Origin of the sequence: Erythrobacter sp. (genome assembly GCF_024305245.1) — a bacterium.
GTDB lineage: Bacteria > Pseudomonadota > Alphaproteobacteria > Sphingomonadales > Sphingomonadaceae > Erythrobacter.
Genome location: NZ_JAMWYX010000004.1, coordinates 164,994 through 220,241, shown reverse-complemented (window position 1 = coordinate 220,241; position 55,248 = coordinate 164,994). Strand labels below are relative to the sequence as shown.

The window sequence follows — 55,248 nt, the reverse complement described above, 5'->3', positions numbered from 1 at the left end:
GCGCTGGCACAGGAACTGCGCGCTGCCGTGGCGCAGGCCGCTCTCGGCGGATCGGAGCGCAGCCGCGAACGGCACGTGTCGCGCGGCAAGCTGCTGCCGCGTGAGCGGGTCGAGCGGTTGCTCGACCCGGGTTCGCCCTTCCTCGAAATCGGGCAACTGGCCGCGAACGGGATGTACGAAGGTGACGTCAACGCGGCCTCGCTGATCTGCGGCGTGGGGCGCGTGTCCGGTCGCCAATGCATGATCGTGTGCAATGATGCGACCGTGAAGGGCGGCACCTATTACCCGATGACGGTCAAGAAGCACCTGCGCGCGCAGGAGATCGCGCAGGAGAACCGCCTGCCGTGCATCTACCTCGTCGATTCCGGCGGCGCGAACCTGCCGCATCAGGCCGAGGTCTTCCCCGACCGCGACCACTTCGGGCGGATCTTCTTCAATCAGGCCAACATGAGCGCGCTGGGCATCCCGCAGATCGCGTGCGTGATGGGCTCCTGCACCGCGGGCGGCGCTTATGTCCCCGCGATGTCGGACGAGAGCGTGATCGTGCGCAATCAGGGCACGATCTTTCTGGCGGGGCCCCCGTTAGTGAAGGCAGCCACCGGCGAGGAAATCACCGCGGAGGACTTGGGCGGCGGGGACCTGCACGCGAAGAAATCGGGCGTGGTCGATCACCTGGCCGAGAATGACGAACACGCGCTCACCATCGTGCGCGATATCGTCAGCCACTTGGGTGCGAATACTGGCGCGGCGGCGGACGTGGCGCTCAAAGACCCGCGCCCGCCCAAGTTCGACGCGGACGATCTCTACGCCATCATCCCCGATGACGTGCGCGCGCCCTATGACGTGAAGGAAGTGATCGCGCGGCTGGTCGACGGCAGCGAATTCCACGAATTCAAGGCGCATTACGGCAGCACGCTGGTCTGCGGCTTTGCCCATATCTGGGGGATGCCAGTGGCTATTCTTGCCAACAACGGCGTGCTGTTCAGCGAAAGCGCGCAGAAAGGCGCGCATTTCATCGAACTCGCCTGCCAGCGCCGCATCCCGCTGCTGTTCCTCCAGAATATCAGCGGCTTCATGGTCGGCGGGAAATACGAGGCGGAAGGGATCGCCAAACACGGCGCGAAGCTGGTCACCGCCGTCGCCACCGCGACCGTGCCGAAGGTGACTGTCGTCATCGGCGGCAGCTTCGGCGCAGGCAATTACGGGATGTGCGGGCGGGCCTATTCGCCCCGCTTCATGTTCACCTGGCCCAACGCGCGCATTTCGGTGATGGGCGGAGAGCAGGCCGCGAGCGTGCTCGCCACCGTCCACCGCGACGCCGACAAGTGGGACGAGCGCGAGGCCGAGGCGTTCAAGGCGCCGATCCGCCAGAAATACGAGGACGAGGGCAACCCCTACTACGCCACCGCCCGCCTCTGGGACGACGGGGTGGTCGACCCGGTGCAGACCCGCGATGTGCTGGGGTTGGCGCTGGCGGCGTGTCTGGAAGCGCCGATTGCGGAAGCGCCGCGCTTTGGCGTGTTCAGGATGTAGCGCAAGGCACAGGCAGGGGAGCGCGAGAATGAGCGATCAGATCACGGCGATTGTCTCCATCTGCGGGATACTCATCCTTGTCGGAACCGGGCTGGGGTTGGCAGACCGCAAGAACTTCTCCCCCGGCTGGCTCGTAGTGGCAACCGCGCTGGTATTCGCCAATGATGCGATGCTCACCCGCGTTTACGGCTTGATCCCCGATCTCCTGCCGGACAGCGACTGGAACTGGCAGGGCAAGCTGATGGCACTGGTCCTGTCGCTTGGCGTCGCGGCGCTGGGATTGTTCGGATGGCGCCGCTCCGGGCTGACCTTGCGGCAACATCCCGGCTCGCTTCGCTCGGCAGCTTTCGTGTTCGCGGCATATATCCTGTTCTTCCTCGTCATCGCGCTGGCTTTCGATGCCGGCGATGCAACCGCTGAAACCGTGGCGTTCCAGCTGACGATGCCCGGCCTTGAGGAGGAGATATTCTACCGCGGCATCCTTTTGCTGGCCCTGAACGAGGCGTTCCGCGGACGGATCAGATTGCTGGGCATCAACTGGGGATGGGGGGCGCTATTGTCGTCGCTGGTGTTCGGGCTCGCCCACGCGTTCTCCTATTCGGCGGGCGAAGGCTTCGCGATCGATCCGGTTTACCTCGCCCTCACCGCGATCCCATCGTTGCTGGCGGTGTGGCTGCGCGAGCGCACCGGTAGCTTGCTGCTGCCAATCGCGGCGCACAATTTTGGCAATGCACTGCCGCTGATGCTGTGAATATGGATCAGTACCGCACCATCCGCGGGGTGAAATCTGAAACCCCCACGCCCCCACTTGCGTAAATAACCCAAGATAGGCCACAAGGTCATGGCCTTTGGGAGGGGCGCGCCTTTTGCTTCAGGAAAAATTCGTCGCCGCGCCGCCGCGCACGCCCACGCTGCTTTCGCGCATCGTGCGGCGGATCATCCTCGCCATCTGGTATGCGAGGGGCTGGAAGATCGACTCTCCGCTGCCCCGGCATCTCAAAAAATACGTGCTGGCAGGCGCGCCGCATACCTCGAACTGGGATTTCGTGTTCTTCACCGGCGCGACGCATGAAGAGGGCGTGAAACCCAACTTCATGGGCAAGCACACGCTGTTCAAGGGCGTGATGAAGAACTTCATGCTCGACATGGGCGGCATCCCGATCGACCGCACGGCCAAGGCCAACGCCACCGAGCAGGTCGCCGCCGAATTCGCCGCACGCGATGAACTGGCGCTGGTGATCGCCTGCGAAGGCACGCGCAAGTCCGACGGCAAGTGGCGCTCGGGCTTCTACCACATCGCCCGCGCGGCGAACGTGCCGATCGTCCCCGCCTTTGCCGACAATGCGCGGCGGATCGTCAGTTTCGGTCCGCCGATGATCCCGACCGGCAATTACGGCGAGGACCTGCTGAAAATCGCCGAATGGTTCCGCTCGAAACTGCCCGATTACGAACGCTTCAAGGTGCTGGAACAACAGGCGCGCGACATCATCGCCGGAAAGAACGATGTTTGAACTGCTCGCGCTGAACGCTGCGATCCTGCTGGCGCTGGTGCTGATCCTTTGGGCGATCAGCGTGAAAATCGGCGACGTCAGCTTCATCGATGCGTTCTGGGGCGCAGGGATGGGCATCCTCGCGGTGGCGAGCTGGCTCCACGTCTATGGCGGGCCGGGCGATCTGGCGACGCTGATCATGGTCATGACCACCGCCTGGGGCTTCCGGCTGGGCATCCACCTTTTCCGCCGCTGGCGGCGCGAAGGGGAAGACAAGCGGTATATCCTGATCATGAAAAAGGCCCGCGCCGAGGGTCGCTTCGCCAGCGCCGCGCTGACCAAGGTGTGGCTGCTGCAGGCGGTGTTGCTGTTCATAGTCAGCAGCCCTGCGCAGGTCGGCATTCTGGCGAGCGGCCACCCTGCCCCAATTCTGCCGCTGGCATGGGCAGGTTTCGGCCTGTGGTGCATCGGCGTGTTCTTCGAATGGGTGGGTGATTGGCAATTGGCGCGGTTCAAGGCCGATCCCGCGAACGAAGGCAAGGTACTGGACACAGGATTGTGGCGCTACACCCGCCACCCCAATTATTTCGGCGATTTCGCCGCATGGTGGGGTATCTGGCTGGCTTGCGCGGCGACAGGGTGGGAATATGCCGCGGCGACCGTGATCGGCCCGCTGTTCCTCAGCTTCACGCTCACCAAATGGTCGGGCGCGGCGCTGCTGGAGAAGGGGTTGGACAAGTCCAAGGGCGACAAATACGCCGACTACAAACGGCGGACATCGGCCTTTTTCCCGAGGCCGCCGCGCAGCTGATCCGGCCCGAGGCACTGCAAATCATGCCTTTCCCCTTGCTGCGTCGCACAAAAATCGACGAGCTGCACTTTAAGCCTGCGCCCGCTTGGCCTATGTTGCCTCGCAAGCGAGGAGGCGCGCACGCTATGCCAATGACCGAAACGGCGCGGGAGGCCGAGCGTGGACGCATCGCGCGCCATGTGCTCGACCTCGTCAAGGATCGCGGCTCGGAAATCCCATGGACTGTCGCAATGGCCGAAAGCGGGCTGACCCGCGCGCGGTTCGAGGCGCTGTTCGCCGATTACGACGACCTGTTCGATGCCGTCGCGCAGACGTGGCTCGCCCCGCACATGGCGGTGATGGAGGAGGTGCTGGCGACAGGCCTGCCTCCGCAGCGCAAGATGTACGAATTCTTTCGCCGCCGCTTCGTCATCTCGCAGGAACGGTTTCGCGCCGATCCCGAATATTTCACCATCCTGTGCGAAATGGGTGCCGCCAATTTCGAACGGGTGCGCAGCTATGTCGATCTGGCCGACCACTACCTGTGTGAATTGATTGCGGAGGCGCAGGCCGAGGGGTTCTTCGCCGGGCTGGAGATCGACGAGGCGCTGTCGCTGATCAACCAGATGATCTCCAACTACACGCTGCCCGATGCGCTGATCTATCTCGGTGACAAGCTGAGCGAGCAGAAGCTGGCGCGGATTGTCGACACGATGTTCATAGGCCTGTCGGGCGAGGCCGGGGCGGATGCCTCGGGGGTGAACAAGCTCAAGATCGCGTCGTCCTGAGGGGCGTCAGTCGCGCCGGAATTGCAACACATTGCGCGGCGGTGGGCGCAGGCGATGTTCCGCCAGCGCGTATTTGAGCGCAGCCCCCACCATCACCGCCGAAACCAGCAGGATAACGCCCGCCCAGAACCAGTGCGGCATACCAAGCACCGCGGCGATCTGGCCGGTGTCGGACAGGACGAACTGCCCCTCGATCACGGCCTGTTCGGTGAACAGATAGCGGAAATCTCGCAGCATGCTCATCGCCGCCAGCACGCCGAGAAACTGGAGCGTGAAGCGCGCCAGCCCCGGCGACGCGCGCCATGCCGCCAGCCCCAGCAGCGCGGCAACCAGCGGCAACATCGTATAGCCGACCGGCGATCGCACCCAGATGACGGTGCTGAGCACGATCGCGCCCGCCACCAGCCACAGCACCGGCCGCCACAGCCGTGGATGCGCGCTGGCGAGGATCAGCAGCGCGCCCGCCATGCACGGCGCCAGCGGCCCCCCGGCGGCAATCGCGGCGAAGGTGAAGACCGAAGCATCAGCGGCGAGGCGGCTTTCGGCGACACCCGACCCGCTGGCGAAGATCATCAGCTGCCGGAATTCCTGCCCCATCAGCAGCGCGGTGAGGCCGTGGCCCATCTCGTGGAACCAGGTGGTCAGGATCATGAACGGATAGATCAGATAATTGCCGAAAGGCAGCGCGGGCAGCATCACCACCACCAGCCCGGCCAGCACCAGCCGGCCGGCCTGTTCGGCCTGACTGCCGGGCCGGGTCAGTGAACGCATGGTCTAAGCCGCACCTTCCGCTTCGGGCGTCCGGCCAGAGGCATCGACCCGGATCTCATCGTGTTCGCCCGCGCGTTCGTCCTCCTCGCGGTATTCCTGCAGGATCGACCAGCTGGCAAGGAACAGACCGGCCACCAGCGGCCCGAGCACGATGCCCGAAAAGCCGAGGAAACTGATCCCGCCCAAGGTCGTGACCAGAATGATCCAGTCCGGGATCCCGGTGTCGCGCCCGACCAGAATCGGGCGCAGCACATTGTCCGCCGATGAAACGACGACAATGCCGAATGCCAGCACGAATACGCCTTGCCAGACTGCGCCGGTCAGCAGCAGCCATAGGCCGATCGGCGCATAAACCGCGCCCGCACCGATCACCGGCACCAGCGCGAAGATCGTGGTGATGACGCCGAACAGCAGCGCGGATTCCAGCCCGACAATGACAAAGCTGATCCCCGCCAGCACGCCCTGGACCAGCCCGACCACGCCCGAACCCTTGATCGTGGCGCGCACGATGCCGAGGAAGCGTTCGGCCAGCCGTTCGGAAATCGAACGTTCCACCGGGACGGTCCGCAGCAGCGTGCGACCGATGCGCTCGCCATCGCGCAGCAGGAAGAACATCACATACAGCCCGACGCCGAGCGACAGGAGAAAGCCGAGCGCGCCGCTGCCGATCGACACGGCCTGACTGGCGATCATCCCGGCGCTTTCGGCCAGCACTTCCTGAAGCCGCGCCTGCGCCGATGAGACATCGGCCCACCCTGCGCGGTCGATCGATTCCTGCGCAATTCTGGGGAGAGCGTCATAGACACTGTCGAAGGTTGCCGCGAGATCGATCGGCTGGGCCTGCAGCGCCGCAACCAGTTCCAGCGCTTCCTGCACCACCATCGCCGCCAGCCATCCGGCGGGCACCAGCACCGCAAAGAAGATCACCAGCAGCGTTGCGATAGCCGCCTGATTGCGCCGTCCGCGCGTGCCTTTCAGCATCCAGCGGTACAGCGGCTGGAACATGATTGCCGCCAGCGCCGCCCACAACAGCGCCGACGAGAAAGGCCACACGATCACCGCCATCATCAGCGTGACGACGGCAAGGATGATCAGAAAGCTGGCGTGCTGCAATTCATCGGTGCGGTGCGGCTGCTGTGACATGCTGGAAGGTCTCGCCTGTGGTCGCCTAGACGCGGGGATCGGCCGCACCGTGCGTCCCCGGTGGCTGTTCATGGCGATCAGACATCGAGGTTCGCCACGTTGAGGGCATTATCCTGGATGAATTCGCGCCGCGGTTCGACCACGTCGCCCATCAGCCGGGTGAAAATCTCGTCCGTCACATCGGCATCTTCGACCTTGACCTGCAGCAGCGCGCGGTTTTCGGGATCGAGCGTGGTTTCCCACAATTGCTCGGCGTTCATTTCACCCAATCCCTTGTAGCGGGCGATCGACAGGCCCTTGCGGCCGGCAGCGAAGATCGCTTCGAGCAGCTGGGTCGGGCGGCTGATGGCACCATCGACCGCCACTGTCGGCGCGGCGGCGGGTTCCTCCACCTCGCCGGCGAGCACATCGTTTGTGGCGGGGTCGACCTCGGGCTCCTCGGGTTCGGCTTCGCCTGCGCGCACCAGATTGACCGGTGTGGCATAGGTATCGGCCTGCGCCGCGGCGAGGCCGTGGAGTTTGTGCGCTTCTGTGCTCGACAGGAACCGCGCGTCGATTTCGTGCACATCGGTCACGCCACGCCACAGGCGTTCGAACACCACGGTGCCATCGTCGCGCTGATACGCGGTCCAGCGCGCTTCGCGGTCGCCTGCACCGAGCCGTCCGGCCGCGCGCTGCAATGCCGCTGCCAGTGCCTCACCCGCAAGCCCGGGTTCGAGCGCGCCGGTCAGCGCCATCTGCTCGACCAGCCCCGAATCGTAGCGGCGCGGCACGAAGCCGAGCAGGTTCTTGAGCCGCAGTGCCGCATCGACGACGGCCCGCAGGTCGGCACCGCCGCGCGCACCTTCCGGGGTTTCCAGCACGCGGCCATGCAAGCCTGCATCGACCAGATAGCGGTCGAGCGCAGGCTGGTCCTTGAGGTAAACCTCGCTCCGCCCCTTGGCGACCTTGAACAGCGGCGGCTGGGCGATGAACAGGTGCCCGCCCTTGATGATCTCGGGCATCTGGCGGTGGAAGAAGGTGAGCAGCAGCGTGCGGATATGCGCGCCGTCGACATCAGCGTCGGTCATGATCACGATCTTGTGATAGCGCAGTTTTTCGAGGTTGAATTCATCGCGGATGCCGGTGCCCATCGCCTGGATCAGCGTGCCGACTTCCTTGGAGCTGATGATCCGGTCGAACCGTGCGCGTTCAACGTTGAGGATCTTGCCCTTGAGCGGCAAAATCGCCTGCGTCTTGCGGTCGCGGCCCTGCTTGGCCGAACCGCCTGCGGAATCCCCTTCGACCAGGAACAGTTCGGACTTGGCGGGATCGCGTTCCTGACAATCGGCGAGCTTACCCGGCAGGCTGGCAATGCTCATCGCGCCCTTACGGCTCATTTCGCGGGCGCGCCGGGCCGCTTCGCGCGCGGCGGCGGCATCGATCACCTTCTGGATGATCTGCTTGGCATCGGCCGGGTTTTCTTCCAGCCACTGGTTCATCTTCTCGCCCATCAGCGCTTCGAGCGGCGAACGCACTTCGGAGGACACCAGCTTGTCCTTGGTCTGGCTGGAGAACTTGGGGTCGGGAAGCTTGACGCTGACGATCGCGGTCAGGCCTTCGCGCATATCCTCGCCCGACAGGCTGACCTTTTCCTTCTTCAGCATGCCTGACCGTTCAGCATAATTGTTGAGCGTACGGGTCAGCGCGGCGCGGAAGGCGGCCAGGTGTGTGCCGCCGTCGCGCTGCGGGATGTTGTTGGTGAAGGCCAGCACGTTCTCGTAATAGGAATCGTTCCATTCGAGCGCGACGTCGATGCCGATGCCGTCTTTCTCCGCCGAGACCGAGATAGGCTCGCCCACTAGGGGCTGCTTGTTGCGGTCGAGATATTTCACGAAGGCCGCGATCCCGCCCTCGTAATAGAGATCGTGCTCCAGCACGTCCTCGTGGCGCTTGTCGCGCAGCTTGATGCGCACGCCCGAATTCAGGAACGCCAGCTCGCGGTACCGGTGTTCGAGCTTGTCGAAATCATACTCGGTCACGTTCTTGAAGGTATCGTGGCTGGCCTTAAAGGTGACGCGGGTGCCCTTCTTCAGGCCATTATCGTCGCAATTGCTGTCGACCGGCGGGGCATCGCCCGTCACCACCAGCGGCTCGACCGCATCGCCGTGTTCGAACCGCATCCAGTGCGCCTTGCCCTCGCGCCAAATCACCAGCTCGAGCCATTCGGACAGCGCGTTGACCACCGACACGCCGACGCCGTGCAGGCCGCCGGAAACCTTGTAGGCATTGTCGTCGCTGGTGTTCTCGAACTTCCCGCCCGCGTGCAGCTGGGTCATGATGACTTCGGCCGCCGACACGCCTTCTTCGGTGTGCATGCCCGTCGGGATACCGCGTCCGTTATCTTCCACGCTGACGCTGCCGTCGGGGTTCAATTCGATCAGAACGAGATCGCAATGCCCCGCCAGCGCTTCGTCGATCGCGTTGTCGCTGACCTCGAACACCATGTGGTGCAGGCCCGATCCGTCGTCGGTATCGCCGATATACATGCCGGGGCGCTTGCGCACGGCATCGAGGCCCTTGAGAACCTTGATCGAATCCGCGCCATAGTCGCCCATCTGGCGGACTTTTTCGGGAAGGCTGACGGGTGTCGGTTCAGGGGTTTGTGAAGTGGTGTCGTTCATGACCATCATATAGGCGCTCGGGCGGCGAAACCCAACTATGAGAGGGCCGTAGCGGCGGCTTTTCCACGAACGCGCGCGGGGCGGCGACGAGCAGGCCGGAATGCGCCGTTAAAAGGCCCATCAGAAGGCCCGTCAAAAGGCGCGGCGGAAATGCACCTTGCCCTGCCAGATCGTGGCGTCGAACAGCGGCATCATCCCGGCGCGCGAGGCTTCGTCGAATTGGGTGACATGGCAAGCAGCGGCCGTCTTGGCGGCGGCAAGATCGGCGGGGGTGTAGGCCAAACCGTACTGGACAAGTTCGGGCGCGGTGGTTGCCCAGCTTTCCAACTGCGGAATTGCAGGTGCGGTGCCGGTGCGGATCGCCGGATGCAGCATGATCGGCCGTTCGGCTTCGGGCATGGCTTGCGCCGCCTGAACCGTCAGCGCGCTCACCATCCGGTGATCGACATGGCCGTACCCGCCATCCGGCCCCCAGGTGATGACCATGCCGGGGCGGTTTGCAGCGATGGCGGCGCCGATACGCGCCAGCACCTGTGCCGCCGGGCTGTCTGGCCCGCGCGCGGACGAACCCAATGTGCCGTCGCCCAGCCGCCAGAACTCCGGTTCGCCGAGGCCCAGCGCCGCTGCCGAACAGCGCGCCTCGCCTTCGCGCACCTGCGCAAGCTCGGCGCCGGGGGCCATGCCGCTTTCGCCCGGTCCGGCATCGCCGCTGGTGGCAAAGGCAATACGAACCTGCGCCCCATCACGGCGCATCGCTGCCAGCGCAGGGGCGATCACCAGTTCATCATCCGGATGGGCGAGCACCACCAGCACATTTCGCGGATTGCCTTGCTCTTGCGCGCTCACCGGGGTCATGGCCAGTACGGCCAGCGCGATCATGTTTGCGGTGCGGGTCATCGTGTCTGCCTCTCCTCGGCGCGTTGTCTGCCACTTGTCCGAGCCACTTCGCAAATCCTTTGCGTGGGCGCCGCGCCTGATTATGCATGGCGGTCATGAACACCGAGATGATGACCGCCCGCCTTGCCGAACCGTTCGGCAGCTTCCCCGACATCCTGATGGAATGGTCGCGCATCAAGGGCGACGATCTTGCCCTGATCGATGAAAGCCGCGAGGTTTACTGGGCGGAACTGATCGGGCTGGTCGAGCGGCTGGCGGCGCGGCTGGTCGAGAGGGGCTTGCAACGCGGCCAATCGGTGGCGATCCTCGGTACCTCCACCGTCAATTATGCGCTGGTGTTCCTCGCCGCGATGCGTGCAGGCGGCGTGGCCGCGCCGCTCACCACCAGCGCCTCGCCCGAACAACTCGCTGGCATGGCGAATGATTCGGGCGCGCGGCACCTGTTCATCGATGCAGCCAAGGCGGCGGAGCTGGGGCCGGACTTCATGGCCGATCTGATTCGCGTGCCGCTGGAGCGGATCGACCAGTGGATGGCCCCTCCCGGCAGCCGCGCCCCGGCCTTCGCGCCCGAACCCGGCGATCCGTTCAACATCATCTATTCCAGCGGAACCACCGGCATTCCCAAGGGCATCGTCCATTCGCACCGGATGCGCTGGCGGCAGTTTGCCTCGACCGCGCTCAGCTTTCTCGGTGCGGGGCTGGAAGTGCGCTCGCTCGCCTCGACCCCGCTTTATTCGAACACCACGATGGTGGCGTTTCTGCCGGTGCTGCTGGCGGGCGGCTGCGTGCGGGTAATGGGCAAGTTCGATTGCGCGAAGTGGCTCGCCCATGCCGCAGCCGACCGCACCACCATCACCATGCTGGTGCCGGTGCAATATCAGCGGCTGATGGACTTCACCGGGTTCGACAATTTCGACCTGTCGGCGCTCAAGCTCAAATACTGCACCTCCGCGCCCTTCCCCGCCGATCTGAAGCGTGAAGTGCTGGGCCGGATGCCTGGCGGGTTGATCGAGATCTATTCGATGACCGAAGGCGGCGTGGTGTGCCTGCTGCCGTGCCACGAATTCCCCGACAAGCTTCACACGGTCGGCCGCCCCGCGCCGGGCAGCGAATTGAAGGTGCTGGACGACGAGGACCGCGAAGTCCCGCCGGGCACACCGGGCAACCTGATCGGCCGCAGCCTCACCATGATGAGCGGCTACAAGAACCGTCCCGACAACACTGCCGAAGCGCAGTGGATCGATCCTGCGACCGGCGAGGCATGGATGCGTATGGGCGATATCGGCCGGGTGGACGCCGAAGGTTTCGTCGAACTGGTGGGCCGGGCCAAGGACATGATCATTTCGGGCGGGTTCAATATCTACCCGTCCGATCTGGAAGCGGAATTGTGCAAGGAACCCGGCGTGGTCGAGGCGGCGGTGGTCGGCCTGCCGTCCCGCAAATGGGGCGAAAGCCCGGTCGGTTTCGTGGTGCTGAAGGGTGATGGCGATCCGGCGGCGATCATGGCCGCGGTCAACGCGCGGCTGGGCAAGACTCAGCGGCTCGCCGCGCTGCACACCATCGCCGAAATGCCGCGCAGCCACATCGGCAAGCTGCTGAAAAGCGACCTGCGCGAAGAAGCCGCGCGGCTCGGCGGAGTGGAATAGCAAACGGCCCGGCTGCCCTGTTCCGCGATGGGAGTGGGCAACCGGGCCGAAGATGCCAAGCGCGAGGGAGAGGGTTCTCGCGCTTTAACGGGTCGTTGGCGCGTCGTTAGACGATGAGCGTGTTGAACGCCGCGCCGCTGAAAGCGATCGCGAGGATGAAGGCGACGGCTTTTTCACTGATCATGCGCATGGGTTGTTTCCCTGTTCTGTTGTGGTTAAATCGGCCCGGCGCGGCAAAGCGGAGAGGAATCACCGTGCGGGCTTGCGCACTATATGGATGAAGCTGCGCAATAATCAAACCCGATAACGCACGAAAATATTTCATCACCGAAAGCGGAAATTGCAATCACAGGCGCGGGATCGATGCCGCGCAGCTGGAGACGCGGCCACCAATTTAAGGGGGGGAGGACTGGGGGCCGCGTCTCGCTCACTGCTGGCCCGGCCTTTTGCGGCAGGGCGCCCGGCGGGGGCAGAGGGCCAAGGGGGGGAGAGGCCGTCTGAACCGGGTTTCGCAGGCTGGCAGAACAGCCGTATTCGGCCTGGTTCCGCCAAACGATGTCCCCGCATGGGGGAAGCCGAGGGTGGAGAGAGAAGCCCCGGCGCGCATCGTGTGGCGGCTAAATGATGTTCGATTGCATCGAATACAAATGCGAAAACGCTAAGTTTTGTTGCACGAAACGCAACCTTGGTGAGACCAGCACCCGAAATGCACCGCGCAGCATGCGCCCGCGCTGGACAGAAACGGGCGCGCTTCGTAATCGCCCGTCATGAGCGTGCACCCCACCGGCCCGGCCTCGGGCGATTCCGTTGTCCCCGAAGCTATTGCATCGGAGTCGATTCTGATCGTCGATTTCGGCTCGCAGGTCACGCAATTGATCGCCCGCCGGGTGCGCGAGGCCGGGGTCTATTCGGAAATCGCGCCCTTCACCCAGGCAGAGGCCGCGTTCCAGCGCATGCAGCCCAAGGGCATCATCCTGTCCGGATCGCCCGCCAGTGTGCCCGACGAAGGCTCCCCCCGCGCGCCGCAGATGCTGTTCGATACCGGCGTGCCGATCCTCGGCATCTGTTACGGCCAGCAGGTTATGACGCACCAGCTGGGCGGCGAAGTGCGGCCCGGACACGAAACCGGAGAAGGCGGCGAATTCGGCCGCGCATTCCTGACTGTCACCGCCGAATGCGCGCTGTTCGACGGGTTGTGGGAGGTGGACGAGCGCCATCAGGTGTGGATGAGCCACGGAGACAAGGTCACCCGCTTTGCCGAAGGGTTCGAAATCGTCGCCACCTCCGACGGCGCGCCTTTTGCCGTGATCGCCGACGAAACGCGCAAGTTCTACGGCACCCAGTTCCACCCCGAGGTCGTCCACACCCCCGATGGCGGCAAGCTGATCGCCAACTTCGTGCGCCATGTCTGCGGGCTGGCGGGCGACTGGACCATGGCCGAATTCCGCAAGACCAAGATCGCCGAAATCCGCGCGCAGGTGGGTGACAAGCGCGTGATCTGCGGGCTTTCGGGCGGGGTCGATTCGGCGGTGGCGGCCGTTCTGATCCACGAAGCGATCGGCGACCAGCTGACCTGCGTCTTCGTCGACCATGGCCTGATGCGCATGAACGAGGCCGATCAGGTCGTCACCCTGTTCCGCGATCATTACAACATCCCGCTGGTGCATGTGGAGGCGGAAGAACTGTTCCTCGGCGGGCTGGCAGGCCTCACCGACCCCGAAGCCAAGCGCAAGTTCATCGGCAAGACCTTCATCGACGTGTTCGAGACGGAGGCCAACACAGTCGGCGGCGCAGAATTCCTCGCCCAAGGCACGCTCTACCCCGACGTGATCGAATCCGTCAGCTTCACCGGCGGGCCGAGCGTCACGATCAAGAGCCACCACAATGTCGGCGGCCTGCCCGAACGGATGAACATGGCGCTGGTCGAACCCTTGCGCGAATTGTTCAAGGACGAGGTGCGCGATCTGGGCCGCGAGCTGGGCCTGCCCGATGCTTTCGTCGGTCGCCACCCCTTCCCCGGCCCCGGCCTCGCGATCCGCATCCCCGGCGAAGTCACCAAGGAACGCTGCGACATCCTGCGCAAGGCCGACGCGATCTATCTGGAGGAAATCCGCAACGCAGGCCTGTATGACGCGATCTGGCAGGCGTTTGCGGTGCTGCTGCCGGTCAAGACCGTCGGCGTGATGGGCGACAGTCGCACTTACGACAACGTCTGCGCGCTGCGTGCGGTGACATCCACCGACGGGATGACGGCGGATGTCTTCCCCTACGATTCCAGCTTCCTCACCCGCGTGGCGACCCGGATCGTCAACGAGGTGAAGGGCATCAACCGGGTGGTCTACGACTACACCAGCAAACCGCCCGGCACGATCGAGTGGGAATGAGCCCCCTGACCCCCACCCCCTGCACCCGGCAGCCTGCGTGCATCTGCCCCTTTCGGCAGCGCGTAGAATAGAATAATGCTCGCCGACGATATCGCCCCATGAGAGGTTTGCCCCTGTGAAGCCCATCGCCCGCATTTTTGCCCTGCCCGCCGCGCTCGCATTGGGCCTTGCCGCCTGCGCCGAGCCTGCCGCTGAAGCGCCCGCTGCTACAATGGACGCTGCGGTGACCGAGGGCGCATGGACGCTCGATCCGGCAACATCGCGGCTCGGCTATGTCAGCATCAAGGCGGGCGAGATTGCCGAGAACAACGCTTTCGAGACGCTGTCGGGCACCATCGCCGCCGATGGCACGGCGCAGGTCGACATCGATCTCTCCTCGGTCAGCACCGGGGTCGATATCCGCAACGAACGGATGCGCGAGATCTTCTTCCAGGTGGTCGACAACCCCAGCGCGGTGGTCACGGCAAAGCTCGATCCGGCGGCTTTTGCCGGTCTTGCCGTGGGCCAGTCGCTCGCCCGCCCGCTCAAAGCCACGCTCGCGCTGAAGGGGGTCGAGCAGGCGTTCGAGACCGAAGTGCTGGTAACCCGCACCGCCGAGGACCGCGTGACCGTGGTGCCGACCGCGCCGGTGATCATCACCACCGACATGTTCGAACTGACCGACGAGCTGGGCGAATTGCGCGCACTGGCAGAACTGCCGTCGATCACGCCCGCGGTGCCGGTGACCTTCATGCTCGCTTTCACCCGTTCCTGACGCGGATTACCGCGCTTTTTCAGCCGATTTGCGCTGGATCAATGTTCCCCCGCGCCGCTGCGGGCATTCCGCCTGTGCCGAGTGGCCGGGCGCGCCTCGATCCCGCCGCTTCCAGCCTCCGGCTTCGAAAGGTGGACACATGAACCGGCTTGGCCTTGCTCTTTTTCCGATTGTGGCGACGACCTTGATGGGAATCGGCGTGGTTGCCGTGCTGACGATGGATATCTGGGCGACCGGCCAGCCGATCCTGTGGGCGGCTGTGGCGGGCTTCGTGGTCTCCATCCCAGTGTCGTGGTGGATCGGACGGCAGATCACCGCAGTGACCGGCGGACGCAAGGATCGGCAGGCGCGCTGACGCTACGGCGCGCGTGGGCGACGCAGCCGCTTTGCAACAGCGGGCTTGAAAGCGTTCCGCAAACAGGCTTGTGTCCCGCGCAAACACGGATTGCACGGGAGGAACCACGCCATGAAGACCGCCATCACCGAAATGTTCGGCATCCAGCACCCCATTATTCAGGGCGGGATGCATTATGTCGGGTTCGCCGAAATGGCTGCGGCCGTCTCCAATGCAGGCGGGCTGGGGATCATCACCGGCCTGACGCAGGGCACGCCCGAAAAGCTGGCGAACGAGATCGCGCGCTGCAAGGACATGACCGACAAGCCGTTCGGCGTGAACCTGACCATTCTGCCCACGCTGACGCCGCCCGATTATCCGGGGCTGGTGAAGGCGGTGATCGATGGCGGGGTGACCGTGGTCGAAACCGCCGGGCGCAACCCGGTCGATCTGCTGCCGCATCTTAAAGACGCGGGGATCAAGGTGATCCACAAATGCACCAGCGTGCGGCACAGCCTCAAGGCGCAGGAGATCGGCTGCGATGCGGTGAGCGTCGACGGGTTCGAATGCGGCGGCCATCCGGGCGAGGACGACGTGCCCAACTTCATCCTGCTGCCGCGCGCGGCTGACGAGCTGGAAATCCCGTTCGTTTCCAGCGGCGGCATGGCCGACGGTCGCAGCCTTGTCGCCAGCCTGGCGATGGGCGCGCAGGGGATGAACATGGGAACCCGCTTCATCGCCACCAAGGAAGCGCCGGTGCATGACAATGTGAAGCAGGCGATTCTAGCCGCCAGCGAACTCGACACGCGCCTCGTGATGCGCCCGCTGCGCAATACGGAACGCGTGCTCAACAATGCCGCGGTGGAACGCCTGATCCTCAAGGAGAAGGAGCTTGGCGATGCGCTCACCATTCAGGACATCCTGCCCGAAGTGGCCGGGGTCTATCCGTCGATCATGATGGAAGGCGAGATGGACAAGGGCGCGTGGAGCTGCGGCATGGTCGCCGGGCTGATCCACGATATCCCGACCTGTCAGGAACTGATCGACCGGATCATGCTACAGGCCGAGGAGATCATTGCCCGGATGCAGGCGCTGGCGCGCGCCTGACCGCACCGGCGACCTACCCGCATTCAGCCCCGATCGGCGGAACCATTCTCGACGCGGGTGTAAGGCACGAAATCCTCGAAGAAAACCGCGCCGGTGAACATCCCGACGAGCGGATCGACCGTGGTGATAACGTCGAGCCGGCACAGCTGGCTGCCGTTGAAGCGCCGGGTGACGAGCGCATCGGTATCGTCGATGTCCTCGGGGTCGCGGGTGCGCTGGACATAGATCGTGTTGCCCGATCCGAAGACATAGGCGGTCTTGTCGATGGTCTGCATGCGCTGGCTGGGCAATGTCCGGATGCAGCGCACCGGCTCGCCTGCCTCGCGGCCCTCAAGCAGCTCGGCCAGCCGCTTTTCGCCCTTGGTCGCGGGCTCGGCTGCCACGTCGGTTTCGACATCTGCCCGGCTTTGGCCTTGCGCGGCTGCGGGCATGCCCACTGCCAGCGCGAGAGCGGCGGCAAGGCTAGTGACAAGCGGGCGAACGGGGGCTGAAAGTCGGGTCACGGCGATTCTCCATCACAAATGCCATGCTGTTCTACCGCATCGCGCCTGAACCGTCGCTGAGCGGGCGATCAGCTGCGGGCGGCGCTGGCGCCCGAGGAGATGTCGGGCAGGCTGGCCTGATCCGCGCCGTCCGCCGGGCCGCCGCGCAGCACGAAGCGCCGGTCGCAATAGCCGCAATCGACATAGCCATGCTCGTCGATCTCGAGAAACACGCGCGGATGGCCGAGCGCCGCCGGGGTATAGCCCGCACCGGCGCGGATGGCGCTGGCCCCGTCGCAGGCAACGCGCCGCGTATCGACCAGCAGGACTTCGGGAGGGGGAATGCTCATGGCCTTGCCGTTACCCGCGCCCTTGCCCGGTTGCAATTGCCTTTGCGCAAGGCTTGCCGCGCGGCGGCGGCTCCCATAGGGCTGCGTCCATGTCAGCAGAGCCCGCGATCCGCATCACCGACCTCGTCAAGCGTTACGCCCCTGCCAAGGGGCCGAAAGGCGCGGTGACCGAAGGCAAGCTGGCGCTGGGCGGGGTCAGCTTCGATGTGCCCGAAGGATCGATCTTCGGCCTGCTCGGCCCCAACGGCGCGGGCAAATCGACGCTGATCAATATTCTTGCAGGGCTGGTCAACAAGACCGGCGGATCGGCGGAGATCTGGGGCTTCGACATTGATCGCCATCGCCGCAACGCCAGCCGTTCGATCGGGATCGTGCCGCAGGAAATCGTGTTCGATCCGTTCTTCACCCCGTTCGAGGTGCTGGAGAATCAGGCGGGGTTCTACGGCATCCCGGCCAAACTGCGCCGCAGTGCGGAATTGCTGGAAGCGGTGCGGCTGGCGGACAAGCGCGACGCCTATGCCCGCACGCTGTCAGGCGGGATGAAGCGCCGCCTGCTGGTGGCCAAGGCAATGGTGCATTCGCCGCCGATTCTGGTGCTGGATGAACCCACCGCCGGGGTCGATGTCGATCTGCGCCGCCAGTTGTGGGAACTGGTGAGCGAATTGAACCGCGACGGTGTGACGGTGGTGCTGACCACGCATTACCTCGAAGAAGCCGAGGAATTGTGCGATCGGATCGCGATCATCAACCATGGCAAGCTGATCGCCAACAAACCGACCCGCGAACTGGTCGACATGGCGCGCGAGAAAGTGGTCGCGGTCACCGCGGCCGACGATCTGGCCGCCGCGCCGACGCATGACGCCTTCGTGCGGGTGGAATGGGACGGTGCGCGCGGGGTCGAGGTGACGTATGACAAGGACCGCCTCAGCGCCGGACAGGTCTTGGCGATCCTGCAGCAACAGGGCCTCACCATCGAGGATGTCACCACCCGCGAGGCGGATCTGGAAGACGTGTTCGTGCAGCTGACCGCCGCTGCCGGCTAGCCCTTGAGCTTGCGCCAGCTACGGTGCCGGTGGCGCCTGATCGCTGCGCCGCAGTGACGGCACGTGCCGGAATAGAACCTTCCGTCCCATTTCACATCGCGCCGCAACGGCTGATGCCGGCCGACCATGCAGCCGAAAAACGAAAATATGGACATTGCAGAGAGAGTCCCGAAATGAGGATGACGTTTATCTGGCTTATGTCAGGCTGCGATCCTCACCCGTGTCCGGCTTTCCGAATCACGCGCTCGCCGCAGGATACCATCTTGCTGCACTGCACCTAAGGGTAAATACGTAATCTGGCGCGCGCGGCGGGGGCTTGCTCCGTCCGGCGTTGCGCGCCATGGCGCGATAATGGCGATGCAGGATGCAATGCGACAACCGCATGACGTGGTGGTCATAGGATCGGGCGCGGCGGGGCTGACCGCGGCGTTGGCGCTGGCGCAGACGCGCCGGGTGCTGGTGCTGGCGAAAGGCACGCTGACCGGCGGATCGACCGCCTGGGCGCAAGGCGGAATCGCCGCGGTGCTCGACACCGGCGACACCTTCGACAACCACGTGCGCGATACGATGGTAGCGGGCGCGGGGCTGAACGACCGCGAGACGGTGGAGTTCGTGATCGAACGCGCGCCGCAATCGATCGACCGGCTGTGCGAGTTGGGCGTGCCGTTCAACCGCGATGCCGATGCGCTGCACCTGACGCGCGAAGGCGGCCATTCGCACCGCCGGATCGTCCATGTCGATGATGCAACCGGCTGGGCGGTGCAGAGCGCGCTGGTCAAGGCGGCAGAGGCCCATCCCAACATCACCCTGCTGCCGGGCCGCACCTGCATCGATTTCATCACCGACCGCCACCGCGAACAGTTCTCCGCCGCCGGGCGCGTCTGGGGTGTCTATGCGCTCGACGAGGAAACCGGCCGGGTCGAGCGCCACGTCGCGCGCGCCACCATCCTCGCCACCGGCGGTGCCGGGCGCGTCTACCAGTTCTCCACTGCCCCGCGCGGCGCGACCGGAGACGGGATCGCGATGGCATGGCGGGCGGGCGCACGTGTCTCCAACATGGAGATGATGCAGTTCCACCCGACCTGCCTCTACAATCTCGACGTCAAGAACTTCCTGATTACCGAGGCCGTGCGCGGTGAGGGCGGGCACCTGCTCCACCCCGAAACCGGCCGCCGCTTCATGGTCGATTACGATCCTGAACGCATGGAGCTGGCCCCGCGCGATGTGGTCGCCCGCGCTATCGACGACCAGATCAAGCGGTTCGGGCTGGATTACGTGCATCTCGATATCAGCCATCAGCCCGCCGAGTTCGTGAAGGGGCATTTCCCGACGATCTACGACAAGCTGCTGGGTCTGGGCATCGACATGACTGTGCAGCCGATCCCGGTTGTGCCCGCGCAGCATTACACCTGCGGCGGGGTGGTGGTGGATTTGCAGGCGCGCACCGACATTCCGGGCCTGTGGGCGGCGGGCGAATGTACCGAAAGCGGGCTGCACGGCGCAAACCGGCTGGCGTCGAACAGCTTGCTCGAATGCTTCGTGTTCGGCGAGGCGGCGGCGCAGGACATCCTCGAACGCTGGGACAGCCTCGAGCCGCCGCCCGCGATCCTGCCGTGGGACGAAAGCCGCGTCACGGATTCGGACGAGGAAGTCGTCATCAAGCAGAACTGGACCGAAATCCGCCGGTTCATGTGGAACTATGTCGGCATCGTGCGCACCACCAAGCGGCTGGAACGCGCCAAGCACCGGATCGAATTGCTGAAGCGCGAGGTCGAGGAATATTACGGCGCCTTCCGCGTCACCACCGACCTGATCGAACTCCGGAACCTGATCGAAGCCGCCGACCTGATCGTGAAAAGCGCGCTCGCCCGCAAGGAAAGCCGCGGGCTGCACTACACGATGGATTATCCCGAGATGGCAGATGAGCCGAAGGATACGGTGCTGGTTCCGTAGGGGAAAAAGCGAATAAAATCCGATCGCCCTGAGCTTGTCGAAGGGCTGCACTTGTCTTTGGAGCTGGGGTCAAGAGTAAGTGCAGTGCTTCGACAAGCTCAGCACGAGCGGGCGTAGGAAGTTCGGATAGGGTTCATCTGTTCGCCGCTAAGGGCGCGTGGGAAACTCCTGAAGGGGCGCAATGATGACAAAGACCCTGCCTTTCCTTTGCCTTGCCGCGCTGATCCCCGCAGCAGCCACCGCCCAAACCCCCGCCCCCACCGAAAACTCCATCGTCGTCACCGCGCAGCGCTCCGGTGCGCCGATGTGGACGATCGATACCCCCACCGGCACCATCATCCTCGTCGGGGAAATCCGGGCGATTCCCGAAACCACCCCTTGGCAGCCCGACCGGCTCAAGGACGCGACTGCGCAGGCGAGCCGGGTGATCCTCGGCGCGCGGCCCAAGATTTCTCCGGGCGATGTGCTGCGGCTGATCTTCAGCGGGTCGAAATTCACCAAACTGCCCGACAAGACCGTGGCGCCCGAATACCTCACCCCCGAACAATGGGCGCGGCTCTCCGCACTCGGCACCGCACATGACGAGGATTACACCCGCCAGTCTTTCCTGCTCACCTCGTTTCAGATGCTGCGCAAGGAATTGCGCTTCAACCGCGACACCGCCGACGAGCCTGCCGACGTGGTCAAAAAGGCCGCCGACAAGGCCGATGTCCCGATCACCCGCGCTGCCACCCTGCGGGGTGAGGATATCATCGACAACCTCGCCGATGCGCCGCCCGCCGCGCACATCCCTTGCCTCACCGCCGCGATGGACGCTGTCGAAAGCGGGCCAGACGTCGTCGAACAGCGCGGCGCGGACTGGCGGCGCTATGATATCCCGGCGGTGATGGCGAACCCGCTTGAACAGGCGCTGGGCCAGTGCTGGCCGTGGGCGGACGAGACGCTCGGCACCGAATTGCGCGCCATCTGGGTCGACAACATCAACGCAGCGCAAACCCAGCCGGGTGTCACGCTGGCCGTCGTGCCGCTGCGGGTGCTGGCCGAAAGCGACGGCGTGCTCGACCGGTTGGCTGCCCAAGGCCTCGACATCGCCGGCCCGGCGTGGAAATGATGGCGCGCACGAGTTTGCGCGAGAGGCCCGATCACCAATGCCCACCATCACCACCCCCAATACCGGCATCGAAATCTTCTACGAAGACCACGGCGACCCCGAACGCGAGGTGATCCTGCTGGTGATGGGTCTGGGCGCGCAGCTGACCCTGTGGCCCGACGAATTCGTCGAAGCGCTGGTGGGCGAAGGTTTCCGCGTGATCCGCTACGACAACCGCGACATCGGGCTGAGCCAGAAGATGGAAGGCGCGCGCGCCCCCTCGCTCCCGATCCAGATATTGCGCAAGAAGGTCGGCTGGCCCGCAAAGGTGCCCTACACGCTCAAGGACATGGCCGATGACGGCATCGGCGTGCTCGATGCGCTTGGGATCGAATCGGCGCACGTGGTCGGCGCGTCGATGGGCGGGATGATCGCGCAGCTGATGGCGGTGCATCACGGCCCGCGCCTGCGCACGCTCACCTCGATCATGTCGACCACCGGCAACGGCAAGCTGCCGCAGGCGGAAAAGCACGCGATGGACGCGCTGATTGCGCCGCTCAAGGACATGGAGGAGGAAACGCTGGTCCAACGCGGCCTCGACGTCGCGAAGAATATCGGCAGCCCCGGCTACCGCCCCGATCCGGTGCGGCAGCGCGAGGTGGTGCTGCGCAGCGTCCGCCGGTCTGTCTATCCGCCGGGCATGCCGCGCCAGCTTGCCGCGATCATCGACGATGGCTGCCGCCGGTCGCGGCTCGCCAATGTGCGCGTGCCGACCCTGGTGCTGCACGGCGAGGACGATCCGCTGGTCAAGCTCGAGGCGGGAGAAGACACCGCCCGGGCGATTCCCGGTGCGCGGTTGGTGACGTTTCCCGGCTGGGGCCACGATATTCCCGAACCACTGATTGCGCGAATCGCCGACGAAATCGTGGCCCACACGCGCAACTAGTGAGGAAATCCCCGAGGATTCGGAGAGTGCAGCTTTCCGCAGCGGCAAGCTAAACCAGGTTATTGCGCGCGGGTTAATGGGGTTCCGGTAAGTTCAACAGATTTTCCCGTGCCTTGCAGCGGTGCAAAGAGGCAGTGGGAGACACTGTATGACCATAGGATCGCCTCACGCCATCACTGCGCAGACTGGAAGCGCTATCCTGCCGGAGGGCGATCGTCGCACCGACGGCCGCGTTCAGACCGTATTCCGCATTGCCCGCGTCATTACCGGCACCGACGAAGGCCTCGCCCGAATCACCAACCTGTCCGATCGGGGTGCGGGCCTGCGCATGATGATGCCCGCGAGCCTGTCGGAAAGTCTCACGCTCGAATTTGCAGACGGCGTGGAATTGCGCGGGCATGTCGTCTGGCAAGAGAACGAACATCTCGGCCTGCAATTCGATCAGCCGATCGATTGCGCGCATCTGCTCGCGGTTCTGGCGGAAGGGGCGCGATTGGGCAGCAACCGCCCGGTCAGACTACCGTTGATGGTCACAGCGCTGACCCGCAGCGAGGTTGGCCTGCGCAGTGCCAAGGTGGTCGACATATCGCTGCGCGGGCTCAAGCTGGAGCATGACGGGAGCCTGACCGAGGGGCTCGATCTCAAGGTGACGCTGCCATCCGGGATCGAACGACTCGGCCGTGTGCGGTGGGTGCGCGGCGACCGGGCCGGCGTGATGCTGCTGCAATCGCTGAGCCTCGACGCGCTGGGGTCGATCCAGCGGCTGATGCGCACGCCCGAGCCGCCGGTGGGCTTGCGACAGGAGCCGCAGGGGGCAGATCAAGTGGCGCAGAAATGACTGCGGCGCTCCAGTCCTTTGCGCCTTCGCGCGCGCTCGCCTGCCTGCCTGAAGCGGAGCATGGGCGATTGCAGCGCCGCAATGCCATCGCCCGCTACGGCATCCTCGACAGCGCGCCAGAGCCGCATTTCGACGATATCGTCAGGCTGGCGGCCCGGATCACCGGGGCGAAGACGGCGGCGATCAGCTTCATCGACGAGACACGGCAGTGGTTCAAGGCCCGGTGGGGTCTCGATCCGCGCGAAACGCCGCTATCGGTCTCGTTTTGCGTCCACACGATCGATGTCGCAGCGCCGCTGGTGGTGAAAGACGCGGCCGAGGATCCCCGGTTCGCCGATAATCCGCTGGTCGCCGGCGTGCCCAACATCCGTTTTTATGCCGGGATGCGGATTCTCGCGGCCGACGGCACGCCCATCGCTGCCCTGTGCGTATTCGATCCCACGCCGCGCCCGCAGGGCATCACCCCGCTGGAAGAAGAAACCTTGCGCACGCTGGCGGGACAGGTCGAGGCGCTGCTCGAACTGCGGCGACTGGTGCAGGAACGCGATTCGCAGGTGGTGGCGCAGTCGCGACTCACCGAGCGGCTGCGCTATGTTGCCGAACATGACGATCTGACCGGCCTTCCCCGGCGCGACCTGTTCAACCGGCTGCTGACCCGGACGATGGAGGGCGCCCGCCAGAACGGCCAACGGGCTGCGCTGCTGGTCGTGGATGTGGACCATTTCAAGCAGATCAACGACTCGCTCGGCCATGACGCGGGTGACGCCCTGCTGTGCGGGTTTGCGCAAAGGTTGCGCAACCTTCTGCGCCATACCGACACGGCTGCACGGCTTGGCGGCGATGAATTCGGCGTGATCCTCGGCGGCATAGACCGCGAAGAGCAGGTTGCCGATGTCGTCGCCTCGCTCAACCGCCGGCTGCACGAACCGATCCTGCATCGCGGGCGGTTGATCAGTTGCAAGGCCAGCGTCGGGGTGGCGATCTATCCCGATCATGCCGCCGATCCCGACGGGCTGATGAAATGCGCCGATCTCGCGCTGGCCGAAGCAAAGCTTTCGCGCGGACGGGCCGAGACTTTCAGCCCGCGGCTGATGGAGGAATTCGACCGTGGCACCGCAATGCTGTCGGTCGCGCGCGAAGGCCTCGAAGCGGGGCGGCTGGTCGCACATTATCAGCCGAAGATCGACCTCGATACGGGCGCGCTGGTCGGTTTCGAGGCGCTGGTACGGTGCCAGACCCCCGATCGCGTCACGATCATGCCCGATAGTTTCGCGCAGGCGTTCGATGATCGCGAACTGGCGGTTGCGATCAGCAGCCAGATGATTGCCTCGGTGCTCGACGATATCCGCACCTGGGTCGATCGCGGCCTCCATTTCGGCCATGTCGCGATCAACACCGGTGCCGCCGATTTTCGCAGCAATGCCTTCGCCGAAATGCTGCTGAAGGAAATCGCGGCGCGGGATCTTTCGCCGAGCATGATCGAACTCGAAGTGACCGAGGGGGTGTTTCTGGGCCGCGGCGCGCAGCATGTCGGCCGCGCGCTGAAGGTACTGAGCAAGGCCGGAGTGCGGATTGCGCTCGACGATTTCGGCACCGGCTACGCTTCGCTCACCCACCTCAAGCAGTTCCGGGTGGACGTGCTCAAGATCGATCGCTCCTTCGTCAGCGGGATCGGCACCAATTTTGACGATACCACGATCGTCCGGGCGCTGATCGGCCTTGGCAAAAGCCTCGGGATCACTACGGTCGCCGAAGGAATCGAAACCGCAGCGCAGGCCGAATTCGCGACAGCGCACGGCTGCGACATCGGACAGGGTTTCTACTTCGGCAAGGCGCAGCCGGGCGCATTTGTCCCCGCCATGATCGCGCGCTTCGGCAACGCTGCGGCAGCGCAGGCCGTGTAGGAAGGAACCCGAACGTGAAGCTCGTATCCTTGCTGTATGTCAGCCGCAGCACCCTGTCCGCGGCTTCGGCGGCTGCCATGGTCGAACGGATCGTCGCCGGGTCGCGGGCACGCAATCCGGGGCTCGGCATCACCGGGGCGCTGCTGTTCACCGGAGACCATTTCGCGCAGGTGCTCGAAGGGCCGGCGGCGGCGGTGGACACGCTGATGGCCAGCGTCACGCGCGATCCCCGCCATGAGGGGATCACCGTGGCCGCCCGCGCGCCGATCGCTGAACGGCAGTTCGGCCGATGGAGCATGGCCTATTCCGGCCCCTCGCAATTCGTGGCCCGGCACGTCACCCGGCTGCTGGATGATCCGGACGCGGCATCGCCGGCACGGCAGCGCTGCGCCGAATGGCTCGGCGATCTGTTGTGGGAATTCGCCGAAGGTCCCGCCGCGCGCTAGGACAGCGGCGCAGCATCACCCTCTGCATCGTCGGCAGGCGCCGCCGACGCGGGCCACGGCAACCAGAACCGGAACTCCGATCCTTCCGGCCCGCTTTTCTCGAGCCAGATCTGGCCGCGGTAAAGCTCCACGATCGTGCGGCAGATCGAAAGCCCTATGCCCATGCCCTCGTGTTTCTGGGTTTCGGACCACGAAAACATCGTCGGCACCGCTTCGGGGCATACGCCGCGCCCATGATCGGCAATGCAGACGGTGATGCCGCTTTCGTCCTCGGTCGCGGCGATGGTGGCGCGCGGGCAGTTGGTATCCGCCATCGCATCGCAGGCATTCTGGAGCAGGTTGATCAGCACCTGCTGGATCTTGACCCGGTCGGCGATCATGGTCGTCTCCCGCGCGACACGGTTGTCGAAACCAATCTCGATGCGGCACGAAGACCCCACCAGACGCACGCATTCGGCAACCGCTTCCCGCAGATTGAACGGCTCCCGCCTGGGCTTGCGATGCTTGGTCAGCTGGCGGAGATGATCGAGAATGCCCGAAGCCCGCTCGGTCGCCTCGCCGATGCCGTCGAGCGCGATCATCAGCCGGTCGGCTTCGGGCATCCGCCCGCCATTCGCGCGCAGACCGGCGAGGTAGTTGGTGATCGCGGTCAGCGGCTGGTTGAGCTCATGCGCCAAGGTCGCTGCCATCGTTCCCATCGCGTTGACCCGCGCGGCATGAATCATTTTCATCTCCATCGCGGCGAGAGTTTTGTTGATCTCGTGCAGATCGGTGACGTCCTGACCTTCGCAGAACAGGCCGCTGATCGTCCCGTCTGTGTTCCGCAAGGGCTGGTACACCACGTCCATCCAGCGCCGCTGAAGGCTGTTGGTCGCCGGATCGAATATGCTGATCGGCAAATCCGACGCGCGGAACGGGGTCCCCGTCCGGTAAACCTCGTCGATGAGGTCGAGAAAGCCCTGAGCCGCAAGCTCCGGAAAGACATCGGCCACCGTCTTGCCGATCAGATCATCGCGCTTCGTGAACTCTCGGTACGAGGCGTTGGCGTATTCGAACCGGTGGTCCGCGCCTCTGGAGATTGCGATGAAGCCAGGTGCGTTCTCGTAAATCGCGGGATCGATGGCGCGGCGTTCACGGGGCCGCCTGCCGACCGTCGCCAGATCGATGAAGTTGATGTAGTGACCGATGACCCGATCGGATGCGTCGCAGATGGCCGACATATAGACGACCCCCGGAAACGCCGCGCCGTCGGCACGCGCCAGTTGCATCCGCCACGATCCGCTGCGGCCATCCTCCAGCGCCGCCCGGAACTCGGACAAGGCCGCAGCATCCGCCCCGTCGTGCAGCACTTCCATGACCGGTCGAAACAGAACCGCATCGCCGTTTGCCCCCGTCATCGCGAGATAAGCATCGTTGACGAACATGATCGGATTGCCTTCGATCAGAGTGTTCGTGCCGATCGTCGGCAGAGGAGAGCGATTGACCGCCCGCGCCAAAGCGCCCGACCACGCCTGACGGCATGCAGAACTGCCCGGTTGGCCGATATGCGCCTGTTTGTTCATCGCTGGTTTTCCGGCTCTACGGATTGCTTCGAACCGGCCTCCTGTGTCCCTGCACCTTATCAAACGATCAAATGAAAGTTTGTATCCTGCCTCAGGTTCTGGGCTCGGCTGTCGAATTTTCAGGGAGGTTTTCGATATTCAGCTGCATTTCTGCGGTGAAGCCCGCCAAATTCGCCAGCGCCACAACTTCTGCTACGCTTTTGACATTCAGCTTCGCCAGCGCATTGCCGCGGTGCATTTCTATCGTGCGCACGCTCAGACCCAACCTGTGCGCAACTTCCTTGTTGGGAACGCCCTCCATCAGGATCGCCATTGTTTCACGTTCGCGCGCGGTCAGCTGCGCGATACCGTAACGCGCCTGATCGCGCGCGGAGAGCATGTGCTGCATCTGGTCGAGAACGTCGAACGCCTGCGTGATGGCCTGATTGATCGCCTGGGCCGCGAACGGCTTTTCCAGAAAATCGATCGCGCCCAGCTTCATCGCCTGCACCGCGACCGAGACATCGCCATGCGCCGTCAGGATCACAGCCGGCCAGGTCACCCCGCGTTCCTTGAGGATGGTCAGCAATTGCAGACCATCGATTTCGGGCATGCGGATGTCCACCAGAAGCGGCGCGGGGGTCAGAAACGGCAACTGGTCGAGGAAATCGGCCGCCGACGCGAACGGCCACGCCTGAATGCCCGATGCCGCCAGCATGAAATGCAATGATTTGCGCACGCCGCTGTCGTCGTCGATCACGTATACTCGGGGTGTGGTGCCGGCTTCGGTCTTTGCTTCGGCTTCAGCTTCGTTCGGAGCTTGGTTTTCCGTATTCAACATGAACAATTTTTCGCTTTGTATCGAGGCTGCAAGATCTTCGGCGCTTGTTCTGTCGGCAGGTCGCAAAGCTGAAGATCGGTCTCGCCATCTCGGGGTGGCTGGTTTCGCCTGGGCCGCGCACCGCGGCGGGCTTGCGAGCTATGGTGGCTGTTCGCCATTCTTCGCTGCGCAAGAGCGTGGTGAACTGTGATCGCAGCGCCCTTTGCCGGGTTGTGATCCCGGCGGAGCGCAGAACGAACAGCGCGTTCCCCGACCATTTTCGGCATCGATGCCAGGGCGGGGGCGGCGACCATCCGTGATCGCAGCGCGGATAGGGGGTATAGCCTATGCAGCAACCTGTGGGAACTACGGGGTTCGGGACGGGCTACGCCCGCGCCCTCAGAACGCCCGGCCAGCGGTATGCGTTACGATCATCGGGGCATGCGCCGGACGTTTGCGGCGGGGGCTTGCGAGGCCCGCCGCGCAACAATCATGCGATCGGACGTGCGAAAGATTCACGGATTGATTCACATGATTCAATCACCAAATTTTTCTTCACAGATTCAATTTGGGGCTTGCGGGCCGCGCGACTCAAGCTTGGTCCACGCGTCGCGGGTCCGGGACGTATCGCAGACCGCCCGTTCGTGGTAATTTATGCGTTAATCGCCCGTTGACGTGGAATCGCGCCTGATTCACTATGTAGTGGTTCGGCTTTAGGCGGACCCCCAAGCATTGGTGATTCCCCGGCACAGCCCGCAAGGGCGACAGGGGGGCGGAGTCGCTGCGGAATCAGGGGGAATGTTGCAGGCCGGGAAGCGAATGGCAGGCCCGACTGTGGAGCCCCTTGGGGACATCCTGTTGGCGGATCTGTGGATCGTCCTGTATAGAACAGAATTAGAACACAGGCCTTGTGCCGTGGGATGATTCGGCGGCACAAGTGGGGCAAGCAATGGAATTCAAGGTGAGCGACGGCGTGGGGAATACGGGATCAGGCGATTTGCTGAACGAAATGGATGCGGGCGGCGCTCTGGCGGCGACCGCGATGAAGGATGAAAAGGCCGTGACCATGAACAAGGCTGATAGCGGTTCGGAAGAACTGATCGCCGCCAAGGCGGGCGAGGCGCTGGCCGGCGCAATGACCGAGGCGGCCAAGGAAGCCGCGCGCACCGACAGCAAGAAGGTCAATGACCGCCGTTTCGTCGTCACCACCACGCCCGAACGCGATGCCAACCTGACCGAGTTCGGCAAGGAAACCCTGACCGATCGCTATTTGTTGCCGGGCGAGAATTATCAGGACCTGTTCGCCCGCGTGGCGGATGCCTATGCCGATGATCAGGCCCATGCCCAGCGGCTTTACGATTACATCTCCAAGCTGTGGTTCATGCCCGCCACCCCGGTGCTGTCGAACGGCGGCACCCACCGCGGCCTGCCGATTTCGTGCTATCTCAACTCGGTGTCGGACAGCCTCGAAGGCATCGTCGGCACCTGGAACGAAAACGTCTGGCTCGCCAGCAAGGGCGGCGGGATCGGGACCTATTGGGGCAATGTCCGCGGCATCGGCGAGCCGGTCGGCCTCAACGGCAAGACCAGCGGGATCATCCCGTTCGTCCGCGTGATGGACAGCCTGACGCTGGCGATTTCGCAAGGGTCGCTGCGGCGCGGTTCGGCCGCGTGCTATCTCGATGTCAGCCACCCGGAAATCGAGGAGTTCCTCGAAATCCGCAAGCCCAGCGGCGATTTCAACCGCAAGGCGTTGAACCTGCACCACGGCGTGCTGCTGACCGACGAGTTCATGGAAGCGGTGCGCGCGGGCGACAAGTTCGACCTCAAATCGCCCAAGACCGGTGAAGTGCGCGCCACAGTCGATGCGCGCTCGCTGTTCCAGAAGCTGGTCGAAACCCGGCTGGCAACGGGCGAGCCCTATATCGTGTTCTCCGACACGGTGAACCGCATGATGCCCAAGCATCACCGCGATCTGGGCCTCAAGGTCTCGACCTCGAACCTGTGCTCGGAAATCACTCTGCCGACCGGGATCGACCACCTTGGCAATGATCGCACCGCGGTGTGCTGCCTGTCGTCGCTCAACCTCGAGAAGTGGGACGAGTGGAACGGCGACAAGCAGTTCATCGAGGACGTGATGCGCTTCCTCGACAACGTGCTGCAGGACTATATCGACCGCGCGCCGGACGAGATGGCGCGGGCCAAGTATTCGGCCAGCCGCGAACGTTCGGTGGGCCTCGGCGTGATGGGCTTCCACTCCTATCTGCAGATGAAGGGCGTGGGCTTCGAAAGCGCGATGGCCAAGGCGCTGAACCTCAAGATGTTCAAGCAGATCCACGCCAAGGCGTGCGAAGCATCGATGCTGCTGGCGCAGGAACGCGGCCCCTGCCCCGACGCGGCCGACATGGGCGCGATGGAGCGGTTCAGTTGCAAGATGGCGATCGCGCCGACCGCGTCGATCAGCATCATCTGCGGCGGCACCTCGGCCTGTATCGAACCGATCCCGGCCAATATCTACACCCACAAGACGCTGTCGGGCAGCTTCATCGTCAAGAACCCCTATCTGGAAAAGGTGCTCGACAAGAAGTCGAAGAATTCGACCAATGTCTGGAACTCGATCCTCGAACGCGGCGGGTCGGTGCAGCACCTCGACTTCCTCACGGTGGAAGAAAAGGCGACCTTCAAGACCAGCTTCGAGATCGACCAGCGCTGGCTGCTCGAATTCGCGGCCGACCGCACGCCCTATATCGATCAGGCGCAGTCGCTGAACCTGTTTATCCCGGCCGATGTCGACAAGTGGGACCTGATGATGCTGCACTTCCAGGCGTGGGAAAAGGGCATCAAGTCGCTCTATTACCTCCGCTCCAAGTCGGTGCAGCGCGCCGGTTTCGTCGGCGGGGTGGAGGCGGACAACACCTCCGCGCTCGCCAAGATCGAACTGTCGGCGGGCGAGACCGATTACGAGGAATGCCTGAGCTGCCAGTAGGCGCGAAAGTGGCAGGCCGGCGGCGTGCTGCGGCAGCCGCCGGCTCACCGGATTCGAATACAAGGGGAAGTATATGAATTTGCCGTTCGGAATGGCGATCTTCGGGCTCGTGATCTGCGCCGTGTTCGCGTTCAATTCGGTCCGCGAATTGCGCCGCGACAAGCCCGGCCATGCCCGCAACGCGGCGATGATCCACATCGCGATGGTATCGATGCTCGCGCCGTTCTGCCTCTATGTCCTGATCGCCTGGGCACCTTGAGAATTTCGCGCAAGCGGGTGAATCCTTCACCCCTTGCGTTCCGTAGCTGAAAACCGGGCGCGCACCGCCCATATCCAACATCCAGACGTCCACAGGGAGTAACCCGATGTCGCTGCTCGAAGCCCGCTCCACCTACAAGCCGTTCCAGTACCCCTGGGCCTATGATTTCTGGAAGCGCCAGCAGCAGATCCACTGGATGCCGGAGGAAGTTCCCTTGGGCGAGGATTGCCGCGACTGGGCGCAGAAGATCACCGAGCACGAGCGCAACCTGCTCACCCAGATCTTCCGTTTCTTCACCCAGGCCGATGTCGAGGTGCAGAACTGCTATCACGAAAATTACGGCCGGGTGTTCAAGCCGACCGAGATCAAGATGATGCTGGCCGCCTTCTCCAACATGGAGACGGTGCACATCGCGGCGTACTCGCACCTGCTCGACACCATCGGGATGCCCGAAAGCGAATACTCCGCCTTCCTCGAATATGAGGAAATGAAGGACAAGCACGATTTCCTCCAGACCTTCAACGTCGAAAGCGACGAGGATATCGCCCGCACGCTCGCCGTGTTCGGCGGCTTTACCGAAGGGCTGCAGCTGTTCGCCAGCTTCGCCATGCTGATGAACTTCCCGCGCTTCAACAAGATGAAGGGCATGGGCCAGATCGTCAGCTGGAGCGTGCGCGACGAATCGCTGCACTGCGAAGGCATCATCAAGCTGTTCCACACCTTCTGCGAGGAACGCCAGTGCCTCACCAAGGCGGTGAAGGAAGACCTGATCGACATCTGCCAGAAGACGGTGCGGCTGGAGGACAACTTCATCGACCTCGCCTTCGAAATGGGCCCGGTCAACGGCATGAGCGCCAAGGAGATCAAGCGCTACATCCGCTACATCGCCGATTGGCGGCTGAAGCAACTGGGCCTGCAGGAAATCTACATGATCGAAGACCACCCCCTGCCGTGGCTCGCCCCGCTGCTGAACGGTGTCGAGCACGCCAACTTCTTCGAAACCCGCGCGACCGAATATTCGAAGGGCGCGACCACCGGCGACTGGAACACCGTGTGGTCCAGCTTCGACAAGCGCCAGAAGGCCAGAGCCGTGAACGAGGACAGCGTCGAGCTGCCCGAGGTCGGGCTGTTCGGGGCTGAGGCTGCGGAGTGAGTCCATTCTATGGATCTAGACCCAAGAGGTGTTGCTAACCTAATTCTTGATGAAGCAGATAATAGAGGACGCAAGATTACCAATCTTGCGCTCCAAAAGATTTTGTATTTTGTTCATGGTCGGTTTCTGGTGGAGGAAGAAACACCCCTCCTTGCGGGAAGTTTTGAGGCTTGGCAGTATGGGCCCGTTAGTATTTCAGTTTATGATTCTTTCAAAAAATTTGGCTCATCGCCAATAAACTCAAGGGCTACTCAAAGGGACATATTTACCAAAAGAGAAGAGATTGCTTACCCATCAGTAGATGATGCGATAAAGCAAAAAATACTCGACCATGCGGCACCGTTTTTCAACTTGAGCCCAGGAAGGTTGGTCGAACTTTCTCACGCCAAGAATAGCCCGTGGGAGTTAATTACAAGAGGTCCGGATGGGGGGAGAACATTCGGCCTTAGGATTACGAACCAAAGTATCAAAGATAACTTTCGTCATCATAAGGTTTCAATTGAAAATTCACCCCGTTCTGGAGAACCCCATGAAGAGTCGTCGCCTTACTGAAACAGATATAGTCAATCTCGCCTTCAAGCCTGTCGAAACGAAGCTTGCGCGCTTGACGAACATTGAGCGCCCGAAGCAAATTATCGGCTCCTATGAGCCGTTCCGGCGCTCGAATGCCGATGCGGTAAACCTGCAACTTCCACTTATAGCCGAAGCACAGGATGCAACGTCCTTGGAAATGCTGGAAGCTGTCGTCGCAAAAGCATGCAAGGGGAATGAAGATTTGCTGGCGATGAATCTTCCTATTGCTAGATCAACGCACAGTTTTGCAATGGAAAACAAGATTGTCGCGTTCCGCGAAGATGTTCGGCATCTCATTCTGCCCTTCGGGCATGCATATGAATTTGGTATGCCTTTGCTGATGGCTTACCCTAACGGCAAGATAGTTGCCGCGTTCCCTGACCTTCGGCGCACCGATCCTTTGACGGGAATAGGCCGACGCACAGCTTTATCTTTCATGCACCAGCGCTGGAAAGAAAATAATCCAGACCTCTCGCGCCTCGGCCTGCAAATTTGGCGTTACAAAAATACTGTTGCTCGTGAAATTGAAGTCTTTGAGTGTTCTGAGACTGATTTATTCACATACGACGAAATCATTGCCGACGTTCGCCAGACTTATGAAATTTGGCACGAGGTTCTCGCGTCAGCAGCAAAAGGCCGGCGTGGCGAAACTATGGGGCCGGGCCCACTTTTTGGGACTGCATAAAAGCGCCTCCCTGGGCTTGATCCGGGGGCCCACTTCCTTCTGCGGCGGTGAAGAAACAGCGGGATCCCGGGTCAAGCCCGGGACGGCGACTGGGGAGAGGGCAAGGGCAAAGGCGAGGGCGAGGACAAGGGCGAGAGCAAGGGGTGGCGCTCCCCCGCCCCTAACACCACGCCTTGCGCGGCCCGCCCCATTCCTCCGCCAGCCCTTCGTTCACCAGCACCGCGCCGAGGCTTGTCCCGCCGCGCGTGACCCGTTGCAGGCTGCGGCCCCGTTTTCTCCAGCGTCGGTGCGATGGCCGACAGGGCGGCGGTTGTGGGGCAGCGCCCCTCCCCGTCATGCAAGCGTCACAAAAACAGGGATTTTTCCGCACCCCGCGTAACCGTTTCTTCACCGCTCGCAGCCGACAATTGCCCCCGGACGATTACGGGAGGTTGCAGGTCATGTTCTTCGCAAAGGCACTCGGCGGGTGCATGGTGGTGGTGTGCGGGGGGCTTTACCTCACCGGCTTCTTCGACGGCGAGCAGGGGGTGCGCAATGCGGTGGAAACCGTGCGGCAGGCCGAGATCGCCGATAACAAGAACGCCGCCTGGGGGCCGCACTGCCCCGGCCTGCGCGACAAGCTGCTCGGCTTCAGCGCTGACGGAATGCCGACCGAAATCGAAACCAATGCGCTGCGCTCGATCGCCAAACTCAACGCTGCCGAGCGGGAGTTGAAGAAGGCCGGGTGCGACATCGATGCGGCGCCCGGTGCGCTCGATCCGTTCAACACGCGCGAGGGCGACGACTTTCGCGAAGTGACGAACGGCATGAACGGGGACGTTGTCGATGGCAGCGAATGGGGCGGTGATCCGAACGCCTTCAACGACACGGGCGACGATGACTGGGGCATTCCCGCTCAGCCGTGAAGCACAGGGGGTCCGCCCGCGCTTTCCTACTGCCGCCATGCCGGGGTAGCCTGCGCGCTGCCATGCTGCCGCTCCGCCCTCACCTCGCCTGCCGAACCCGGCCATTGCGCGCCAATCGTGCGGGCGCAGGACACCGCATCCGCCGAGCGGGTTTTTCGGTTCCTGGACAGTGTCTCATGTGTCTCCTACACGCGCTGCGCCTTAACGCGGCAGCGCGGGGGAGGGTGACTTGAGGCCGGGTCTAGCTGCGCTCGGTCGTGCGGCGGTCATCGCCCGAGCGGCGATCGTCCTTGCGGCGATCGGGGCCGTCGAATGGCTGCTGGCCTTTGCGCCGGTCACCCTTGCGGCGAGCGTCATCAGCGGGGGTATCGTCAGGCTGGGCAATCGGTTCGTCACTCATAAAGCACCTCCGAGAGGATTGTCATAGCACCAAACCCCTGAAATCCAAAGATCGCGGTCACACCCGTACCAAGCCGCCTTGCACTGCGCGCCCAAGCCGCTAGGGGCGCGGCATTGGATGTGCCCGCAACGGGCGAGGGAAAGTGACGCCTGTGACCAAAACCAAGCCCAGCGCACCCGCCGCGCAGATGCTCGACCTTTCGAAAGCCGAAGTGCTGATCGAGGCGCTGCCCTACTTCCAGCGCTATGCTGGGCGCACCTTCGTGGTGAAATACGGCGGCCACGCGATGGGCGATCCAGAGGCCGCGCGCGACTTTGCCGAGGATATCGTGCTGCTGAAAGCGGTCGGCATCAATCCGGTTGTGGTGCATGGCGGCGGACCGCAGATCGGCCAGATGCTGGCGCGGCTGGGGGTGGAAAGCACCTTCGTCGATGGCTTGCGGGTGACCGACGAGGCGACCGCCAAGATCGCCGAGATGGTATTGTCGGGCGCGATCAACAAGGAACTGGTGAGCTGGATCGCGGCGGCCGGGGGCAAAGCGATCGGCATCTCGGGCAAGGATGGCGGGCTGGTGACCGCGCGCAAGGTCACCCGCACCACCCGCGATCCCGAAAGCCTGATCGAAAGCGTGGTCGATCTCGGCTTCGTCGGCGAACCGGACCACGTCGATACCAGCGTGATCGACACCGCGGTGGCGGCGGGCATGATCCCGGTGATCGCGCCGATCGCTCCGGGTGCGGACGGCGCGACCTATAACATCAACGCCGATACCATGGCGGGCGCGATCGCGGCGGCGCTGGGCGCGGCACGGCTGTTCCTGCTGACCGATGTAGCAGGCGTGCTCGATGGCGAAGGCAAGCTGCTGACCGATCTCACCCCCGCCGACATCGCCAAACTGCGCGAAGACGGCGTGATCCGCGGCGGCATGGTGCCCAAGCTGGAAACCTGCATCGCCGCGGTCGAGGCCGGATGCGAAGCGGCGGTGGTGCTCGACGGGCGGGTGGGCCACGCGATGCTGCTCGAATTCTTCACCGCCCGCGGGGCCGGCACACTGGTCCGCGCCTGAGATCGCTCGGGAACACTATGGCGCGAGGCGTATTAAGAGGCTAATACGCCTTCGAGGGACTTCACAGGGCGCGGCGATCGCGGTGCCCCGGTAACGGAACGGAATGTAATGCAAGGACTGGCTGTACTCGTCGATATCGTGGTGATGCTCACCAATGTGCTGGTGATGCTGATCATCGTCCAATTCGTGATCGGATTGCTGTTCGCCTTCAACGTGGTGAGCCCCAGCAACGAATTCCTGCGGCAGGTGTACGACTCGATCAATCGCCTGCTCGAACCGGTGCTGCGCCCGATCCGCAACATCATGCCCAATACCGGCGCGATCGACTTTTCGCCGCTGGTGCTGATCCTCGGCCTGCAGATCCTGACCCGCGTGCTGATCGGGCTGACCGGGGCATATTGATGGCGACACAGGCGAAGGACAGCGCGGCTCTGATCGACGGCAGGGCCTTTGCCGAAGGTCTGCGCGCGCGCGTCGGCACGGCGGCCACGGCGTTCGCGCAGAACACCGGGCGGCGTCCCGGCCTTGCGGTGGTGCTGGTGGGCGAGGATGCTGCCAGCCAGGTCTATGTCGGCGCCAAGGGCAAGGCCTGCGCCGCTGCCGGCATGGCGAGCATCGAACACCGCCTGCCCGCCGAAACCAGCGAGCCTGCGCTGCTGTCGCTGATCGAACGGCTCAATCAGGACGAGGCAGTCGACGGCATTCTGGTGCAGCTGCCCCTGCCCGCGCATCTTAACGAACAGGCGATCATTGCCGCGATCAATCCGGACAAGGATGTCGACGGGTTCCATGTCATCAGCGCCGGACGGCTGGCGGTGGGTCAGCCGGGCTTCGTCCCCTGCACGCCGCTAGGCTGCATCATGCTGCTGAAAGACCGGCTGGGCAATGACCTGTCGGGCCTCGATGCGGTGGTGATCGGGCGGTCGAACATCGTCGGCAAGCCGATGGCGCAGCTGCTGGTGGATGCCAACGCCACCGTCACCATCGCGCACAGCCGCACCCGCGATCTGCCCGCGCTGGTGCGGCGCGCGGATATCGTGGTCGCCGCTGTCGGACGGGCGGAAATGGTCCGGGGTGACTGGATCAAACCGGGCGCAACCGTGATTGATGTCGGGATCAACCGCCTGCCGCCCGAACCGGGCAAGGAAAAGGGCCGGTTGGTGGGCGATGTCGCCTTTGACGAGGCACGGGAGGTTGCGGGCGCGATCACACCGGTGCCGGGCGGGGTCGGGCCGATGACCATCGCAGTGCTGCTGCGCAACACGCTGATCGCCGCACACCACCACGCGGGCCTGCCTGCGCCGGAGGGGCTGTGAAGCGCGCTGCGGCGGGTCTGCTGATCGGGGCGCTTGCTGTCTCGCTTACCGCCTGCGCCGCACCGCGCCGGGGGCCGACGACCGCTGTGATCAACCGCGCATTGGCGAGCGCACCGGGCGCGGCGCAACCGAGCACCGTTGTCGCTGCCGAAATCGCCTTTGCCCGCGCCGCGCAGGAACAGGGCCAATGGACCGCCTTTCGCCAGTTCGCGGCGCCCGGCGCGCTGATCCATGCGCCTTCCGGCCCGGTTACGGTCGACGCCTTCCTCGCCGGTCAGGCTGACCCCGCCGAAGCGGTGCAGTGGGAGCCGCGCGCCGTAGCGATCAGCTGCGACGGAGCGATGGCGGTGAGTCAGGGGCGATATCGCGATCCCGAGGGCATGGTCGGCAATTTCGTGACCGTATGGGAACGGCAGTCGGACGGCGAATATCGCTATGTCTTCGATGCGGGCGGGCCGGACGTGCCGCAGCCACCGCCGCGAAAGCAGTTCGACGACGGCGATATCGTCGTCACCTCGATCGACGCGGTGCTGGGCCTGGTCGCCTCCTGCCCGCGCGACGGCGCGGTACCGCCGCCGCCTGCCATGCCGATCGGCGAAAACGGCAAGGCCGATGCCCGCCTCAGCCGCGACGGCACCTTGCGCTGGCGCTGGGAGCACCGCGACGATGGCACCCGCTATGCCGAGGTCGAATATTTCTACGAAGGCCGCTGGATGAAGGCGTTCGAACAAAGCCTGACGCCTGCAGGCGGGCAGTGATGCGCCGCCGATGATCTTTACCGAGCTCTTCGTGTCCGCCTTCATCACCCTGTTCGTGGTGATCGATCCGCCCGGCTGCGCGCCGATCTATGCCGGGCTGACCAAGGGCGCGACCGCCCAGCAGGCGCGCAACATGGCGCTGCGCGCGACCTTTATCGCGGCGATCATCCTCTTGATCTTCGCGCTGTTCGGCCAGCAATTGCTGGGCGCGCTGCACATCGCGCTCGACAGCTTCCGTATCGCAGGCGGGCTGATGCTGTTCTTCATCGCATTCGACATGGTGTTCGAAAAGCGCACCCAGCGCCGCGAGGAACGCGCCGAGAAGATCGCCGCGACCCCCGAGGTCGAGGATGTCTCGGTGTTCCCGATGGCGATGCCGATGCTGGCCGGGCCGGGCGCGATCGCGGCGATCATGCTGCTGATGAACGAGGCCGACGGTTTGCCCGAAATGATCGAAGTGCTGGCGGCGCTGGCGGCGGTGCTGGTGATTACGGCGGCGGCGCTGGTGGCGGCGGGTCCGCTGATCCGGCTGCTGGGCGACAAGGTCGAAGCGGTCATCACAAGGCTGCTGGGCGTGCTGCTGGCAGCGCTGGCCGCACAATATGTGATCGACGGGCTGAAGGGCAGTTTCGGCATCTGACATCGCCGGTGCGCGTACAAGCGCAGTTGCCTTGCCGCAGAATTCTGGCATCGTCCCCGGCGCAGGTGAATGGGGGGACAATCGCCATGCCGTTTACGTTTCGGGCTGCGGCTTTGCCGTCAGCGCTATGGTTCGGGATTCTGGCTGCGCCTGCCGCGCTGGCACAAGATATCCCTACCGCCGCCACTGGCACCGAACAGGCTGCTATTATCGCCGAGATCGAGGCCTTCGGTGCAGGCGATGCGTCAGCCGATCCGGCCGCTGATCTGGTCAAAATCGCCGACCTGCGCCGCCGCATCACCGCGCTTGGCGGGCTGCCTGCCACCGAATTGGGACTGCTCGAATCCGCCGAGGGCGCCGCGCATTTCTACCTGCGCGATTTCGACGCCGCCGCAGCGGCCTATGGCCGCGCCGGACCGCTGCTGGAAGCAGGAGGCGCACCGCCCGATGAACTGGCGGGGTTCTATAACAACCGCGCTTCGATCCTCGCCGCGATCGGGCGCTATGCCGAGGCCGAGGCCGATCACCGCCGCGCGCTCGCGATCCGCCGCGGTATCGAGGGGGAACGCGGCGAGGCCGTGTCATCATCGCTGTTCGGGCTGGGCTATGTCTATTACCGGCAGGGGCGGATCGAGGAATCGCTGCCCTACCTGCGCGAAGCGGCGGAGCAGCAGCTCGACTTCGTGCGGCCCGGCAATCCGCTGCCGGTCGTGCGCATGGCCTCGCTCGCCAGCGTGCTGGGCCGATCGGGCCGCACCGCCGAAGCGCTCGTCGCTGCGCGCAAGGCCGAGGCGCTGGCGCGCGAATATCTCGGGCCCGAACACCCCACCTTCGGCATTGCGCTCAACAATCTCGGCAATGCCCTGATCGAGAACCGCATTTTCCGCGAGGCGATCCCGGTGCTGCGCGAATCGATGGCGGTACGGATCGCCACCGTCGGCGAACAGGCGAGCGGCACCGCGATCACCATGCGCAACCTCGCTACCGCACTGAAGGCGAGCGGACAGCAGGCCGACGCCGAAGAACTGAACCGCCGCGCGCTCGAAATCTACGAGGCGACCGGCGAAGTCGAAAACCCGTTCGCGCTCGCCTATCTCTATGCCGAGCTGGCCGATTTCGCCGCGCGGCGGGGCGAGTGGGATCGCTATTTCGCGCTGTCGGACAAATCGCTCGAAAGCGCCGATGCCGCGCTTGAACAGGACAGCGCGGAACAGGCGCATATCCACCTGTACCGCGCCGAATGGCTGCTGCGCAAAGGCGATCTTGCGGCTGCCCGCGCCGAGGCGGAACGATGGGTGCCGGTGATGCAATCGGATCTGATCGCGGCCCACGAAGACCGCATCTGGGCAGAAATGCTGCTCGCCCGCCTGCGTCAGTTGACGGGTGAGGACGTGGCCAACGTGACCACGCTCGCCGACGCGGCGATGGACAAGCTCGAAAGCAAGCTCGCCGATCTCGCGGTGTCTGACGGGGCGCTGGTGCGCGAGGCACAGCGCCACCGCGAGGCGGCGCTGCTCTACCTCGCGCTGGCCGCCGATCTGGCCGACGACGAGCGGATGGTCCGCTCGATGCAGCTGGCGAACATCTCCGAACTGGCGCGCGGGCAGCAATTCGCGCAGCCTGCGGATGGCGGCGACGAGGATGGGGCGTTGGCCCTCAGGGCACGGCTGCTCGATCTCGCCCGCACCACCGCCGAACTGCGCGCGCGGCTGGAGGCGGCGCAGCTCGATGAAATCGCCGATCGTGACGGGTTGGCGCGAAAGCTGGCCGCCGCCGACAACGCCGCCAGCGCCGCCGAAGCCGAGCTGACCGAGCGCTTTCCCGATTTCGTCGCGCGCTACCGCCCGCAGCCGCTGACCCTCGCCCAGTTGCGCGCGCGGATGCAGGACGGTGACCTGCTGCTCGCCCCGGTCGAAGGCGAGGCGCGGACGTGGGTGCTGGCGATCGGCAAGGACAGCTTGCGCTGGACGACACTCGACACCGCACAGCTGGGCAAGCAGGTTGCGGCCTTGCGCGAAGCGGTCGATCTGCCCGATCCGGCGCTGACCAGCTTCCCGCTCGGCACCGCGCACGCCCTGTTCCGCGATCTGCTTCCGCAAGGGCTGGGCGATGCGCGCCGGGTGCTGGTCCATGGCGGGGAGCGACTCGCCAGCCTGCCTGTCGCCCTGCTGACCACGCAGGCGCATGATGGGCCGCTCGCCGATGCGCCCTGGCTGGTCCGTACAGCGAGCGTGCAGGTGGTGAGCAATCTTGCGCTGTTCAAACCGGAGCAGCCGGTGCGCGCGCCGCAGCGCAGCCGCCGCTTCGTCGGTGTCGGCGGGGTGGAATTGCCCGGCGCCTCTGCCGACAACGCACCGCGCCTTGCCGGACTGTTCCGCAGCGGCCGCCCGGATCGCGGCGTGATCGGTGATTTGCCCGCCCTGCCCGCTGCGGCGCAGGAGCTGCGCGGGTTGGCGGAGGCGTTCCCGGCAGACGGGCGTATGCTGCTGATCGGGCCGGATGCCGCCGAGGAACGCTTCAAGCGCGCCGATCTGGCCGGGCTCGACGTGCTGGCCTTCGCCACGCACGGGCTGGTGGCAGGCGAAATGACGGGCCTGTGGGAGCCTGCACTGCTGCTCGGCACCAGCGATCCGACCGCAGGCGAGGACGGGCTGCTGGGCGCAAGCGAGATTGCGCAGCTGACGATCGATGCCGACTGGGTGATCCTGTCGGCCTGTAACACCGCCAGCGGGGCCAGCGACGGCGCGCCGTCCTATTCGGGGCTGGCGACCGCCTTCGCGCAAAGCGGGGCGCGCGCGCTGCTGCTGTCGCACTGGCGGGTGCGCGACGATGCGGCGGCCTGGCTCAGCGTGCGGACGCTTGAGGCGGTGAACGCGGGCGAAAGCCGGGCGGGGGCGCTGCGGCAGGCGCAGCTGGCGCTGATTGGCGATAGCGGGATGGAAGGCGCAAGCCATCCTGCGATCTGGGCACCATTCGTGCTGATCGAGAACTGACGCGCTGGCAACGCTCTACTGCAGCGTAACGATTTCCTCGCCGCCGTCGTGGCGGCCGTAGAACTGCATCAGTTGCACCAGCAATTCGCAGCGATCGGTCAACGTCTCGGCCTCCAGCAGCGCCTGTTTGCTCGCCGGATCGAACGGCGCGATCTGCGATACGCCGTTGATCAGCGTGCGATCATCGAGCCGCTCGACCGAATCCCAGTCAACGCTGTAGCCCTGATTTTCGGCAAACAGCCGCGCCTCCCGCTCGAATCCGCCGCGCTGGGCGTGGGACAGGGTTTCGTCCTCGTCCTCGTCATAGATATCCGCCTCGATCTGGCGGAAGGCAGTGGTGACATCGAGTTCGCGCACCAGCCGGAAGCGGGCAATGCCTTCGAGAACGAGGTTATAGCGCCCGTCCTCCATCGCCTGAAATTCGCCGATGCGACCGACACAGCCGACATTGTAAAGCGGCGCGCCCTCCACCGAACGCTGCGGCTGGATCATCGCGATCTGCCGGTCGCGGATCAGCGCGTCACCCACCAGCGCGCGGTAACGCGGCTCGAACATGTGGAGCGGCAATTGCAGTCCCGGGAACAGCACGGCTCCGGTCAGCGGGAATATCGACAGGCGTTTGGTCATCGCGTCCTCAGCCGAACAGGATCTTGGACAGGCGGCGACGGGCGGTGACCACCCATTCATCCTCCAGCCCGATCGCTTCGAAAATCTTCAGCAGCTTGGCCCGCGCCGCGCCCTCGTTCCATTCGCGGTCGGCGGCGACCATGGCGAGCAGAGTGTCGGCGGCCACATCGCGCTGACCGGCAGCAAAGGCGCCTTCGGCATAGGCGAACTGCGCGTCCATATCGGCCGGATCGGCCTCTGCTGCGGCGCGCAGAGCGGCAAGCTCGCCATCATCGACGCGCGTGCCCGCCAGCTCGATCGCGCTGCGGGCGGCGGCGATGGCAGGATCGGCGGCAAGCCGCGGATCGGTTTCTATCGCCTGCATCACGCGGCCCGCTTCGTCGATCTGGTCCATCTGTACCAGTGCCCGTACCAGCCCGGCGTGGGCAGGCGCGTTATCGGGCGCGAATTCGGTGATCTGCGCGAAAATTCCCGCCGCGCGTTGCGGATCGCCGCTGGCCAGCGCTTCCTCGCCCATCTTCACATATTGCGCGAGTTCCTCGGGCGAGGGGCCTTTCGGCGCGCCTGCGTCCGCCCCCGGCTGGAGCGGCAATTGCGCGATCAACTGATCGAGCGCCGCCTTCAGCTGCGATTCGCTGCGCGCACTGGTCAGATCGGCCACCGGCTGGCCCTGAAACATCGCATAGACCGTAGGGATCGAACGCACCTGGAACTGCGCGGCGATGAACTGTTCCTCGTCGACATTGATCTTGGCCAGCACCACGCCCTTGTCCGCGTATTCAGCCGCGATCTTTTCCAGCACCGGGGTGAGCGCCTTGCACGGCCCGCACCATTCTGCCCAGAAATCGAGGATGACGAGCTTCGTCTGCGAAGGATCGACCACGTCCTTGCGGAAGCGTTCGACGGCCTTCTGTTCGTCAATGCTCAGTCCCGTGCTGGCCAAGGTATGCTCCTGTCGTTGTGCGTCGTTAAGGATTGTGCCGCCCAATGTGGGGCATCTTTGCCCAATGTGAAGCGCGCATTTGCACCGCCGGTCAAGCGCATGCCGATCACGCTTCGCACCCTGCCCATTTTGCGCTTGCAGGCTTGGCAAGGCACTGCTAATCGCGCCGCCTCTCCGGCAGCTACCGCCCTTCGTGACGATAGCAGCCAGCGCCAGTGAGCGGGCGTAGCTCAGGGGTAGAGCACAACCTTGCCAAGGTTGGGGTCGAGGGTTCGAATCCCTTCGCCCGCTCCATTTTTCCGATCCGTATCGAGAATTTCCGCGTCAGCGGCCCGTGCGGTTTTGCCTGCGGCGGCAACCGGTGCGTGTCAGACCGAAAGCAGCGCGATCCTCGCCACTGCCCATATTCCGAACAGCGCGCCGCCAACGATGAAGGTATAGAGCGCCGCGATACTGATCGCGCGCGCAACCGGCTGGTGGACGTAATCGTCGATCACTTCCATCAATCCATCCTTGGAATGCCAGAAGCTCACGCCGATCAGCAGGATCATCAGCACGGAATTGAGCGGATGGCGCAGCCAGCCGCGCACCCCGGCAAAGGAAAGATCGGGCAACAGGAACAAGGCCGTCATCAGCCAGGTGTACAGTGCCAGCAGAGCGAGCGAGTTGAGCCGCACCGCGATCCAGTGATTGGCAACATGCCCGCCGCTGCGCCCTTTGCGGTCCTGTCCCTGCTGCGTTTCTCTTGTGGTGGCCATCTCGCACTCCCGTCCCGTTCCTGCACCGCTGCGATAGGGGGAGCGCAGGGCGCGGCCATTCACATAAGTCAGACGATTCGTCCCGGAGAGGCGGCGGCAGGTGATCGCGCCCTAATGGAACAAACTGTGTCCGATGCGGTTCAACCCTGCCTCTCAGTTAGGAGACGGGATAAATGACTTTCATACTGATCATAATCGTGGGCGGCATTCTCGGATGGCTGGCGAGCATCGTCATGCGGACCGATGCCAGCCAGGGAATTTTCCTCAATATCGTCGTCGGGATCGTCGGCGCATTGCTGGCAGGATTTCTCATCACGCCGCTCATCGGCGGAGCACCGATCACCTCGGGTTCCTTCGACATCATGTCGCTGGTGGCGTCCTTTATCGGCGCGCTGGTTCTGCTGGCGATCGTGAACCTGTTCCGTCGCGGCTCGGTGCGCTGAGCCGGAGGCGCAGATCATGAAAGACCGCAGCACCGCGACCATGGTCGCCCTCGCCCCGGCCCGAATGACCGGCGGCGAGCGGCGGCCAGGAACGACCTGCGAAGTCGGATGATCGATTGACCGGCGGGCTTGCGATCAAGGCAGGCCCGCTGGTTAATTCGGGCGCGGTTCAATCAATTGGCGCGCCGTTCTGTCGTCACTGTACCGTCGTCACTGCACCATCGTGGTTGCCTGCGCGCCGTCGATCACAGCACGAATCGCTGCACGGCCACGGTTCAACCTGCTCTTGACTGTGCCGATGTTGCATTCCGCGATCTGCGCGGCCTCTTCATAGGTCAGCCCGCTGCCCGCCACCAGCAGCAGCATCTCACGCTGCTTGTCGGGCAGTTCCAGCAGCGCCCGCTCCACGTCTTCGAGATGAATCGGCATTTCCTGCTCGGGCTCCTGAATCAGGATGCGTTCGGCCGCTTCCGGATCCCAGGTGACCGATCGGCCGTCCTTGCGGATGGTGGTGTAGAAGTGGTTGCGCAGAATCGTGAACATCCATGCGCGCAGATTACTGCCCGGCGTAAAGCTGTCGCGCGATGACCACGCCCGCATCATCGCCTCCTGCACCAGATCATCGGCCGCCTCGCGGTGGCGGCACAGCCCGCGAGCGAAGGCGCGGAGCGAGGGAATCAGGGTGACCATGTGATCCTTGAAGGATTCAAGATCGTCCCCGGCAAGTGCGACTGATGCTGTCTCGGACATTTGTTTGTTCCCTTATTTTCTCCCGTTCATCGCCGAGCTTGGCGGCCAGCACACTAAACTCTGCAGGTATTTGCTCGGCGGCGATGCGGTCGAAAATCCGCCTGATCGCGGCATCGAGGGGGTCGATTCCGGTCGGAAAACGGCAGATTATGCCGGTTCGATAGGGGCGTTCGATCATCAGTTTGTCCGTCTTGCTGCTGCGCGTCCTGACAATCGGAACGCAGGGCGGCGCGGGGGGAACAGCGGGGTAGAGCAACAGCGGAAGCAAAATGTTCCGCTCCACCTGCGAGGACAGCAGTACAGCGCGCGCAGCGGAACAAGTTTGGTGCGGCACGGTTGGTTCTACACACGTTCCGTTTTCAAGGAGACCAAGCATGATCAGAAAAGTCATCGGCGCTGCCCTCGGCGCGAAGCTCGCCAAGTCGTCACCGGCTGTGGGCGGCGCGGCCGGAACGGTGATCGCCACCGCGCTTCCGTTCGTGCTCTCGCGCGTGGCCTTGCCCGGACTCGCAGCCATCGGCGCAGGCGCGTTCGTGCTCAATCGCTACCGCAAGCAGCGCAGCGATGCGCCGACTGCGGCGGAGCATGATAGCAAAGCGGGGCGCGACAATCGGACGAACCCGACCGTCTAGCGCGAGCATCTAGGACGCAGCACATTGCACACCGGCAAACGGGCGGCCCTGCGGTCGCCCGTTTTCATTAAGGATCCCGGATTTCACTCCTGTGCGGCGTCTGCGGGCGATCGTGCCGGGCCGACAGCGGCATCTTCGGCAATCAATGCTTCCATGAAGCGTTTCGACCACCACCGCACATCTTCCTTCTCGACGCATTCGAGCATCGCCTTGTGCCGCGCCCGGCGTTCGGAGAGCGGCATTGCCAAGGCGCGCGCGATCCCGTCCGCCATGTCTTCTGTGCTGTGCGGGTTCACGATCACCGCAGAGGTCAACTGCGCCGCGGCACCGGCAAAGCACGACAACACCAGAACGCCCGGATCGGCGGGGTCCTGGGCGGCGACATATTCCTTGGCGACAAGGTTCATGCCGTCGCGCAGCGGCGTGATCAGTCCGACCCGCGACGCCCGGTAGATGCCGAACAGCTGGTCGCGCGAATAGCCCTTGTTGACGTAGCGGACCGGCACCCAGTCGGTCGCCGCAAATTCGCCATTGATACTGCCCGACAGGCTGTTGAGTTCGGCGCGGATCTGCTGATAGCTGGGAACATCCCCGCGCGAAGGCGGGGCGATCTGCAGCAGAAACACCTTCTCGCGCAGTTCGGGCCGGGTGGTGAGCAGCAGCTCGTACGCCGAGAAGCGTTCCTGCAGCCCCTTCGAATAGTCCAGCCGGTCGACACCGACGATGACAGCCTTGCCCACCGCGCTGTGGATCAGCCGGGTTTCGGCCTCGACCGCGGCAGGCGTACCGGCGGCGGCGCAGAATTCCTCCGTGTCGAGCCCGATCGGACAGATCAGCAGCAGCGACGACCGGCCGCCGAAAATCACCCGGTCGCCCTCCAGCCGCGCGTCCAGATGCGCCGTCACATAATCCATGAAGGCCTGCCGCCACTCGTGCGAATGGAAGCCGATGACATCATAGCTGAGCAGGCTTTCCACCAGCTTGCGATGATCCGGCAGCGATACCAGCAGGCTGGGCGGTGGCCACGGGGTGTGGAGGAAGAACCCGATCCGGTTGTCGAACCCGCGCTCGCGCAGTTGCTGACCCAGCGGCATCAGATGGTAATCATGCACCCAGATCAGATCGTCCGGTTCGATCAGCGGCCCGACCGTGTCGGCAAACCGGCTGTTCACCCGCGCATAGCCGCCGGCATAGTCGCGGGCGATCTCGGTCAGATCGAGCCGGTAATGGAATAGCGGCCACAAGGTGCGGTTGGCAAAGCCGTTGTAATATTCCTCGATATCCTGCGCCTCGAGATCGATGGTGGCGGTGGCCACCCCTTCAGCGCGGCGAAAGGTGATCTGTCCGGTGAATTCCTCGGTCAATTCGCCCGACCAGCCGAACCAGATGCCGTTGCTTTCGCGCAAGGCTGCGGCAAGAGCGACCGCCAACCCGCCGCGATTGGCGGTTTCCCCTTCGTGATCGACTTGCACGCGGTTCGAAATGGCGATCAGGCGGCGCATTGGATTGCCCTTTCGTTCTGGCAAAGACACATCGCCGAAAACGAATTTGCGTCCGCGTGCGATCATACCCCCCTTGGGCTGTCGGATCGCGCACCCGGCGCGGCAAAGATATAGCCCATGTGATGGAACGGCCCTCGCGGGGGCGAGATTTCCAGTCGCGCGCAGGGCCTTCGGCAGAACCGTTAAGTCGCCCATTTTCCGCGCAATCAGCCGAACAACGCCGCGCCCTAACGCGAGATAGCAAGCTAGGAAATGGATGGGCTTCGTCTGACTGCTAGCCTGCAACGCAGTTCGACAAGTGTTCAATCCGGATCAGGAGTTTTCTCGATGTCCTTCATCGATCGTATAGCCGCCACACTCGCTCCATCAGCTTCCGAGGAGGAGCGGAGAGAAAGGCGGATCGGGTTCGAAAAAATGGCCGAAGGCCAGCTGTTCGCCGAGGACATTCTTCGCCAGCACAAGCAGATCGAGCAACTCTTCGCGCAGGCGCGCAGCGCATCGGGCCCGGCAGCGCAGGCAGCCGTGACCGAACTGAGCCTGCTGCTCAATGCCCACTCCATGGCGGAAGAGGCGGTGATCTATCCCGAAGTGTCCGAGAACAGCGGCAAGACCCATGCCGGGATGGCTTACGAAGAACACGCCATGACCAAAGTGCAGCTGGCGGAGCTGAAAAAGCTCGAACCGGGTAGCGAGCAATGGATCGAAAAGCTCGATCACATCGAAAGCGCCGTTCAGCAGCACATCCATCAGGAAGAAGGCAGCTGGCTGCCGGACGTGATCCGCAACGCACCGCTGGAAGCCCGCCAGCGCATGAGCGTCGAATACCGCAACTATTTCGACCGGGTCGATCTCGGCTGATGTCCGGCTGACACCCTATCCCCGTCCCCGCCAGTTCGCGACCCGCCTGGCCCGGATCGGGGTAGCGCCCGCAAGCAGGAGAAGGTGCCCCGCGAGCCCCCTCGGCTCCATCCTTCCCCCTTGCGGGCGCTTTCGCGTCTGCATTCCGCAAATCTGCACGGCTCCGGCGAGGCCCACGTCCAAGGGCGTGAAACCGCCGCCGAAATGGCGCAATCCGGCTTTACGACAAGCAAAAACAAAAAACCCCCGCCCATCGCTGGGCGGGGGAGTATGGGGCAATCACCGGACGGGCGTCAAAGCGCACAGCATCCGGTAAAAGCGTTTGCCAGAAAGAATCGGGGCCTCCTGGTGCCTTTGGCTTTGCGGCCCGGGACCAAATCTGGCTCTAACCTGAATTGCCTTTCGCGCTATTAGGTGAAATCGCGTTAACCATCGTGCCGCCATCAGGCGCGGCTCGCTGCGCCCGAGGCATCCATGCCGGGTTTCAGTACCACCTTGATCCAGTTGTTCTGCTCTTCCTTGAAGGACTTGTAACCGTAAGCGGCTTCTTCCAGCGGCAGGCGGTGGCTGATCAGAAAGGTCGTGTCGATCGCCCCCTCCTCGATCTTGGCGAGCAGATCGTGCAGGTAGCGCTGGACATGGGTTTGGCCGGTGCGGATCTGCAACCCCTTCTCCATCAGCGCGCCGAGCGGGAACTTGTCGGTCATGCCGCCATAGACGCCGGGGATCGACACCCGCCCGCCGGGACGCACCGCAAGGATCGCCTGCTTCAGCGCGCTCGCACGATCGGCGCCGACGCCGACCTTCTGTTTGGCGACATCGATCATGTTGTCGATCGCAAAGCCGTGCGCTTCCATCCCGACGGCATCGATCACCGCGTCCACGCCGATGCCGCCCGACATCTCCAGCAAGGCTTCGCGCACGTTGGAATGGCGGAAATCGACGGTTTCAGCGCCAAGCATCCGCGCCAGCGCCAGCCGATGCGGATAGTGATCGATCGCAATCACCCGCGCCGCGCCCATCGCCAGCGCCGATTGCACGGCAAACAGACCGACCGGGCCGCAACCCCATACCGCCACGGTGTCATCGGGCTGGATCTCGGCGTTCTCCGCCGCCATCCAGCCTGTCGGCAGAATGTCCGACAGAAACAGAACCTGATCGTCATCAAGGTGATCGGGCACCGCGAGCGGGCCGACATCGGAAAACGGCACGCGGACATATTCCGCCTGCCCGCCCGAATAGCCCCCGGTCAGATGCGAATAGCCGAAAATGCCGCCCATTGGATGGCCGTAAAGCATTTCGGAGGCGTCCTGCTTTTCGACCGGGTTGGAGTTCTCGCAGGCACTGAACTGGCTGATCTTGCAGTGAAAGCAGCCCCCGCAGCTGATCGTGAAGGGGACGACCACACGCTGACCCTTTTGCAGGGTGCTGGAGGCGCCGGTCTCGACTACCTCGCCCATGAATTCATGGCCGAGGATGTCGCCGGGCTTCACCATCGGGATGACGCCGTCGTAAAGATGCAGGTCGCTGCCGCAGATCGCGGTCGAGGTGACCTTGATGATCGCATCGCGCGGATTGATGATCTCGGGATCGGCGACGGTGTCGACCTGCACATCCTGAGTGCCTTGCCATGTCAACGCGCGCATTATGCCTGCTCCTCGTTTCGATCTGTGTGACTGCTTGCCTGCTGCGTTGCGCCGTGATCGGTTCGGCACCGCGCGGAGGTGGAGATCTCGCCGGTTTCCAACAGCATCTTGAACCGCTTGAGGTCGTGCCGGGCCTGTAGTTCGGGCGATCGTCGCAGCAGCTTGGCAAGCATCTTGCCCGCCACCCCGCCGACCGGCTTGTAGGCGATGATCAGCCCGACGCGGGTGCCGCGCTCGCCCGGCGCATCCTCGAAAGTGACACGGCCCTCGGTCTCGATCTCGGATTCGGGGGTCGAACGCCAGGCGATCAGTTCATTATCGATTTCGCGCACAACCCGCGTTTCGACCGCAAAGGTCTTGCCCGCCGGGGCGCGAATGAACCAGGTGTTGCGCCCGGACTCGGTGTCGTCTGGCACGACCTTGTCGAGGTTCTCCATGAACTCCGGAAGGTTGGAAAAATCGCGCCAGAAGCGGAAAAGTTCGTCCCGCGGTTTTCGGATCGTGACGCTGCGGCCGACCACATCGAAGCTGCCGAAGGAACGCCGGGCCGTAAAACCGGGGGCGTTGTCCGATCGGATATCGGCACGGCGGCGGGAACTCGCCACTCCAAAGGCCACCGCGGGAATCGCCACGAGGCCGATTCCCAAAGCGGCGAGTTTCGGCCATGAACGGCGCGATTGACGGTGCATCGGTTTCTCCCGGTCTGCGCGATCTTGCTTGGATAGAGGTGTGGCGGCGGGCAGGGGCGCTTGCCCGCCGCCACGTCGATCAGCTCGAGGAGGAGCCGGACTTGCCGGAACCCTCCGAGCTGCTCGAACCACTGGAGGAGGACGGGCGACCTTCGCTCTGGCCTTGCTGGCCCTGACGTTGCTGGCCCTGATCCTGCTGGCCTTCACGCTGCTGGTCCTGCGAACCTTGCGAGCCCGGCTGGTATCCGCCGGTTACCCCGCCCTGCCCGCCATAACCGCGCTGCTCGGCCTGGCCGCCCTGCGCGCGCTGGCCGCTATCGTCCTGATCGCGGCCCTGCTGGCGATCCTGCTGCTCCATCTGGCCGGGCTGGCCCTGCTGACGCTGCTGGTTCTGATTGCGGCCACCTTCGTTCTGGCCTTCGCGATTCTGATTGCGCTCGTCTGCCATGTCTTGTTCCTTTCCCAAGTGAGAACCGGAAAGGGGCGACCGGGCCGCCGCTTCGGTTCTGCTTGAACCTGACATGGGCATCGGGAGGGGCGACTATCCTGTATTACCCACCCGCCGCGCCCCATCGCCGGGTGCGCCCGATTGGTCGACACGGGGATTCACAAGTCGCAGATTGCCCTTCCGTGCGAAGCTGCACCCGGGCCACAAAAGTCCGGCATCAGCCTGATCGGCCGCGATAAAAGGGCGCAGACCGATTCGCTGGACGATATCATCCTAGGTAAATGTCATCGTATTACATCACGTTCGGCCCGGCGCCCGATGGTTCGCCCTGTTTCCACGGTGAGTTGCACAAGAATCAACACCGCGAATAACATTTGAGCAGGAGCGCACGGCCAACTCCTAGGACACTACCCCCTCATGCTTATTATGAGGAGGACTTCTATGACCAACGCCTTCCTGCAACGGTTGTCGCATGCCGCAGCACTCTCCCAGAGCGAAATCGGTGTTCTTGAAGAACTCTGCCGCAATCCGCGGGAAATCCCGGCGAAGAAGTACCTCTCCCGCGATGGCGACGAGATCGTCACCTTTCCCGTTATTCTGAGCGGCTGGGCCGCCCGCTACCAGATCCTTCGCAACGGCGCGCGCCAGATCACCAGGCTGCTGCTGCCGGGCGATGCCTTCTATTTCGATTCCTCGCCCGATGCGGTGGCGATCGAAGAAGTCATCACGCTGAGCCCCTGCCAGATCGTCAACATTCCGCATGCCGACATGAACCGCGCGATCGAACGCTACCCCGCGATCGGCGAAGCCATGCGCAACTACGGCTGCATGGAAAATGCCATTCTTGCATCCTGGGCGGTCAATGTCGGGCGCCGCGATGCGCTCGAACGGATGGCCCACCTGATCTGCGAAGCCCATTTCCGGCTCGCGCTGGTGGACGGGGCACAGGGCAACCAGTTCTTCTTTCCGCTGACGCAGGATGATCTGGCCGATGTGCTCGGCCTGACCCCGGTTCACATCAACCGCAAGCTCCAGCAGCTGCGGCACGAGAAGCTGATCACCTTGCGATCAAAGCAGATGACGATCCTCGACTTGCGCGAATTGCAGCAGGTCGCCGGGTTCGACAGCGCCTATCTCGCGCCGCGCACGGATAATCAGGATATGCTCGTCAACTACAAGGCGATCGCCGCCTGACCTGCCTGACCGACCGCCACGCCCGCGCTATATCACGCGCGGGCGCGGCGGTCGGTTCAGTTGCGCGGGGGGATAAGGTTGCACAATTCGGCGACGATCTTTTCTGCGTCCGCCGGTTTGCTGATGCACGGACCGTCCGTCAGATCGTCAGGCAGCATTCCCGCATCATATCCGGTCAGGAACACGAACGGAATCGCATGATCGCGCAGCGCGCGCGCGAAATCCAGCGAATGGGTCTGCCCCAGATTGATGTCGATCAGGCCCGCGTCGACCGACCCTTGAGCCAGCAGTTCCGCCAGATTCGGAGTGGTCGCGGATATCGCCACGATCTGCGCACCCGCGCGTTCGAGCAGCAGCCGGGAATCTTCCGCCTGGAAGTAATCATCCTCGACAATCACGATTCGGCGGCCGGCAAGAGGCTCGGAATTCATATACGGCCCAATCTGTGGCTGCGTGTCTCGAGAATGCTCGGGCCTTCCACGAGCGGAAATTCTAACTGCGCCAGAACGCCGGTGTCGTGCACGTCGAGCCGGCCTGTGCCGCGCAATTCGTAGGGCACCCGTTCCTCGATCAGGCGGCGGCCGAAGCCCTTGCGCGATGGCTTGGGGTTGCCGTGGGGCGAGGTTTCCTGCCAGCGCAGCGCCACCCAGGTTTCGGCCTCCCGATCGCTGACGGTCCAGACGATCCGGATATATCCCTTGTCGCCCAGTGCGCCATATTTGATCGAATTGGTCGCGAGTTCATGGATGGCCAACGTGACGATCTCGGCTGCGTGCGGGGACAGCGCCACATCCGGCCCTTCTACGAGGCATTGATCGGGCCGTGCGGCGTGCACCAGCAGTTCTTCGCGCACCAGCTCGGCCAGATCGACCTTGGCGCCCGGCGACCGGGTCAACGTGGATTGCGTGCGGCCCATGGCCTGCAGACGGCCGATCAGATGATCGACATATTCATCGACATTGCGATGGCTGGGCGCCGATAGCCGCGCGACCGAACGCACCATGCCGATCAGATTGCGCACCCGGTGCTGCAGTTCGGCGACCAGCAGCTTGTGCCACTCTTCCTGACGGCGGCGCTCGGTCGCATCGATCATCGCACCCAGCATCCGGACGGGCTTTCCGGCGGGATCGTACAGGAACCGCCCACGTCCCGAAAGCCAGCGGATGGTGCCGTCCCGGTGGGTTACGCGGTATTCGTTCACGTATTCCTCGCCCGTCTTCATGGCTTCGTCGAGCTTCGCCCGGGTCGGACCGATATCGTCGGGATGAACCCCGCTGGCCCAGATCTCGAAGGTCGGGCTGACTTCGCCGACTTCGAACCCCTGCTGGCGGAAATGTTCGTCGGACCAGGTCAGATCACCGGTTTCGACATTCCAGTCCCACAGCCCCACCTTGCCGATCTCGCTCGCCACCCGCAGCATCTGGGCGCCGTGGGCGAGCTGCTCTTCCACCTTCCTGCGGCCGGTGATGTCGGTCGCCATGCCGAACCATTCGGTGATCTCACCGCGATCATCCAGAACCGGCACGGCGCGCGAATTGAGCCATCGGATGATCCCTTCGGGATTGATGACCCGGTGCTCCATCGCCAGCGGCGCGCGGTTCCGCATGGCGGTTTTGAGCGCTTGCTTCAGCGCTTTGCGGTCGTCTGCCGGGATATGTTCGGTCAGCAGGTTGGCGATCTTCTTTTCCGAGCCGAGCGGCCCGCGTCCATCGAGCTGCTGGATATCGGTACCGTCAGGGTTCATCCGGAAGATCAGATCCGATGTCGCATCGATCAGCGAATGCAGCCGGCTTTCGCTATGGCGCAGCGCCAGCTCCATCTCCTTGCGCTCCCTCACATCCTCGAACAGGATGCCGACAAAAAATGGGGCCGTATCGCCGATCGGAAAAGCGAAGACATCGAACCATCGACCCATCGCGGAGGATTCGCTTTCGAAGCGTTCGGCCATGCCGGTCTGCGCGATCCTGCCATAGGTTTCGACCCAGTGGTCTTCGATGTCAGGCTGCATTTCGCGGATGCGCTTGCCGACGGGGTCGTTCAGTCCGGTATGCTCGACAAAGGCACGGTTGGCTTCCAGAAAGCGGTAGTCTTCCGGTTCGCCCGTTTCGGAAAACAGCACCTCGGCGATACAGAAACCTTCGTCGATGGCGTTGAACAAGGTCCTGTAACGCGCGTCGATCTGGCGCTGGCTTGCCAGAGCCGCATATTCGCTGGAGACATCGCGCACCTTTGCAATAACGGCATCGCGCCCTTCGCAAGGCAGCCGGGAAAGCGCAATTTCGAACAGCTGCGATTCCTGCGATCCTGCGGAAATGCTGAGGTGTTCCTTACCGTCCGCCAGCACCTGTTCGCAACTGGCGCACCATTCGTCGGCCCACGCGGGAAATCGTCCGCGCAAGGTTTGACCGGTCAGTTCATCGCCTTCGAACATGGTCTGCATGGCATCGCTGACGGCGACACAACGCCAGTCACGATTCGCTTCGCTATCATCTCCGGCCGGTTCGAGAATGCAGGCGGCGGCGGGGAATGCCTGAAAGGCAGCGCGAAAGATATTCTCGCCGAGCGGGTTCTGGTGGCCGTGCGCGCGCGGATCATTCGGCATGGGCGTGACTCTCGCGGCGCATCAGGTAGCGTGTCGTCCCGTGATCACATGTCGTGGAAATGCCTGCGCGAGCGGGCCTGAAACAACAGAAACGGGCAGAATCGCGGGACAAGATCGGATGGCCTTACGCGAACACGGCAAAAGGCTTTCTAACCCAGGTTAGGGTTCTGCTCCTTCGGCCTGACGCATAGCGGGGCCGATCCATCTGCCAGGCGCGGTGCAGCCTAACTCAGGTGAGGGACGACCCAGCGCCGGACCGCGCATTGGCCGGTTTTACTCCATAGCCGAGAGGAAGCGAAATTGTCTGCCATTGTAAAACTTCTGGCCGTAGGGGCCGCCGGCTATTTTGCGGTTAACCAGCTTTCCAAGAGCCGCCGCAAGCGCCACGCCGCGTTCGACGACGAGCAAAGCTACGATAGCTCCAATGCCGTGCGTGATGCTGGTCCGGAGGCGATGCGCGACAAGCCAACCGAAAAATGGTCGGACGTGGACCAAGCCGTCGACCAGAGCTTCCCCGCCAGCGATCCGCCGGCAACCTACTGAAAAGCTGGCAAGCCGCCGACCATCGAACTCATTATAACTTGCGTTAGGTGCAACTAGTCGCAGCACTCCAGCGCTTTGAAAAAAAGCATCTATGATTGGAAATTGCCGGGGTGGTGGGCCTCGGCGAATCATGAGGGGTGACCAATGACCGAACTGGTCTCTGCGG

Annotated in this window: 57 protein-coding genes and 1 tRNA gene (2 of these 58 running past the window's edge); 38 read left to right on the top strand and 20 right to left on the bottom strand. The window is 63.9% G+C overall.

The window, feature by feature from the left end:
• The 5 genes from Q0L48_RS07860 to Q0L48_RS07840 all read left to right on the top strand — a co-directional run.
• Positions 1-1,533, top strand: the 3' portion of a protein-coding gene (locus Q0L48_RS07860; RefSeq protein WP_296719330.1) for a carboxyl transferase domain-containing protein. It extends 75 nt beyond the left edge of the window; the window shows 1,533 of its 1,608 coding nt (coding positions 76-1,608); its start codon lies off the left edge, out of view; its stop codon occupies positions 1,531-1,533.
• Between the two features lie 28 nt (positions 1,534-1,561).
• A complete protein-coding gene (locus Q0L48_RS07855) occupies positions 1,562-2,284 on the top strand; it encodes a CPBP family intramembrane glutamic endopeptidase (RefSeq protein ID WP_296719326.1) in 723 nt (240 codons plus the stop codon).
• Positions 2,285-2,399: 115 nt separating this feature from the next.
• On the top strand, positions 2,400-3,044 hold the full coding sequence (locus Q0L48_RS07850; protein ID WP_296719323.1) for a lysophospholipid acyltransferase family protein: 645 nt from the start codon (positions 2,400-2,402) through the stop codon (positions 3,042-3,044).
• Entirely contained in the window at positions 3,037-3,834 is a 798-nt protein-coding gene (locus Q0L48_RS07845; RefSeq protein ID WP_296719321.1) for a DUF1295 domain-containing protein, read from the top strand. Before Q0L48_RS07850 ends, Q0L48_RS07845 begins: the two co-directional genes overlap by 8 nt.
• A gap of 125 nt (positions 3,835-3,959) precedes the next feature.
• Complete coding sequence (locus Q0L48_RS07840; RefSeq protein ID WP_296719318.1) at positions 3,960-4,601, top strand: hypothetical protein; 642 nt, start codon at positions 3,960-3,962, stop codon at positions 4,599-4,601.
• A gap of 6 nt (positions 4,602-4,607) precedes the next feature.
• On the opposite strand, the gene Q0L48_RS07835 is transcribed toward Q0L48_RS07840, so the two are convergent.
• From Q0L48_RS07835 to Q0L48_RS07820, 4 genes are all read right to left on the bottom strand, one after another.
• Positions 4,608-5,372 (bottom strand): M50 family metallopeptidase, encoded by a 765-nt coding sequence (locus tag Q0L48_RS07835; RefSeq protein ID WP_296719316.1) that lies wholly within the window; start codon positions 5,370-5,372, stop codon positions 4,608-4,610.
• Positions 5,373-5,375: 3 nt separating this feature from the next.
• Positions 5,376-6,515, bottom strand: coding sequence for an AI-2E family transporter (locus Q0L48_RS07830; RefSeq protein ID WP_296719313.1), 1,140 nt, complete (start codon positions 6,513-6,515; stop codon positions 5,376-5,378).
• A 77-nt stretch (positions 6,516-6,592) separates the two neighbouring features.
• A complete protein-coding gene (gene gyrB, locus Q0L48_RS07825) occupies positions 6,593-9,112 on the bottom strand; it encodes a DNA topoisomerase (ATP-hydrolyzing) subunit B (RefSeq protein ID WP_296719696.1) in 2,520 nt (839 codons plus the stop codon).
• 198 nt (positions 9,113-9,310) lie between these two features.
• Positions 9,311-10,075 carry a PIG-L family deacetylase gene (locus tag Q0L48_RS07820; protein ID WP_296719310.1) on the bottom strand — a complete coding sequence of 255 codons (765 nt, stop codon included), beginning with the start codon at positions 10,073-10,075 and terminating at the stop codon, positions 9,311-9,313.
• A 95-nt stretch (positions 10,076-10,170) separates the two neighbouring features.
• Here Q0L48_RS07820 and Q0L48_RS07815 point away from each other — a divergent pair, with 95 nt between their 5' ends.
• Complete coding sequence (locus Q0L48_RS07815) at positions 10,171-11,721, top strand: class I adenylate-forming enzyme family protein (protein ID WP_367274027.1); 1,551 nt, start codon at positions 10,171-10,173, stop codon at positions 11,719-11,721.
• Positions 11,722-11,827: 106 nt separating this feature from the next.
• Here the strand turns inward: Q0L48_RS07815 and Q0L48_RS07810 are convergent, their stop codons facing one another.
• The gene (locus Q0L48_RS07810; protein ID WP_296719306.1) at positions 11,828-12,067 is read right to left on the bottom strand and encodes a hypothetical protein; all 240 of its coding nucleotides are present in this window, start codon (positions 12,065-12,067) and stop codon (positions 11,828-11,830) included.
• Positions 12,068-12,488: 421 nt separating this feature from the next.
• Here Q0L48_RS07810 and guaA point away from each other — a divergent pair, with 421 nt between their 5' ends.
• The 4 genes from guaA to Q0L48_RS07790 all read left to right on the top strand — a co-directional run bounded on the left by guaA (position 12,489) and on the right by Q0L48_RS07790 (position 16,300).
• Positions 12,489-14,105, top strand: coding sequence for a glutamine-hydrolyzing GMP synthase (gene guaA / locus Q0L48_RS07805; protein WP_296719304.1), 1,617 nt, complete (start codon positions 12,489-12,491; stop codon positions 14,103-14,105).
• A gap of 115 nt (positions 14,106-14,220) precedes the next feature.
• Complete coding sequence (locus tag Q0L48_RS07800; protein WP_296719301.1) at positions 14,221-14,859, top strand: YceI family protein; 639 nt, start codon at positions 14,221-14,223, stop codon at positions 14,857-14,859.
• Positions 14,860-14,998: 139 nt separating this feature from the next.
• Positions 14,999-15,214 carry a hypothetical protein gene (locus Q0L48_RS07795; protein ID WP_296719298.1) on the top strand — a complete coding sequence of 72 codons (216 nt, stop codon included), beginning with the start codon at positions 14,999-15,001 and terminating at the stop codon, positions 15,212-15,214.
• 45 nt (positions 15,215-15,259) lie between these two features.
• Entirely contained in the window at positions 15,260-16,300 is a 1,041-nt protein-coding gene (locus Q0L48_RS07790; protein WP_296719296.1) for a nitronate monooxygenase family protein, read from the top strand.
• A gap of 23 nt (positions 16,301-16,323) precedes the next feature.
• On the opposite strand, the gene Q0L48_RS07785 is transcribed toward Q0L48_RS07790, so the two are convergent.
• Both Q0L48_RS07785 and Q0L48_RS07780 read right to left on the bottom strand, forming a co-directional pair.
• Complete coding sequence (locus tag Q0L48_RS07785) at positions 16,324-16,803, bottom strand: hypothetical protein (RefSeq protein ID WP_296719294.1); 480 nt, start codon at positions 16,801-16,803, stop codon at positions 16,324-16,326.
• Positions 16,804-16,871: 68 nt separating this feature from the next.
• The gene (locus Q0L48_RS07780) at positions 16,872-17,132 is read right to left on the bottom strand and encodes a zinc-finger domain-containing protein (RefSeq protein ID WP_296719292.1); all 261 of its coding nucleotides are present in this window, start codon (positions 17,130-17,132) and stop codon (positions 16,872-16,874) included.
• A gap of 89 nt (positions 17,133-17,221) precedes the next feature.
• Here Q0L48_RS07780 and Q0L48_RS07775 point away from each other — a divergent pair, with 89 nt between their 5' ends.
• The 7 genes from Q0L48_RS07775 (at position 17,222) to Q0L48_RS07745 (ending at position 25,352) form a co-directional block, all read left to right on the top strand.
• Positions 17,222-18,175 (top strand): ABC transporter ATP-binding protein, encoded by a 954-nt coding sequence (locus Q0L48_RS07775; RefSeq protein ID WP_296719289.1) that lies wholly within the window; start codon positions 17,222-17,224, stop codon positions 18,173-18,175.
• Positions 18,176-18,526: 351 nt separating this feature from the next.
• Entirely contained in the window at positions 18,527-20,128 is a 1,602-nt protein-coding gene (nadB, locus tag Q0L48_RS07770) for an L-aspartate oxidase (protein ID WP_296719286.1), read from the top strand.
• 184 nt (positions 20,129-20,312) lie between these two features.
• On the top strand, positions 20,313-21,239 hold the full coding sequence (locus tag Q0L48_RS07765; protein ID WP_296719283.1) for a TraB/GumN family protein: 927 nt from the start codon (positions 20,313-20,315) through the stop codon (positions 21,237-21,239).
• A gap of 37 nt (positions 21,240-21,276) precedes the next feature.
• Positions 21,277-22,164 (top strand): alpha/beta fold hydrolase, encoded by an 888-nt coding sequence (locus tag Q0L48_RS07760; RefSeq protein ID WP_296719281.1) that lies wholly within the window; start codon positions 21,277-21,279, stop codon positions 22,162-22,164.
• 148 nt (positions 22,165-22,312) lie between these two features.
• Complete coding sequence (locus tag Q0L48_RS07755; RefSeq protein ID WP_296719278.1) at positions 22,313-23,002, top strand: PilZ domain-containing protein; 690 nt, start codon at positions 22,313-22,315, stop codon at positions 23,000-23,002.
• Entirely contained in the window at positions 22,999-24,906 is a 1,908-nt protein-coding gene (locus Q0L48_RS07750; protein WP_296719276.1) for a bifunctional diguanylate cyclase/phosphodiesterase, read from the top strand. The genes Q0L48_RS07755 and Q0L48_RS07750 overlap by 4 nt, the downstream gene beginning before the upstream one ends.
• Positions 24,907-24,920: 14 nt before the next feature.
• Positions 24,921-25,352: a BLUF domain-containing protein gene (locus Q0L48_RS07745; protein WP_296719273.1), complete on the top strand. Its 432-nt coding sequence runs from the start codon at positions 24,921-24,923 to the stop codon at positions 25,350-25,352.
• Here Q0L48_RS07745 and Q0L48_RS07740 read toward each other — a convergent pair.
• Both Q0L48_RS07740 and Q0L48_RS07735 read right to left on the bottom strand, forming a co-directional pair.
• The gene (locus Q0L48_RS07740) at positions 25,349-26,914 is read right to left on the bottom strand and encodes an ATP-binding protein (RefSeq protein WP_296719270.1); all 1,566 of its coding nucleotides are present in this window, start codon (positions 26,912-26,914) and stop codon (positions 25,349-25,351) included. The two genes, Q0L48_RS07745 and Q0L48_RS07740, sit on opposite strands and share 4 nt — an antisense overlap.
• Before the next feature lie 91 nt (positions 26,915-27,005).
• Positions 27,006-27,734 carry a response regulator gene (locus Q0L48_RS07735; protein WP_296719268.1) on the bottom strand — a complete coding sequence of 243 codons (729 nt, stop codon included), beginning with the start codon at positions 27,732-27,734 and terminating at the stop codon, positions 27,006-27,008.
• Positions 27,735-28,722: 988 nt separating this feature from the next.
• On the opposite strand from Q0L48_RS07735, the gene Q0L48_RS07730 reads away from it, so the two are divergent.
• The 6 genes from Q0L48_RS07730 to Q0L48_RS07705 all read left to right on the top strand — a co-directional run bounded on the left by Q0L48_RS07730 (position 28,723) and on the right by Q0L48_RS07705 (position 34,274).
• Positions 28,723-30,699 (top strand): ribonucleoside-diphosphate reductase subunit alpha, encoded by a 1,977-nt coding sequence (locus Q0L48_RS07730; protein ID WP_296719693.1) that lies wholly within the window; start codon positions 28,723-28,725, stop codon positions 30,697-30,699.
• Between the two features lie 73 nt (positions 30,700-30,772).
• A complete protein-coding gene (locus tag Q0L48_RS07725; RefSeq protein WP_296719265.1) occupies positions 30,773-30,958 on the top strand; it encodes a hypothetical protein in 186 nt (61 codons plus the stop codon).
• 106 nt (positions 30,959-31,064) lie between these two features.
• The gene (locus Q0L48_RS07720) at positions 31,065-32,111 is read left to right on the top strand and encodes a ribonucleotide-diphosphate reductase subunit beta (RefSeq protein ID WP_296719263.1); all 1,047 of its coding nucleotides are present in this window, start codon (positions 31,065-31,067) and stop codon (positions 32,109-32,111) included.
• Positions 32,112-32,120: 9 nt separating this feature from the next.
• The gene (locus tag Q0L48_RS07715; protein WP_296719260.1) at positions 32,121-32,663 is read left to right on the top strand and encodes a Panacea domain-containing protein; all 543 of its coding nucleotides are present in this window, start codon (positions 32,121-32,123) and stop codon (positions 32,661-32,663) included.
• Positions 32,641-33,369, top strand: a complete 729-nt coding sequence (locus Q0L48_RS07710) for a hypothetical protein (RefSeq protein WP_296719257.1) — start codon at positions 32,641-32,643, stop codon at positions 33,367-33,369. The genes Q0L48_RS07715 and Q0L48_RS07710 overlap by 23 nt, the downstream gene beginning before the upstream one ends.
• A 440-nt stretch (positions 33,370-33,809) precedes the next feature.
• Positions 33,810-34,274, top strand: a complete 465-nt coding sequence (locus Q0L48_RS07705) for a hypothetical protein (protein WP_296719254.1) — start codon at positions 33,810-33,812, stop codon at positions 34,272-34,274.
• A gap of 241 nt (positions 34,275-34,515) precedes the next feature.
• Here the strand turns inward: Q0L48_RS07705 and Q0L48_RS07700 are convergent, their stop codons facing one another.
• Complete coding sequence (locus Q0L48_RS07700) at positions 34,516-34,674, bottom strand: hypothetical protein (RefSeq protein WP_296719252.1); 159 nt, start codon at positions 34,672-34,674, stop codon at positions 34,516-34,518.
• Positions 34,675-34,861: 187 nt separating this feature from the next.
• Between Q0L48_RS07700 and argB the strand changes: the two genes are divergently transcribed.
• The 6 genes from argB to Q0L48_RS07670 all read left to right on the top strand — a co-directional run bounded on the left by argB (position 34,862) and on the right by Q0L48_RS07670 (position 41,447).
• Entirely contained in the window at positions 34,862-35,740 is an 879-nt protein-coding gene (argB, locus tag Q0L48_RS07695) for an acetylglutamate kinase (protein ID WP_296719690.1), read from the top strand.
• A 108-nt stretch (positions 35,741-35,848) separates the two neighbouring features.
• Entirely contained in the window at positions 35,849-36,142 is a 294-nt protein-coding gene (locus Q0L48_RS07690) for a YggT family protein (RefSeq protein ID WP_296719249.1), read from the top strand.
• Positions 36,142-37,056: a bifunctional methylenetetrahydrofolate dehydrogenase/methenyltetrahydrofolate cyclohydrolase FolD gene (gene folD / locus Q0L48_RS07685; RefSeq protein ID WP_296719247.1), complete on the top strand. Its 915-nt coding sequence runs from the start codon at positions 36,142-36,144 to the stop codon at positions 37,054-37,056. The genes Q0L48_RS07690 and folD overlap by 1 nt, the downstream gene beginning before the upstream one ends.
• Positions 37,053-37,814, top strand: a complete 762-nt coding sequence (locus Q0L48_RS07680; protein WP_296719244.1) for a hypothetical protein — start codon at positions 37,053-37,055, stop codon at positions 37,812-37,814. Before folD ends, Q0L48_RS07680 begins: the two co-directional genes overlap by 4 nt.
• Before the next feature lie 10 nt (positions 37,815-37,824).
• Positions 37,825-38,454, top strand: coding sequence for a MarC family protein (locus Q0L48_RS07675; RefSeq protein WP_296719241.1), 630 nt, complete (start codon positions 37,825-37,827; stop codon positions 38,452-38,454).
• Between the two features lie 86 nt (positions 38,455-38,540).
• Complete coding sequence (locus tag Q0L48_RS07670) at positions 38,541-41,447, top strand: CHAT domain-containing tetratricopeptide repeat protein (protein WP_296719238.1); 2,907 nt, start codon at positions 38,541-38,543, stop codon at positions 41,445-41,447.
• Positions 41,448-41,462: 15 nt separating this feature from the next.
• Here the strand turns inward: Q0L48_RS07670 and Q0L48_RS07665 are convergent, their stop codons facing one another.
• Positions 41,463-42,074, bottom strand: coding sequence for an LON peptidase substrate-binding domain-containing protein (locus Q0L48_RS07665; protein WP_296719235.1), 612 nt, complete (start codon positions 42,072-42,074; stop codon positions 41,463-41,465).
• Between the two features lie 7 nt (positions 42,075-42,081).
• The gene (locus Q0L48_RS07660) at positions 42,082-43,017 is read right to left on the bottom strand and encodes a tetratricopeptide repeat protein (protein ID WP_296719233.1); all 936 of its coding nucleotides are present in this window, start codon (positions 43,015-43,017) and stop codon (positions 42,082-42,084) included.
• A gap of 219 nt (positions 43,018-43,236) precedes the next feature.
• Between Q0L48_RS07660 and Q0L48_RS07655 the strand changes: the two genes are divergently transcribed.
• Positions 43,237-43,311, top strand: a tRNA-Gly gene (locus Q0L48_RS07655).
• A gap of 74 nt (positions 43,312-43,385) precedes the next feature.
• Here Q0L48_RS07655 and sdhD read toward each other — a convergent pair.
• On the bottom strand, positions 43,386-43,775 hold the full coding sequence (gene sdhD / locus Q0L48_RS07650; RefSeq protein ID WP_296719230.1) for a succinate dehydrogenase, hydrophobic membrane anchor protein: 390 nt from the start codon (positions 43,773-43,775) through the stop codon (positions 43,386-43,388).
• Between the two features lie 173 nt (positions 43,776-43,948).
• On the opposite strand from sdhD, the gene Q0L48_RS07645 reads away from it, so the two are divergent.
• Positions 43,949-44,218, top strand: a complete 270-nt coding sequence (locus tag Q0L48_RS07645; protein ID WP_296719227.1) for a GlsB/YeaQ/YmgE family stress response membrane protein — start codon at positions 43,949-43,951, stop codon at positions 44,216-44,218.
• A gap of 210 nt (positions 44,219-44,428) precedes the next feature.
• Here the strand turns inward: Q0L48_RS07645 and Q0L48_RS07640 are convergent, their stop codons facing one another.
• Entirely contained in the window at positions 44,429-44,968 is a 540-nt protein-coding gene (locus tag Q0L48_RS07640; protein ID WP_296719224.1) for a sigma-70 family RNA polymerase sigma factor, read from the bottom strand.
• Positions 44,925-45,359: a hypothetical protein gene (locus Q0L48_RS07635; RefSeq protein WP_296719221.1), complete on the bottom strand. Its 435-nt coding sequence runs from the start codon at positions 45,357-45,359 to the stop codon at positions 44,925-44,927. Before Q0L48_RS07635 ends, Q0L48_RS07640 begins: the two co-directional genes overlap by 44 nt.
• On the opposite strand from Q0L48_RS07635, the gene Q0L48_RS07630 reads away from it, so the two are divergent.
• The gene (locus tag Q0L48_RS07630; protein ID WP_296719218.1) at positions 45,343-45,600 is read left to right on the top strand and encodes a hypothetical protein; all 258 of its coding nucleotides are present in this window, start codon (positions 45,343-45,345) and stop codon (positions 45,598-45,600) included. The two genes, Q0L48_RS07635 and Q0L48_RS07630, sit on opposite strands and share 17 nt — an antisense overlap.
• An 83-nt stretch (positions 45,601-45,683) precedes the next feature.
• On the opposite strand, the gene Q0L48_RS07625 is transcribed toward Q0L48_RS07630, so the two are convergent.
• Positions 45,684-47,102: a trehalose-6-phosphate synthase gene (locus Q0L48_RS07625; protein ID WP_296719215.1), complete on the bottom strand. Its 1,419-nt coding sequence runs from the start codon at positions 47,100-47,102 to the stop codon at positions 45,684-45,686.
• 327 nt (positions 47,103-47,429) lie between these two features.
• Here Q0L48_RS07625 and Q0L48_RS07620 point away from each other — a divergent pair, with 327 nt between their 5' ends.
• Positions 47,430-47,960, top strand: coding sequence for a hemerythrin domain-containing protein (locus Q0L48_RS07620; protein ID WP_296719213.1), 531 nt, complete (start codon positions 47,430-47,432; stop codon positions 47,958-47,960).
• Positions 47,961-48,403: 443 nt separating this feature from the next.
• Here the strand turns inward: Q0L48_RS07620 and Q0L48_RS07615 are convergent, their stop codons facing one another.
• Positions 48,404-49,606 (bottom strand): zinc-dependent alcohol dehydrogenase, encoded by a 1,203-nt coding sequence (locus Q0L48_RS07615; RefSeq protein ID WP_296719210.1) that lies wholly within the window; start codon positions 49,604-49,606, stop codon positions 48,404-48,406.
• On the bottom strand, positions 49,606-50,238 hold the full coding sequence (locus Q0L48_RS07610) for an SRPBCC family protein (protein ID WP_296719207.1): 633 nt from the start codon (positions 50,236-50,238) through the stop codon (positions 49,606-49,608). The genes Q0L48_RS07615 and Q0L48_RS07610 overlap by 1 nt, the downstream gene beginning before the upstream one ends.
• 32 nt (positions 50,239-50,270) lie before the next feature.
• On the opposite strand from Q0L48_RS07610, the gene Q0L48_RS07605 reads away from it, so the two are divergent.
• From Q0L48_RS07605 to Q0L48_RS07595, 3 genes are all read left to right on the top strand, one after another.
• The gene (locus tag Q0L48_RS07605; protein ID WP_296719204.1) at positions 50,271-50,471 is read left to right on the top strand and encodes a hypothetical protein; all 201 of its coding nucleotides are present in this window, start codon (positions 50,271-50,273) and stop codon (positions 50,469-50,471) included.
• Between the two features lie 2 nt (positions 50,472-50,473).
• Positions 50,474-50,809 (top strand): hypothetical protein, encoded by a 336-nt coding sequence (locus Q0L48_RS07600; RefSeq protein ID WP_296719200.1) that lies wholly within the window; start codon positions 50,474-50,476, stop codon positions 50,807-50,809.
• A 375-nt stretch (positions 50,810-51,184) separates the two neighbouring features.
• A complete protein-coding gene (locus Q0L48_RS07595) occupies positions 51,185-51,937 on the top strand; it encodes a Crp/Fnr family transcriptional regulator (protein WP_296719198.1) in 753 nt (250 codons plus the stop codon).
• Positions 51,938-51,993: 56 nt separating this feature from the next.
• On the opposite strand, the gene Q0L48_RS07590 is transcribed toward Q0L48_RS07595, so the two are convergent.
• Positions 51,994-52,368: a response regulator gene (locus Q0L48_RS07590; protein WP_296719195.1), complete on the bottom strand. Its 375-nt coding sequence runs from the start codon at positions 52,366-52,368 to the stop codon at positions 51,994-51,996.
• On the bottom strand, positions 52,365-54,539 hold the full coding sequence (locus Q0L48_RS07585; RefSeq protein WP_296719193.1) for a PAS domain-containing protein: 2,175 nt from the start codon (positions 54,537-54,539) through the stop codon (positions 52,365-52,367). The genes Q0L48_RS07590 and Q0L48_RS07585 overlap by 4 nt, the downstream gene beginning before the upstream one ends.
• 300 nt (positions 54,540-54,839) lie before the next feature.
• Here Q0L48_RS07585 and Q0L48_RS07580 point away from each other — a divergent pair, with 300 nt between their 5' ends.
• Both Q0L48_RS07580 and Q0L48_RS07575 read left to right on the top strand, forming a co-directional pair.
• Complete coding sequence (locus Q0L48_RS07580; RefSeq protein ID WP_296719190.1) at positions 54,840-55,082, top strand: hypothetical protein; 243 nt, start codon at positions 54,840-54,842, stop codon at positions 55,080-55,082.
• A gap of 144 nt (positions 55,083-55,226) precedes the next feature.
• Positions 55,227-55,248: the 5' end (the start) of a Crp/Fnr family transcriptional regulator gene (locus Q0L48_RS07575; RefSeq protein WP_296719187.1), read on the top strand. The gene runs 716 nt beyond the window's last position; the window shows 22 of its 738 coding nt (coding positions 1-22); its start codon is at positions 55,227-55,229; its stop codon lies off the right edge, out of view.

Bases quoted from the DNA above. Each gene is read 5' to 3' on its own strand.
- Q0L48_RS07855 (WP_296719326.1), top strand. From the start codon at position 1,562: ATGAGCGATCAGATCACGGCGATTGTCTCCATCTGCGGGATACTCATC.
- Q0L48_RS07845 (WP_296719321.1), top strand. From the start codon at position 3,037: ATGTTTGAACTGCTCGCGCTGAACGCTGCGATCCTGCTGGCGCTGGTG.
- Q0L48_RS07840 (WP_296719318.1), top strand. From the start codon at position 3,960: ATGCCAATGACCGAAACGGCGCGGGAGGCCGAGCGTGGACGCATCGCG.
- Q0L48_RS07835 (WP_296719316.1), bottom strand. From the start codon at position 5,372: ATGCGTTCACTGACCCGGCCCGGCAGTCAGGCCGAACAGGCCGGCCGG.
- Q0L48_RS07830 (WP_296719313.1), bottom strand. From the start codon at position 6,515: ATGTCACAGCAGCCGCACCGCACCGATGAATTGCAGCACGCCAGCTTT.
- gyrB (WP_296719696.1), bottom strand. From the start codon at position 9,112: ATGGGCGACTATGGCGCGGATTCGATCAAGGTTCTCAAGGGCCTCGAT.
- Q0L48_RS07820 (WP_296719310.1), bottom strand. From the start codon at position 10,075: ATGACCCGCACCGCAAACATGATCGCGCTGGCCGTACTGGCCATGACC.
- Q0L48_RS07815 (WP_367274027.1), top strand. From the start codon at position 10,171: ATGAACACCGAGATGATGACCGCCCGCCTTGCCGAACCGTTCGGCAGC.
- guaA (WP_296719304.1), top strand. From the start codon at position 12,489: ATGAGCGTGCACCCCACCGGCCCGGCCTCGGGCGATTCCGTTGTCCCC.
- Q0L48_RS07795 (WP_296719298.1), top strand. From the start codon at position 14,999: ATGAACCGGCTTGGCCTTGCTCTTTTTCCGATTGTGGCGACGACCTTG.
- Q0L48_RS07780 (WP_296719292.1), bottom strand. From the start codon at position 17,132: ATGAGCATTCCCCCTCCCGAAGTCCTGCTGGTCGATACGCGGCGCGTT.
- Q0L48_RS07775 (WP_296719289.1), top strand. From the start codon at position 17,222: ATGTCAGCAGAGCCCGCGATCCGCATCACCGACCTCGTCAAGCGTTAC.
- nadB (WP_296719286.1), top strand. From the start codon at position 18,527: ATGGCGATGCAGGATGCAATGCGACAACCGCATGACGTGGTGGTCATA.
- Q0L48_RS07765 (WP_296719283.1), top strand. From the start codon at position 20,313: ATGACAAAGACCCTGCCTTTCCTTTGCCTTGCCGCGCTGATCCCCGCA.
- Q0L48_RS07760 (WP_296719281.1), top strand. From the start codon at position 21,277: ATGCCCACCATCACCACCCCCAATACCGGCATCGAAATCTTCTACGAA.
- Q0L48_RS07755 (WP_296719278.1), top strand. From the start codon at position 22,313: ATGACCATAGGATCGCCTCACGCCATCACTGCGCAGACTGGAAGCGCT.
- Q0L48_RS07750 (WP_296719276.1), top strand. From the start codon at position 22,999: ATGACTGCGGCGCTCCAGTCCTTTGCGCCTTCGCGCGCGCTCGCCTGC.
- Q0L48_RS07740 (WP_296719270.1), bottom strand. From the start codon at position 26,914: ATGAACAAACAGGCGCATATCGGCCAACCGGGCAGTTCTGCATGCCGT.
- Q0L48_RS07735 (WP_296719268.1), bottom strand. From the start codon at position 27,734: ATGTTGAATACGGAAAACCAAGCTCCGAACGAAGCTGAAGCCGAAGCA.
- Q0L48_RS07730 (WP_296719693.1), top strand. From the start codon at position 28,723: ATGGATGCGGGCGGCGCTCTGGCGGCGACCGCGATGAAGGATGAAAAG.
- Q0L48_RS07725 (WP_296719265.1), top strand. From the start codon at position 30,773: ATGAATTTGCCGTTCGGAATGGCGATCTTCGGGCTCGTGATCTGCGCC.
- Q0L48_RS07720 (WP_296719263.1), top strand. From the start codon at position 31,065: ATGTCGCTGCTCGAAGCCCGCTCCACCTACAAGCCGTTCCAGTACCCC.
- Q0L48_RS07715 (WP_296719260.1), top strand. From the start codon at position 32,121: ATGGATCTAGACCCAAGAGGTGTTGCTAACCTAATTCTTGATGAAGCA.
- Q0L48_RS07710 (WP_296719257.1), top strand. From the start codon at position 32,641: ATGAAGAGTCGTCGCCTTACTGAAACAGATATAGTCAATCTCGCCTTC.
- Q0L48_RS07705 (WP_296719254.1), top strand. From the start codon at position 33,810: ATGTTCTTCGCAAAGGCACTCGGCGGGTGCATGGTGGTGGTGTGCGGG.
- Q0L48_RS07700 (WP_296719252.1), bottom strand. From the start codon at position 34,674: ATGAGTGACGAACCGATTGCCCAGCCTGACGATACCCCCGCTGATGAC.
- argB (WP_296719690.1), top strand. From the start codon at position 34,862: ATGCTCGACCTTTCGAAAGCCGAAGTGCTGATCGAGGCGCTGCCCTAC.
- Q0L48_RS07690 (WP_296719249.1), top strand. From the start codon at position 35,849: ATGCAAGGACTGGCTGTACTCGTCGATATCGTGGTGATGCTCACCAAT.
- folD (WP_296719247.1), top strand. From the start codon at position 36,142: ATGGCGACACAGGCGAAGGACAGCGCGGCTCTGATCGACGGCAGGGCC.
- Q0L48_RS07675 (WP_296719241.1), top strand. From the start codon at position 37,825: ATGATCTTTACCGAGCTCTTCGTGTCCGCCTTCATCACCCTGTTCGTG.
- Q0L48_RS07670 (WP_296719238.1), top strand. From the start codon at position 38,541: ATGCCGTTTACGTTTCGGGCTGCGGCTTTGCCGTCAGCGCTATGGTTC.
- Q0L48_RS07665 (WP_296719235.1), bottom strand. From the start codon at position 42,074: ATGACCAAACGCCTGTCGATATTCCCGCTGACCGGAGCCGTGCTGTTC.
- sdhD (WP_296719230.1), bottom strand. From the start codon at position 43,775: ATGGCCACCACAAGAGAAACGCAGCAGGGACAGGACCGCAAAGGGCGC.
- Q0L48_RS07645 (WP_296719227.1), top strand. From the start codon at position 43,949: ATGACTTTCATACTGATCATAATCGTGGGCGGCATTCTCGGATGGCTG.
- Q0L48_RS07640 (WP_296719224.1), bottom strand. From the start codon at position 44,968: ATGTCCGAGACAGCATCAGTCGCACTTGCCGGGGACGATCTTGAATCC.
- Q0L48_RS07630 (WP_296719218.1), top strand. From the start codon at position 45,343: ATGATCAGAAAAGTCATCGGCGCTGCCCTCGGCGCGAAGCTCGCCAAG.
- Q0L48_RS07635 (WP_296719221.1), bottom strand. From the start codon at position 45,359: ATGACTTTTCTGATCATGCTTGGTCTCCTTGAAAACGGAACGTGTGTA.
- Q0L48_RS07625 (WP_296719215.1), bottom strand. From the start codon at position 47,102: ATGCGCCGCCTGATCGCCATTTCGAACCGCGTGCAAGTCGATCACGAA.
- Q0L48_RS07620 (WP_296719213.1), top strand. From the start codon at position 47,430: ATGTCCTTCATCGATCGTATAGCCGCCACACTCGCTCCATCAGCTTCC.
- Q0L48_RS07615 (WP_296719210.1), bottom strand. From the start codon at position 49,606: ATGCGCGCGTTGACATGGCAAGGCACTCAGGATGTGCAGGTCGACACC.
- Q0L48_RS07605 (WP_296719204.1), top strand. From the start codon at position 50,271: ATGAACGGCGCGATTGACGGTGCATCGGTTTCTCCCGGTCTGCGCGAT.
- Q0L48_RS07595 (WP_296719198.1), top strand. From the start codon at position 51,185: ATGACCAACGCCTTCCTGCAACGGTTGTCGCATGCCGCAGCACTCTCC.
- Q0L48_RS07590 (WP_296719195.1), bottom strand. From the start codon at position 52,368: ATGAATTCCGAGCCTCTTGCCGGCCGCCGAATCGTGATTGTCGAGGAT.
- Q0L48_RS07585 (WP_296719193.1), bottom strand. From the start codon at position 54,539: ATGCCGAATGATCCGCGCGCGCACGGCCACCAGAACCCGCTCGGCGAG.